We start from the raw sequence: 57,671 nt of genomic DNA on the forward strand, positions 1-57,671 counted from the left end.
CCTTCTTTGTAACAGCAGACAAGAACTTGGATGACGTCATGAAAGAGTTGAATGGTATCAGTGGTATTAACTGGAAGAGCTACACACTCGTTAAGAGCTCATCTAACTACCCAGCTCTTGAGCAATCCATCTCTGGTATGTACAAGATGGCCAACCTCCTCTTCTGGGGTAGCTTGAGCTTCTCAGTTCTTCTCCTAGCCCTCTTGCTCAGCCTTTGGATTAACGCTCGTCGCAAGGAAGTGGGAATTCTCCTCTCTATCGGTCTTAAGCAGGCAAGTATCTTGGGTCAATTCATCACCGAATCCATCTTGATTGCCATTCCTGCTCTTGTTTCTGCTTACTTCTTAGCTACTTACACAGCGCGTGCAATCGGAAACACCGTTCTTGCCAATGTCACTTCAGGTGTTGCCAAGCAAGCCAGCAAGGCAGCTCAAGCCTCTAACCTTGGTGGTGGTGCAGAAGTAGATGGCTTTAGCAAGACCTTGTCGAGCCTAGATATTTCCATTCAGACATCAGACTTTATCATCGTCTTTGTCCTTGCCTTGGTTCTAGTGGTTCTCGTTATGGCGCTTGCTTCAAGCAATCTTCTTAGAAAACAACCAAAAGAACTCTTGCTGGATAGCGAATAACAAACTTGCTACCTATTCTCCCCTAAATGGAGTATAATATAGGTAGCATTTTTATCTATTTTATCTTGATAAGGCCTCTTTCTTTCAGGATGAACTTGAGATGATTTACAAGAAATTTAAAGGAATGTGAAACGTTTTTTCTATGAAAATTTTAATTGTAGAAGATGAAGAGATGATCCGTGAGGGTATCAGTGATTATTTGACGGATTGTGGTTATGAAACCATTGAGGCTGCAGATGGGCAAGAAGCTTTAGAAAAATTTTCCAGCTATGAAGTAGCCTTGGTTTTACTGGATATTCAGATGCCCAAGCTCAACGGTCTAGAAGTCCTAGCTGAGATTCGTAAAACCAGTCAGGTGCCTGTATTGATGCTGACAGCCTTTCAGGATGAAGAATACAAGATGAGTGCCTTTGCCTCTCTGGCAGATGGCTATCTGGAAAAACCTTTTTCCCTCTCCCTCTTAAAAGTAAGGGTGGACGCGATTTTCAAGCGCTATTATGATACGGGACGAATCTTCTCCTATAAGGATACCAAGGTGGACTTTGAGAGCTACAGTGCAAGCCTAGCAGGTCAAGAAGTGGCTATCAATGCCAAAGAATTGGAAATTCTGGACTATCTGGTAAAAAATGAAGGAAGGGCCTTGACCCGATCTCAGATAATCGATGCTGTCTGGAAAGCGACAGATGAGGTTCCCTTTGACCGCGTCATTGATGTCTATATCAAGGAATTGCGGAAAAAGCTAGACTTGGACTGTATCCTCACTGTGCGCAATGTTGGTTATAAATTGGAGCGAAAATGAAACGAACAGGTTTATTTACAAAGATATTTATCTATACCTTCTCGATTTTTAGTGTTCTGGTTATTTGCCTTCATTTGGCCATTTATTTTCTTTTTCCCTCGACTTATCTGAGCCATCGTCAGGAAAGCATTGGTCAAAAAGCGACAGCCATTGCCCAGTCCCTTGACGGAAAGGATAGGCAGAGTATCGAGCAAGTGTTAGACTTGTATTCCCAGACCAGTGATATCAAAGGGTCTGTTAAGGGTGAGATGACTGAGGACAAGTTAGAGGTTAAGGATAATTTTCCACTAGATACAGCTCGCCAGACAACTTCACTCTTCATTGAAGAACGCGAGGTGAAAACACAGGACGGTGGCACCATGACTCTCCAGTTTCTAGCTTCCATGGATTTGCAAAAGGAAGCAGAGCAAATCAGTCTCCAGTTTCTTCCCTATACCTTGCTGGCCTCTTTTCTGATTTCCCTCTTGGTAGCCTACATATATGCTCGGACTATTGCTGCCCCGATTTTGGAAATCAAGCGGGTGACCCGTCGGATGATGGAACTGGATGCCCAAGTGCGATTACGTGTGGATTCTAAGGATGAGATTGGTGATCTCAAGGAACAAATCAATAGCCTCTACCAGCATCTTTTGACTGTTATTGCGGACTTGCATGACAAGAATGAAGCTATTCTCCAGCTGGAAAAGATGAAGGTCGAATTCCTACGAGGGGCTTCTCATGAATTGAAAACACCGCTGGCTAGTTTGAAAATCCTGATCGAAAACATGAAAGAAAATGTCGGGCGTTATAAGGATAGAGACCACTATCTGGGAGTTGCCTTAGGAATTGTGGATGAACTTAATCACCATGTTCTCCAGATACTTTCTCTCTCGTCTGTGCAGGAATTGCGAGATGATAGGGAACAAATTGACTTATACCATATGACGCAAAGTCTGGTTAAGGATTATGCCTTGCTCGCCAAGGAAAGAGAACTCCAGATAGCCAATAGTTTGACCCATCAGCAGGCTTGTCTAAACCCATCTGTCATGAAATTAATTCTTTCTAACCTCATCAGCAATGCTATTAAGCACTCTGTTCCAGGTGGTCTGGTTGGCATTGGAGAAAGAGAAGGAGAACTCTTTATCGAGAATAGCTGTAGCCCAGAAGAACAAGAAAAACTAGCCCAGTCTTTTTCTGACAATGCTAGTCGCAAGGCCAAAGGGTCTGGGATGGGGCTCTTTGTGGTTAAGAGTTTATTAGAACATGAAAAATTACCTTATCGTTTTGAGATGCAGGAGAATCGTTTAACCTTCTTTATAGCTATTCCAAAAGTCGCTCAAGACTAGGGAGAGAAAGGGTTTACATAGATGGCGCTAGAAGAAATTCAATCGAAACTACGGGAAAAACTAGATTTTTTTGTCAAAAAGTGATAAAATGAACAATGTAAATGGGATGACCCATAAAAATATACAGGAGGCCTGATAAAATGGCAATCGTTTCAGCAGAAAAATTTGTCCAAGCAGCTCGTGACAATGGTTATGCAGTTGGTGGATTTAACACAAACAACCTTGAGTGGACTCAAGCTATCTTGCGTGCAGCAGAAGCTAAAAAAGCTCCAGTTTTGATCCAAACTTCAATGGGTGCTGCTAAATACATGGGTGGTTACAAAGTTGCTCGCAACTTGATCGCTAACCTTGTTGAATCAATGGGTATCACTGTACCAGTAGCTATCCACCTTGACCACGGTCACTACGAAGATGCACTTGAGTGTATCGAAGTTGGTTACACTTCAATCATGTTTGACGGTTCACACCTTCCAGTTGAAGAAAACCTTAAATTGGCTAAAGAAGTTGTTGAAAAAGCACACGCTAAAGGTATCTCAGTAGAAGCTGAAGTTGGTACTATCGGTGGTGAAGAAGACGGAATCATCGGTAAAGGTGAATTGGCTCCAATCGAAGACGCTAAAGCAATGGTTGAAACTGGAATTGACTTCTTGGCAGCTGGTATCGGTAACATCCACGGTCCTTACCCAGCAAACTGGGAAGGTCTTGACCTTGATCACTTGCAAAAATTGACAGAAGCTCTTCCAGGATTCCCAATCGTATTGCACGGTGGATCAGGTATTCCTGATGAGCAAATCCAAGCAGCTATCAAACTTGGTGTTGCGAAAGTTAACGTTAACACTGAATGCCAAATCGCATTCGCTAACGCAACTCGTAAATTTGCTCGTGACTACGAAGCAAACGAAGCAGAATACGACAAGAAAAAACTCTTCGACCCACGTAAATTCTTGGCTGACGGTGTAAAAGCTATCCAAGCATCAGTTGAAGAACGTATCGACGTATTCGGTTCAGAAGGTAAAGCTTAATCTAGCTGAATAATACAGATGAAACCTGCCCATTGGGTGGGTTTTTTGGTGTGGGAAAAATATATGATATAGACTTTGTATTATGCCTTTGATACAATTAATTTAGCTTAAAGGTAAATATCAAGTTTTTTAATATGTGGTAATATATAGTTTTAAAACTTAATAAAGTTACTAGCTAGTTTTAGTATATTAGAATTATTGAGGTTGATGTTAGAGATGAAAGATAATATCGTGAGTTTTTTTCAGTATTTTTTATGGAAAAGAAAAATTAAAGAGGTCCATACTCACAATGAGGCTAGTGTTAGAAGAGTGTTTAGGTCTATTGCACAGAATGGATTTGATTATTATGGTGAGTCAGTACCTTATGGACGGGCTAAGTGGTTTATTGAGTCAGAAAAAGAATTTTATAATGAATTTTCTAATACTGAATTTGAATATTTTGGTTATTCTCCAGTTAGAAGTTTAAAGGAAGAAGATTTCAAAGAATATGGTTTACTCTTGACTCAGTATGGAATTTTCGAAAAAATACAAATCAAGGATCAAGAAAGGTGTAATGTACAATTTTTTCCATTTTCCAATTTATGGAAAGTAGAGGTAGATGACAATGATCAGTTAGCATTTTACTATCCATATGGGATTATTAAACGTTTGAATGTCTCGAATAGTTTGAACTATGTTGTTAGGGAATTGAATGAATTGATTGCCTCGGGTTATACAAATGATGTACAAGTTGAAAATTTAAACACACAGTTATTAAAAATTGGTAAAAAGAATGTTAATTCAACTACCTTTAGAAGAGGAACTGAAATAGGAGTTGTTTCTTGGTTTTTATTAAGTGTTGGTGATAGATTGCATAAAGCTCAAATAAATGCAATGGTTAGCGCTCCTTCAGGCCATGGACATGCAGCTGAGTTTGCAAATAATCTAATGGATAAGATTAAATATCCATTCCACCATGTAAGACAAACAGGTCAAGATAATGCAAAAAATGGTGCGGATAGAATGGTTGGAAATCAAAAAATTCAAACTAAGTACTATAACAATGCTAGAGGTACTGTAAATGCAGCTTTTGAATCTAAAAACGATGGAGGGATGTATAAGTATAATGGAATGCAATTGGAAGTTCCTAAAGATCAATATGATAAAGCAGTAGAGTTATTTGAAGAAAAAATTAGACAAGGTAAAGTTGAAGGAGTTAATAATCCAGCTGAGGCAAAAAATATCATCAGAAAAGGTCATATTACCTATAATGAAGCAAAATTGATAGCTAAAGGAGGTAATTTGACCTCTATTAAATTTGATGCAATTGATGGAGCTATTAATTCATTACCAGGTGTAGGTATAAGCTTTGTTATTGTCTTTTCTCAGGCTAAATGGTCGGGTGCAGAAACCAAAGATGCGGCTCTAATGGCTGGTAAAGCAGGATTACGAACCCTAGCTATGGGAACTAGTATCTATGTTGCGTCACAGCAATTTGCAAAAATATTTACAAAACAAATTAATGATTATTTTGGAAAAAAAATTACAGCTGAAGTTGTTGCAAGACGAGCTGCACCAGTGATATCGTTCGCTATTATTATGGGTCCAGATATTTTTGAAGCGCTTGTTGGAAGAATTTCTTCCCAGCAGTTATTAAAAAATGCAGCAGTTGCTGGGGGCGGTATGATGGCAGGAGCTGGTGCAGGTGCAGTTGGTGGTGCAATTGCTGGGCCAATAGGAGCATTTGCAGGTGCGATTATAGGAGGAATTGCAGGAGGAATAGGAGCAAAAGCAATTGCGGATCAATTCATAGAAGATGATCGTGTGGAAATGTTTGCTCAATTAAAAGAAGAGTTTATTGATATTGTAATGGTTATTTCGCTATCTCAGAAGGAATTTAATAAAATTCAAGAAGATGTCTTTAATGAACAATTGGAAAGTTTACTGAAGGACATGTTCCAGCAGAAAGAAAATAGTCGAACTTATGCAAAAGAGTTTGTTGAGGAAAAAGTTAAATCTGTCATAAAAGATAGAAAACGAGTTGAATTGAAGGAAATTATTGAGGCAGTTCAAGTAATAAATGATGTTCAAGACTCATCGGAATCAGGATGGACACAAAATGATGGTGCTTGGTACTATCTAAATAATAGCGGTTCTTTAGCAAGGGGGTGGATTCAAGATAATGAACATTGGTACTATCTAAGTGAAGATGGAGCTCTGGTAACAGGTTGGTTTCAATATAATGATGTCTGGTATTACTTGAAAGATAATGGCGCTATGGCGACAGGTTGGATTCAAGATTCAGGGAAATGGTATTATTTAAATGAAGACGGATCAATGGTAACAGGTTGGTACCAAGTTGGCGAAACATGGTATTATTCATATTCTTCAGGAGAACTCGCAGTTAATACTACCATAGACGGGTATAGAGTTAATGAAAATGGGGAATGTGTTGATTAAATTGAATATGTGAGGTAAAATCATTTTTAATACTAGCCTGCCCATGAGGTAGGGTGGGTTTTTTGGCGTTTTAAGGAGACTATTAAACCAGAATTTTGGACTAATACTCTTCGAAAATCTCTTCAAACCATCTACAACCTCAAAGCAGTGCTTTGAGCAACCTACGGCTAGCTTTCTAGTTTGCTCTTTGATTTTCATTGAGTATAAAATACCACTTTAAGAGAAAAATTTTCAATTTCATAACCTATAGGCAAACGCTTGCATTCTATTTTTTATTGGATTATAATAGGTTGGTATAAAGCTTTCTGTAATAATATTGAGAAGGTGTAGAAAGTAAGGATTTAGAATATTTGTAGTAAAAAATACAATGTTGCTATTCCTTACCATAGGGAGATAGATATGGCAATGATAGAAGTGGAACATCTTCAGAAAAATTTTGTGAAGACTGTTAAGGAACCGGGCTTGAAGGGGGCTTTGCGCTCCTTTATTCATCCTGAAAAGCAGAGCTTTGAAGCGGTCAAGGATTTGACCTTTGAGGTACCCAAGGGCCAGATTCTAGGCTTTATCGGCGCAAATGGTGCTGGGAAGTCGACAACCATCAAAATGCTGACTGGGATTTTGAAACCGACATCTGGTTTTTGTCGGATTAACGGCAAGATTCCCCAGGACAATCGCCAAGATTATGTCAAGGATATTGGGGTGGTTTTTGGACAACGTACCCAGCTATGGTGGGATTTGGCGCTTCAAGAAACCTACACGGTTTTGAAAGAGATTTACGATGTGCCAGACTCGCTCTTCCATAAGCGTATGGACTTTTTGAATGAGGTCTTGGATTTGAAGGACTTTATCAAAGACCCCGTGCGGACTCTTTCACTGGGTCAACGGATGCGGGCGGATATTGCGGCTTCCTTGCTTCACAATCCCAAGGTCCTCTTTTTAGATGAGCCGACCATTGGTTTGGATGTATCGGTCAAGGATAATATTCGCCGCGCCATCACCCAGATCAATCAAGAGGAAGAAACAACCATTCTCTTGACCACTCACGATCTGAGTGACATTGAGCAACTTTGTGATCGGATTTTTATGATTGATAAGGGGCAGGAGATTTTTGATGGAACGGTGAGCCAGCTCAAGGAGACCTTTGGCAAGATGAAGACTCTATCCTTTGAATTAGTGCCAGGGCAAAGTCATCTCGCTTCTCACTATGAAGGCCTACCTGATATGTCTATTGATAGACAAGGAAATAGCCTCAACATTGAATTTGATAGTTCACGCTACCAGTCGGCGGACATTATCAAGCAAACTCTGTCTGATTTTGAAATCCGCGATTTGAAGATGGTGGATACGGATATTGAGGATATTATCCGTCGCTTCTACCGAAAGGAGCTCTAAGATGGCCAAATTGTGGAGACGTTATAAACCCTTTATCAATGCAGGGATTCAGGAGTTGATTACCTATCGAGTCAACTTTATTCTCTATCGGATTGGCGATGTCATGGGGGCTTTTGTTGCTTTTTATCTTTGGAAGGCTGTCTTTGATTCCTCTCAGGAGTCTTTAATTCAGGGCTTCAGCATGGCAGATATCACCCTTTACATCATCATGAGTTTTGTGACCAATCTCTTGACCAAGTCAGATAGCTCTTTTATGATTGGAGAGGAGGTCAAGGATGGCTCTATCATCATGCGTTTGTTGAGACCAGTGCATTTTGCGGCCTCCTATCTTTTTACCGAGCTTGGTTCCAAGTGGTTAATTTTTATCAGTGTCGGCTTTCCATTTTTAAGTGTCATTGTTTTGATGAAAATCTTATCTGGGCAAGGGATTGTAGAAGTGCTGGGCTTAACAGTCCTCTATCTTTTTAGCTTAACGCTAGCTTATCTGATTAACTTTTTCTTTAATATCTGCTTTGGATTTTCAGCCTTTGTGTTTAAAAATCTATGGGGTTCCAATCTCCTCAAAACTTCCATAGTGGCTTTTATGTCTGGAAGTTTGATTCCTTTGGTTTTCTTTCCAAAGGTTGTTGCAGATATTCTGTCCTTCCTGCCTTTTTCATCCTTGATTTACACTCCGGTCATGATTATCGTTGGGAAATACGATACCAATCAGATTCTTCAGGCGCTTTTGGTACAGTTTTTCTGGCTCTTAGTGATGGTGGGCTTGTCTCAGTTGATTTGGAAACGAGTCCAGTCATTCATTACCATTCAGGGAGGTTAGTATGAAAAAATATCAACGTATGCATCTGATTTTTATCAGACAATACATCAAACAAATCATGGAATACAAGGTGGATTTTGTGGTTGGTGTGCTGGGAGTTTTTCTAACTCAAGGCTTGAACCTCTTGTTTCTCAATGTCATTTTTCAACACATTCCATCACTAGAAGGTTGGACCTTTCAAGAAATCGCCTTTATCTATGGATTTTCCTTGATTCCCAAGGGACTGGACCATCTCTTTTTTGACAATCTCTGGGCGTTAGGGCAACGCTTGGTGCGAAAAGGTGAGTTTGACAAGTATCTGACTCGTCCTATCAATCCTCTCTTTCACATCCTCGTCGAGACCTTTCAGATTGATGCCTTGGGCGAACTATTGGTCGGTGGCATTTTACTAGGGATTACGGTGACTAGCATTGCTTGGACGCTTCCCAAATTCCTGCTTTTCCTAGTCTGTATTCCTTTTGCGACCTTGATTTATACTTCCTTGAAAATCGCGACAGCCAGCATAGCTTTTTGGACCAAGCAGTCAGGCGCCATGATCTACATTTTTTATATGTTTAATGACTTTGCTAAGTATCCGATTTCGATTTACAATTCGCTTCTTCGTTGGTTAATCAGTTTTATCGTGCCTTTTGCCTTTACGGCCTACTATCCTGCTAGCTATTTCTTGCAGAACAAGGATGTAATCTTTAACATCGGAGGTTTGATATTGATTTCCCTTGTTTTCTTTGTCATTTCCCTTAAACTTTGGGATAGGGGCTTGGATGCCTACGAAAGTGCAGGTTCGTAAATAATAGAATACCAAAGCCTTGTCTCAGGACAGGCTTTTTCTAATAGAGATGAAAATTCCTTGACATCTATCCTCATAGTGCTATGCTGTAAGTGTAATCGCCGATTTAGCTTATACTCTTCGAAAATCTCTTCAAACCACGTCAGCTTCCATCTGCAACCTCAAAACAGTGTTTTGAGCTGACTTCGTCAGTTCTATCTACAACCTAAAAGCAGTGCTTTTAGCAACCTGCGGCTAGCTTCCTAGTTTGTTCTTTGATTTTCATTGAGTATTAGTTGCTAGAGCAAAGTACTCGTAAAGCTTAGGTTATAGGTAGATAAACGACTGAGGATTTGAAAAAAATTAGATAAGTAGAAAATAACCGTTAAGCCTAGTTCTTATCGGTTATTTATGTTATTAAATAGCATTGTTATTGCATCAATTATGTCTATTTTTGTAATTATGGTAGTGGTTCAACTTGCTTGCTACTATTTTTGATGGTGTGAATGTGCTTATAATGTATCCCCGTTAAGTACGAAACTTTTGTATCATTTTTTAACACAGGTTAAAAATAAAATTAACAAACCTTAATTTTTCTTGACTTAAATTTTTTTAATTGATATACTATTTTTCAGAGAGCTAACAATTATATATAAATGTACTACTCTATTTCCTAGATAATACTTAGTAAAACTTTTTATAACAAAGGCTAGCAAAGTTAAAGTTTTTTATCTATTGGAAGTTAAATAAATATGTAAGGAATTAAAATGAAAAAAAGTACAGTATTGTCACTAACCACAGCTGCAGTTATTTTAGCAGCATATGTCCCTAATGAGCTAGTTTTAGCAGACACATCTAGTTCTGAAGATGCTTTAAATATCTCTGATAAAGAAAAAGTAGTAGGTAAACAAAAAGAAAACAAAGAAAAACTTGAAGATATCCATAATGCTATAGAAACTTCAAAGGATACTGAAGAGAAGAAAACAACGGTTATTGAGGAAAAAGAAGTTGTTAGTAAAGAATCTGTGATAGATAACAAAACTAGCAATGAAGAAAAACTCAAAGAAGATTCCAATCAATCCAAAGAAGATAAAGCGGACTCGTCTGCAAGTAAAGACCCAGAAAGTCCCAAAAAAGAGGATAAACTTGTCTATATTGCTGAATTTAAAGATAAAGAATCTGGAGAAAAAGCAATCAAGGAATTATCCAATCTTAAGGATACAAAAGTTTTATATACTTATGATACGGTTTTTAATGGCGTTGCAATAGAAACAACTCCAGATAATCTGGACAAAATTAAACTAATAGAGGGTATCTCATCGGTTGAACGATCACAAAAAGTCCAGCCAATGATGAATCATGCTAGAAAGGAAATTGGAGTTGAAGAGGCAATTGATTACCTAAAATCTATCAATGCTCCATTTGGGAAAAACTTTGATGGTCGGGGTATGGTCATTTCAAACATCGATACTGGGACAGATTATAGGCATAAGGCTATGAGAATCGATGATGATGCCAAAGACTCAATGAGATTTAAAAAAGAAGACTTAAAAGGTACTGATAAAAATTTCTGGTTGAGTGATAAAATCCCTCATGCTTTCAATTATTATAATGGTGGTAAAATTACTGTAGAAAAAGCTGATGATGGAAGCGATTATTTTGATCCACATGGAATGCATATTGCAGGGATTCTTGCGGGAAATGATACTGAAAAAGATATTAAAAACTTTAACGGAATAGATGGAATTGCTCCTAATGCACAGATCTTCTCTTATAAAATGTACTCTGACGCAGGATCTGGCTTCGCAGGAGATGAAACAATGTTTCATGCTATTGAAGATTCGATCAAACACAATGTCGATGTTGTTTCGGTATCATCTGGCTTTACAGGAACAGGTCTTGTAGGTGAGAAATATTGGGAAGCTATTAGAGCGTTAAGAAAAGCAGGCATTCCAATGGTTGTAGCTACGGGTAACTATGCGACTTCTGCTTCAAGTTCTTCATGGGATTTAGTGGCAAATAATAATCTGAAAATGACCGACACTGGAAATGTAACGCGAACTGCAGCACATGAAGATGCGATAGCGGTCGCTTCTGCTAAAAATCAGACAGTTGAGTTTGATAAAGTCAACATAGGTGGAGAAAATTTTAAATACAGAAATATAGGGGCCTTTTTCGATAAGAATAAAATCATAACAAATGAAGATGGTTCAAAAGCTCCTGATAAGTTGAAATTTGTATATATAGGCAAAGGTCAAGACAAAGATTTGATAGGATTGGATCTTAAGGGCAAAATTGCAGTAATGGATCGAATTTATACCAAGGATTTAAAAGATGCTTTTAAAAGAGCAACGGATAAGGGCGCACGTGGCATTATGGTTGTAAATACTGTCAATTACTATAACAGAGATAATTGGACAGAGCTTCCAGCCATGGGATATGAAGCGGATGAAGGGACTAAAAGTCAAGTATTTTCAATTTCAGGAGATGATGGTGTAAAGCTATGGAACATGATTAATCCTGATAAAAAAACTGATGTTAAAAGAAATAGTAAGGAAGATTTCAAAGATAAATTGGAGCAATACTATCCAATTGATATGGCCAGCTATAATTCTAATAAACCGAATGTAGGTGACGAAAAAGAGATTGACTTTAAGTTTGCACCTGACACAGACAAAGAATTGTATAAAGAAGATGTCATAGTTCCAGCAGGATCCACATCTTGGGGACCGAGAACAGATTTACTTTTAAAACCTGATGTCTCAGCACCAGGTAAAAACATTAAATCCACTCTCAATGTCATTAATGGGAAATCAACTTATGGCTATATGTCAGGAACTAGTATGGCAACTCCAATCGTGGCAGCTTCTACTGTTTTGATTAGACCAAAGTTAAAGGAAATGCTTGAAAGACCTGCCTTGAAAAATCTTGAAGGAGATGACAAAATAGACCTTACGAGTCTTACAAAAATAGCCCTACAAAATACTGCACGGCCAATGATGGATGCAACTTCTTGGAAAGAAAAAAGTCAATACTTTGCATCACCTAGACAACAAGGAGCAGGGCTAATTAATGTTGCCAATGCTTTGAGAAATGAAGTTGTAGCGACTTTCAAAAACACAGATTCTAAAGGTTTGGTAAACTCTTATGGTTCTATTTCTCTTAAAGAAATAAAAGGAGATAAAAAATACTTTACAATTAAGCTTCACAATACATCAAACAGACCTTTAACCTTTAAAGTTTCAGCATCAGCGGTAACTACAGATGCTCTAACTGATAGACTAAAACTGGATGAAACATACAAAGATGAAAAATCTCCAGATGGGAAGCAAATTGTTCCAGAAATCCACCCAGAGAAAGTAAAAGATGCAAATATTACATTTGAGCATGACACTTTCACTATAGGCCCAAATTCTAGCTTTGATTTAAATGCGGTTATAAACGTTGGAGAGGCTAAAAATAAAAATAAATTTGTAGAATCATTTATTCATTTTGAATCAGTGGAAGAAATGGAAGCTCTAAACTCCAATGGTAAGAAAACAAATTTCCAACCTTCTTTATCGATGCCTCTAATGGGATTTGCTGGGGATTGGAATAAGGAACCAATCCTTGATAAATGGGCCTGGGAAGAAGGTTCAAAATCAAAAACAATGGAAGGTTATGATGATGATGGTAAACCAAAAATTCCAGGAACCTTAAATAAGGGAATTGGTGGAGAACATGGTATAGATAAATTTAATCCAGCAGGAGTTATCCAAAATAGAAAAGATAAAAATACAACATCCCTAGATCAAAATCCAGAATTATTTGCTTTCAATAACGAAGGTATCAACGCACCATCATCAAGTGGTTCTAATATTGCTAAAATTTATCCTTTAGATTCAAATGGAAATCCTCAAGATGCTCAACTTGAGAGAGGATTAACACCTTCTCCACTTGTATTAAGAAGTGCAGAAGAAGGAATGATTTCAATAGTAAATACAAATAAAGAGGGAGAAAATCAAATTGACTTAAAAGTCATTTCGAGAGAACACTTTATTAAAGGAATTTTAAACTCTAAGAGAAATGATGCAAAGGGAATCAAATCTTCAAAACTAAAAGTTTGGGGTGATTTGAAGTGGGATGGACTCATCTATAACCCTAGAGGTCGAGAAGAAAATGCACCAGAAAGTAAGGATAACCAAGATCCTGCTACTAAGATAAGAGGTCAATTTGAACCGATTGCGGAAGGTCAATATTTCTATAAATTTAAATATAGATTAACTAAAGATTATCCATGGCAGGTTTCCTATATTCCTGTAAAAATTGATAACACAGCTCCTAAGATTGTTTCTGTTGATTTTTCAAATCCTGAAAAAATTAAGCTGATCACAAAGGATACTTATCACAAGGTAAAAGATCAGTATAAGAATGAAACTTTATTTGCTAGAGATCAAAAAGAACATCCTGAAAAATTTGATGAGATTGCAAACGAAGTTTGGTATGCTGGTGCCGCTCTTGTTAATGAAGATGGAGAGGTTGAGAAAAATCTTGAAGTAACTTACGCAGGTGAGGGTCAAGGAAGAAATAGGAAACTTGACAAAGACGGAAATACCATTTATGAAATTAATGGTGCAGGAGATTTAAGAGGAAAAATCATTGAAGTCATTGCATTAGATGGTTCTAGCAATTTCACAAAGATTCATAGAATTAAATTTGCTGATCATGCTGATGAAAAGGGGATGATTTCCTATTATCTAGTAGATCCTGATAAGGATTCATCTAAATACCAAAAGCTTGGAGAGATTGCCGAATCTAAATTTAAAAATTTAGAAAATAGAAAAGAGGATAGTCTTAAAAAAGATACAACTGAGGAAGAAAATCATCAAGACAATGAAGAGTCTATCGAAGAAAAATCTAGCTTGACTATTCATAAAACGATTTCAACAATTAGAGAGTTTGAAAGCAAAGACTTGAAGAAACTCATTAAAAAGAAATTTAGAGAAGTTGATGACTTTACAAGTGAAACTGGTAAGAGGACAGAAGAATACGATTATAAATACGATGATAAGGGAAATATCATTGCTTATGACGATGGTAGCGCCTTAGAATATGAAACTGAAAAACTTGACGAAATAAAATCAAAAATTTATGGTGTTCTAAGTCCGTCTAAAAATGGACACTTTGAAATTCTTGGAAAGATAAGTAATGTTTCTAAAAATGCCAAGGTATATTATGGTAATAACTATAAATCGATAGAAATCAAAACGACCAAGTATGATTCCCACTCAAAAACGATGACATTTGATTTATACGCTAATATTAATGATATTGTGGATGGATTAGCTTTTTCAGGAGATATGAGATTCTTTGTTAAAGATGATGATCAGATAAAAGCTGAAACTAAAATTAGAATGCCTGAAAAAAATAAGGAAACTAAGACAGAATATCCCTATGCATCAAGTTATGGGAATGTAATAGAATTAGGAGAAGGAGATCTTTCAAAAAACAAACCAAACAATTTAACGGAGATGGAATCTGGTAAAATCTATTCTGATTCAGAAAAACAACAATATCTGTTAAAAGATAACATTATTCTAAGAAAAGGCTATGCACTAAAAGTGACTACCTATAATCCTGGAAAAACGGATATGTTAGAAGGAAATGGAGTCTATAACAAGGAAGATATAGCAAAAATCCAAAAGGCCAATCCTAATCTAAGAGTCCTTTCAGAAAAAATAATTTATGCTGATAGTAGAAATGTTGAAGATGGAAGAAGTATCCAATCAGTATTAATGTCGGCTTTGGACGGCTTTAATATTGTAAGATATCAAGTGTTTACCTTTAAAATGAATGATAAAGGGGAGGCAATCGATAAAGATGGAAATCTTGTGACAGATTCTTCTAAACTTGTATTATTTGGTAAGGATGGTAAAGAGTACACTGGGGAGGATAAATCCAATGTAGAAGCTATAAAAGAAGATGGTTCTACGTTATTTATTGATGCAAAACCAGTAAACCTTTCAATGGACAAGAACTACTTTAATCCATCTAAATCTAATAAAATTTATGTACGAAATCCAGAATTCTATTTAAGAGGTAAGATTTCTGATAAGGGTGGTTTTAACTGGGAGTTGAGAGTTAATGAATCGGTTGTAGATAATTATTTAATCTATGGAGATTTACACATTGATAACACTAGAGATTTTAACATTAAGCTTAATGTTAAAGACGGTGACATCATGGACTGGGGAATGAAAGACTATAAAGCAAACGGATTCCCAGATAAGGTAACAGATATGGATGGAAATGTTTATCTTCAAACTGGCTATAGCGATTTGAATGCGAAAGCGGTTGGAGTACACTATCAATTTTTATATGATAATGTTAAACCAGAAGTAAACATTGATCCAAAAGGAAATACTAGTATTGAATATGCTGACGGAAAATCTGTAGTCTTTAATATCAATGATAAAAGAAATAATGGATTCGATGGTGAGATTCAAGAACGACATATTTATGTAAATGGAAAAGAATACAAATCATTTGATGATATTAAACAACTAACAGATAAGACACTAAACATTAAGATTCTTGTAAAAGATTTTGCAAGAAATACAACCGTAAAAGAATTCATTTTAAACAAGGATACGGGAGAGGTAAGCGAATTAAAACCTCATACGGTGACTGTGACCATTCAAAATGGAAAAGAAATGAGTTCAACGATAGTGTCGGAAGAAGATTTCATTTTACCTGTCTATAAGGGTGAATTAGAAAAAGGATATCAATTTGATGGCTGGGAAATTTCTGGTGTCGAAGGGAAAAAAGATGCTGGTTATGTTATTAATGTGTCAAAAGATACCCTTATAAAACCTGTATTCAAGAAAATAGAGGAGAAAAAGGAAGAGGAGAATAAACCTACTTTTGATTTATCGAAAAAGAAAGATAAGGTGCAAGCAAATCATAATCAATTAGATGAAAGTAACAGAAAAGAGGATTTACAAAGAGAACATCATTCACACAAATCTGATTCAACTGAGGATATCAAAGCTACAGTTCCTGTACAAGTAAATTATAGTCAATTAGATGAAAGTCAAAGATCTGATTCAACTAAGGATGTTACAGCTACAGTTCCTGATAAAAATGATAAAAACTTTGAAAATAAGAAGGAAGTTTATCTTAATGAACCAGAGAACATAGCTAATAAACATACAAATATTGATAGTAAATCAACTACTAACAATGATAGGTTGCCAAAAACCGGAACAGTTAGCGAAGTCTTCACGTCATTAGTTGCCGGAATAATGTTTACTGTAGGTACATTTCTTGGATTGAAGAAAAAAGATTAAGATGAAGACAAAAGCTATAGATGAAAAAATGGTTTATGTACTGAGATAGTATGATGATGAAACCGTTTTGTGAAAATAGCTATTTATAACTCAATTATTTAGTTTACTTTACTATTGATACTCTTTTTGGATCTATTAATAGACTTAGTTTCGATAACTAATGAATTGATTGAAAGGGTTAATATTGACAAATATTGATCATATTGATTAGATAATAAAGTCTTTCAAAATTTAAAGGCTACTTTATTTAATAGAGGTGATGAAATAATTTCAGTGAAGGAATTAAGTAGCGTTTGGTTGCTTAATTCCTTTTTATTTGGAAGGAAGCTTTTCAGGCTCTTTGTCAACTGTAGTGGGTTGAAGAAAAGCTAAGCTCGAGAAAGGACAAATTTCGTCCTTTCTTTTTTGATATTCAGAGCGATAAAAATCCGTTTTTTGAAGTTTTCAAAGTTCCGAAAACCAAAGGCATTGCGTTTGATAAGTTTGATGAGATTATTGGTTGCTTCTAATTTGGCATTAGAATAGGGTAACTGAAGGGCATTGACGATTTTCTCTTTGTCCTTTAGAAAGGTTTTAAAGACAGTCTTAAAAAGAGGATGAACTTTCTTTAGATTTTCCTCAATGAGTCCGAAAAATTTCTCCGGTTCCTTATTCTGAAAGTGAAAAAGCAAGAGTTGATAGAGATGATAGTGGTGTTTCAAGTCTTCTGAATAGCTCAAAAGCTTGTCAATAATCTCTTTATTGGTTAAGTGCATGCGAAAAGTAGGGCGATAAAATCGCTTATCACTCAGTTTACGGCTATCCTGTTGAATGAGTTTCCAGTAGCGCTTGATAGCCTTATATTCATGAGATTTTCGCTCAAATTGCTTCATGATTTGGACACGAACACGACTCATAGCACGGCTAAGATGTTGTACAATGTGGAAGCGATCTAGAACGATTTTGGCATACGGAAAAAGATGTTTAGCCAAGTCATAGTAAGGACTAAACATATCCATAGTAATGATTTTCACCTGACAACGAACAGAGCGATTGTAGCGCAGAAAATGATTTCTTATGATAGTTTGTGTTCTACCCTCAAGAACAGTGATAATATTGAGCTTATCAAAATCTTGAGCAATGAAACTCATCTTTCCCTTAGTGAAGGCATATTCGTCCCAGGACATAATCTCAGGGAGGTAAGAAAAATCAGACTTAAAACAGAAGTCATTGAGCTTGCGAATAACAGTTGAAGTTGAAATAGACAGCTGACGGGCAATATCGGTCATAGAAGTCTTCTCAATTAGCTTCTGGGCAATCTTTTGGTTGATGATACGAGGGATTTGGTGATTCTTCTTGACGAGAGAAGTCTCAGCTACCATCATTTTCGAGCAATGATAGCACTTGAATCGACGTTTTCTAAGGAGAATTCTAGTAGGCATACCAGTCGTTTCAAGGTAAGGAACCTTAGACGGTTTTTGGAAGTCATATTTCTTCATTTGACTTCCACACTCAGGACAAGATGGAGCGTCGTAGTCCAGTTTAGCGATGATTTCCTTGTGGGTATTCCTATTAATGACATCCATAATTTGGATATTTGGGTCTTTAATGTCTAGTAATTTTGTGATAAAATGTAATTGTTCCATAGGATTCTTTCTAATGATGGTTTGGTTGCTTTTCATTATAGATCTTATGGGACTTTTTTTCTACAACAAAATAGGCTCCATAATATCCATAGGGGATTTACCCACTACAAATATTATAGAGCCGCTTTTCACCTGTTTCCTTATTTATCGCTATTATTCAACCACTTAGACAGAGATAGAGACCAGATAGGCAAAAGAACTTGTTCTTGAAACAGACCTCTGCTATAATGATTTTTGTAAGGGACGTGAGTATTCAATATTAAATAACTCAAGTTCTTAAAAAAGAAATTGGAGATAAACAAATGAAAAAATTATTGGGGATTCTATTTTTACTAGCAGCAGCGACAGTAGTGTATTTTGGTTCTGTTGGTTGGCCAAGTTTGGATGTCAACCTATGGTCCCTGGTTCCGGTAGGATTGTTCCTCTTTTTCACACTAGAGAATCTTTTAAAAAAGGATTACAAGGCTAGTCTGATGTGTTTGATTATTGCCTTCATCATCGCAAATGCAATTTTGGATCTTTTGCCAATTTCAAGTGGCTTGGTAATTGGAGCAGGTGTGTTGGCTTGTGTAGGTATTGGCTTTCTCTTTCCTGATAAAGAAGGAAAATAAGATTTTCAAATAGCGATGTAACATTATATAGCTTGATAGGAATGTTTAGGAATAAGGTGAATGTAACCAATATTCATAAAGCAAAATAAGAATGAAGAGTTAACGAAATCAGGAAATAGCTGAAATATTCGTTTGCTCTTTTTGTATTTTTAATTCTGTTAAAAAGAGTGTTTTGAGTCAAAAAGAATATTTCTAGCATACTCTTTTCATTTTATTTTAAGATGGAAAGAATATTTTTTGTTTTAAAAAATTCTCTAATTTTTATAAAAAACAATCAAAAATATTGTTTTTATTTGTATAAGGTTGACAAATTTTTTATTGTTTATAAAATTGTATTATAAGATAATTATAATAAGGAGCTTGCTTTTAGAGAAAATGAAAGCGGTTACTAAAAAGGGGGATTCCATGCAAAAAGGTAATTGGAACAAAAAGAGAGTTTATAGTATTCGAAAATTTTCAGTCGGTGCTTGCTCAGTGCTCATAGGAAGTTGTGTGCTATTGTTAGGATCAAGTTTTAGCCTAGCTTCTGTTGCCCATGCGAATGAAAATACTAATGAACTAATTTCAATAAGTAAGCAGAATGATGATTCTGAAAATCAAGGAGAGAGTGAATATACATCTGAAGTGATAGCTTCAGAAAAAGCAAGTGAACAAATGGATAATATATCTCTTAAGGATAATGCAGATATTGTAGGTGTTTCTGACCAGGCTCATGAAGATCACTCCCCAGCTACAGTTGCTGATAATAAAGAATTTTCTTTAGAAGAAGGTAAGACTGAAGTGAAAAGTATGATAGAAGAAACGAAAGTATCTGAGGAAAGAAATAAATCTGAGGAAAAACACAAATCTGAAGAAACAAATAAAGCGGAATCACAAGATCCTGCTGTTTCAAAAGATAAGAAGGAATTCAAATCTGCTACAAATGAAGTTGTTGATAAGTTAATTGAAGATAGAAACCTTTCTTTCAATCAAAATTGGCACTTTAAACTAAATGCCAATGCTAAAGAAGCTGTTAAACCAGATGCAGATATATCTTCTTGGAAAAAAATGGATCTTCCTCATGATTGGAGTATTCATTTTGATTTTGATCATGATTCACCATCTCAAAATGAAGGAGGACAACTGAATGGTGGAGATGGATGGTATCGTAAAACTTTTAAGTTAGACGAAAAAGATTTAAATAAGGATGTCCGTGTGACCTTTGATGGAGTTTACATGGATTCACAAGTATTCGTCAATGGCCAACTTGTTGGACACTATCCAAATGGTTACAATCAATTTTCATACGACATTACCAATTATCTTTATAAGGATGGAAGAGAAAATGTTATTTCTGTTCATGCAGTAAACAAACAGCCAAGTAGTCGTTGGTATTCAGGAAGTGGCATCTATCGAGATGTGACATTGCAGGTAACAGACAAGATTCATGTTGCAAAAAATGGAACAACTATTTTAACTCCAAAACTTGAACACCAACAAAATGGTAAGGTTGAAACCCAAGTAAGCAGTAAAATTGTTAATACAGACAATAAAGACCATGAAATTGTAGCGGAGTATCAAATTTTTGAACGAGGTGGTCAGGCAGTTACAGAACTTGTTCGAACTGAGAGTAAAACTCTAAAAGCTAAGGAAACAATTCATTTGGATTCAGCATTAGAAGTTGAAAAACCTAAATTGTGGACAGTGTCGTCCGATAAACCTGCTTTATATGAGATGGTAACTCGTATTTACAAAGATGGTCAGCTTGTAGATGCAAAGAAAGATTTATTTGGTTATCGTTACTATAACTGGACTCCAGACCAAGGATTCTCTTTGAACGGTGAACACATCAAGTTCCATGGAGTTTCCTTGCACCATGATCACGGAGCACTAGGAGCAGAAGAAAACTACAAGGCTGAATATCGTCGTCTGAAACAGATGAAGGAGATGGGAGTGAATTCAATTCGTACAACCCACAATCCAGCAAGTCCTCAAACACTACAGATTGCAGCTGAACTTGGTTTATTGGTTCAGGAAGAAGCTTTTGACACTTGGTATGGAGGTAAGAAACCATACGACTATGGTCGTTTCTTTGAAAAAGATGCAACACACCCTGAAGCTAAAAAAGGGGAAAAATGGTCAGATTATGATCTACGTACCATGGTAGAAAGAGACAAAAATAACCCAGCTGTCTTTATGTGGTCTATCGGAAATGAGATTGGAGAAGCTAATGGTGATGCCCACTCTCTAGCAACTGTAAAACGTTTGGTTAAAGTAATCAAGGACGTTGATAAGACTCGTTATGTGACTATGGGAGCAGATAAGTTCCGTTTTGGTAATGGTAGTGGTGGACATGAGAAAATTGCTGATGAACTAGATGCGGTTGGATTCAACTACTCTGAAGATAATTACAAGAAACTTCGTGCTAAACATCCAAATTGGTTGATTTATGGTTCAGAGACCTCTTCAGCTACTCGTACTCGTGGAAGTTATTATCGTCCAGAGCGTGAATTGGTACACAGTAATCAAGACTATCGTAACTATGAGCAGTCTGATTATGGAAATGATCGTGTTGGTTGGGGTAAAACAGCAACAGCTTCATGGACTTTTGACCGGGACAATGCTGGTTATGCTGGACAGTTTATCTGGACCGGTACTGACTATATTGGTGAACCTACGCCATGGCACAACCAAAATCAAACACCAGTCAAAAGTTCTTATTTTGGTATTGTAGATACAGCTGGTATTCCAAAAAATGATTTCTATCTTTACCAGAGCCAATGGGTATCTGCTCAGAAAAAACCGATGGTTCACCTACTTCCCCACTGGAACTGGGAGGACTCAGCTCTAAAAGATAATGTAGCTGATGCAGATGGTAAAATTCCAGTTCGTGCCTACTCTAACGCTGCAAGTGTGGAGTTATTGTTGAACGGTGAATCACTGGGACAGAAGACCTTCACTAAAAAACAAACCAGTGATGGGCGAACTTACCAAGAAGGTGCTAATACTGATGAATTGTATCTTGAATGGAAAGTTGCCTATCAACCAGGTACCTTGGAAGCAATAGCTCGTGATGAATCTGGCAAGGAAATTGCTCGAGACAAGATCACAACTGCTGGCAAACCAGCAGCTGTTCGTCTCATCAAAGAAGAGCAGGCAATTGCGGCAGATGGTAAAGATTTGACTTACATCTACTACGAAATCGTTGACAGTCAAGGGAATATAGTCCCAACTGCCAATAATCTGGTTCGTTTCCAATTGCATGGACAAGGTCAACTTGTCGGTGTCGATAATGGTGAACAAGCCAGCCGTGAACGCTATAAAGCACAAGCAGATGGTTCTTGGATTCGCAGAGTCTTTAACGGTAAAGGTGTTGTCATTGTCAAATCGACTGAGCAAGCAGGAAAATTTACTCTTACTGCCCATTCTGATCTCTTGAAATCGGATCAAGTGACTGTCTTTACTGGTAAAAAAGAAGGACAAGAAAAGACTGTTTTGGGTACAGAAGTAGCAAAAGTTCGTACATTGCTAGGTAAAGATCCAAAAATGCCGAAGACGGTAGCATTTGTATACAGTGATGGTAGTCGTGAGAAACATCCAGCAACCTGGTCTCAAGTTGATGTTAGTCAAGCAGGAGTTGTGACTGCTAAAGGTACAGCAAATGGACGTGAGGTAGAGGCGCGTGTCGAGGTTCTAGCAATTGCGAAAGAACTACCAACAGTTAAACGTGTTGCTCCTGGAGCTAACTTGAACACTGTAGATAAATATGTGTCAATACTTGTAACCGATGGAAGTGTACAAGAGTATGAAGTAGATAGCTGGGAGATTGCAGAAGCAGATAAAGCCAAACTTTCAGTCCCAGGATCACGTATTCAAATGACTGGTCAGTTAGCTGGAGAAACTATTCATGCAACCCTTGTGGTAGAAGAAGGAAATGTTGCAGCACCTGCAGTGCCAACTGTAACTGTTGGTGGTGAAGCTGTGACAGGGCTTACTAGTCACCATCCAATGCAATATCGTACTCTAGCTTATGGATCAAAATTGCCAGAAGTCTCAGCAAGTGCTGAAAATGCTGATGTTACAGTCCTTCAAGCAAGTGCAGCAAACGGTATGCGCGCAAGTATCTTTGTTCAGTCAAAAGATGGTGCCCCACTTCAAACCTATGCAATCCAATTCCTAGAAGAAGCACCAAAAATTGACCATTTGAGCTTGCAGGTGGAGCAAGCTGACGGCCTTAAAGAAGATCAAACAGTGAAATTGTCTGTTCTTGCTCACTATCAAGACGGAACACAAGCAATTCTACCAGCTGATAAGGTGACCTTCTCTACAAGTGGTGAAGGGGAAGTTGCAGTCCGTAAGGGAATGCTTGAACTTCATAGACCAGGAGTAGTCGCTCTCAAAGCTGTATATGAGGGTGCTGAAGGCCAGGTTAATCTCACTATTCAAGCCAATACTGAGAAGAAGATTGCGAAATCTATCCGTCCTGTAAATGTAGTGACAGATTTACACCAAGAACCTACTCTTCCGTCAACAGTAACTGTTGAGTATGACAAAGGTTTCCCTAAAGCTCACAAAGTAACTTGGCAAGCTATTCCAAAAGAAAAACTAGACCACTATCAAACCTTTGAGGTGTTAGGTGAAGTTGAAGGGATTGATCTTGAGGCGCGTGCCAAAGTCTCTGTAGAAGGCATCGTTTCGGTTGAAGAAGTCAGTGTGACAACACCGATCGCAGAAGCGCCACAATTACCAGAAAGCGTTCGTACATATGATTCAAATGGTCACGTTTCATCAGCTAAGGTTGCATGGGATGCGATTCGTCCAGAGCAATACGCCAAGGAAGGTGTCTTTACAGTTAATGGTCGCTTAGAAGGTACTCAATTAACAACTAAACTTCATGTTCGCGTATCTGCTCAAACAGAGCAAGGAGCAAATATTTCTGACCAATGGACAGGTTCAGAATTGCCACTTGCCTTTGCTTCAGACTCGAATCCAACCGACCCTGTTTCAAATGTCAACGATAAATTGATTTCCTTTAATGACCGACCAGCCAACCGTTGGACAAACTGGAATCGTAGTAATCCAGAAGCTTCAGTCGGTGTTCTGTTTGGAGATTCAGGTATCTTGAGCAAACGTTCCGTTGATAATCTAAGTGTTGGATTCCACGAAGACCACGGAGTCGGTGCTCCTAAGTCTTATGTGATTGAGTATTATGTTGGCCAAAAGGTTCCGACAGCTCCTAAAAATCCTAGCTTTGTAGGCGGTGAAAATCATGCCTTTAATGATCCTGCTAACTGGAAACCAGTTACCAATCTAAAAGCACCAGCTCAACTCAAGGCTGGAGAAATGAATCACTTTAGCTTTGATAAAGTTGAAACTTATGCAGTTCGCATTCGCATGGTTAAAGCAGATAATAAGCGAGGAACTTCTATCACAGAAGTACAAATCTTTGCCAAACAAGTTGCGCCAGCCAAACAAGGAAAGACAAGAATCCAAGTTGACGGCAAAGACTTAGTAAACTTCAATCCTGATTTGGCAGACTACTATCTTGAGTCTGGAGATGGAAAAGTTCCTGCAGTAACAGCAAGTGTTAGCAACAATGGTCTTGCTACAATCGTTCCCAGTGTTCGTGAAGGTGAACCAGTCCGTGTCATCGCGAAAGCAGAAAATGGAGACATCCTAGGAGAATACCGCCTACACTTCACAAACGATAAAGACTTGCTCTCTCGTAAACCAGTTGTTGCGTTTAAACAAGCTCGCTTGTTACAAGTAGGTCAATCGCTTGAGTTACCAACTAAGGTTCCTGTTTATTTCACAGGTAAGGACGGCTATGAGATAAAAGACTTGGCAGTGGAATGGGAAGAAGTTCCAGCAGAAAATGTCACAAAAGCAGGTCAATTTACTGTTCAAGGTCGTGTCCTTGGTAGTAATCTTATAGCTGAATTCTCTGTACGAGTGACAGACAAACTAGGTGAGGCTCTCTCAGATAACCCTGATTATGATGAAAATGGGAATCAGGCCTTTGCTTCAGCAACCAACGATATTGACAACAGTTCCCATGACCGTGTTGACTATCTCAATGACGGTGATCACTCAGAAAATCGTCGTTGGACAAACTGGTCTGCAAGACCATCTACTAATACAGAAGCATCAGCAGGCGTCATCTTCCGTGAAAATGGTAAGATTGTAGAACGGACTGTTGCACAAGCCAAACTCCAGTTCTTTGCAGATAGTGGTACAGATGCACCATCTAAACTCGTTTTGGAACGCTATATTGGTCCAGACTTTGAAGTGCCAACCTACTATTCAAACTACCAAGCTTATGAAGCAGATCATCCATTTAATAATCCGGAAAATTGGGCTGCTGTTCCTTATCGTGCGAATAAAGACATTGAAGCTGGAGATGAAATCAATGTAACATTTAAAGCTGTCAAAGCCAAAGCTATGAGATGGCGCATGGATCGTAAGTCAGACAAGAGTGGTGTTGCGATGATTGAAATGACCTTCCTTGCACCGAGCGAATTGCCTCAAGATAGCACTCAATCAAAGATTCTTGTGGATGGAAAAGATCTTCCAGATTTCGTTGAAAATCGTCAAGACTATCAAATCACCTATAAAGGTCAACGTCCAAAAGTCTCAGTTGAAGAAAACAATCAAGTAGTTTCAACAGTTGTAGATAGTGGAGAGGATAGCCTTCCAGTACTTGTTCGCCTAGTTTCAGAGAGTGGAAAACAAGTCAAGGAATACCGTGTCCAGTTGACTAAGGAGAAACCAGTTTCTGAGAAGACAGTTGCTGCAGTACAGGAGGATTTACCAAAATTAGAAGCTCTTGAACAAGATTTGGCCTACAAGACAATTGAGAAAAAAGATTCAAGGCTTTATCTTGGTGAAACTCGTTTAGAACAAGAAGGACAAGTTGGTAAGGAACGAATTCTTATCTCTATCAATCCTGACGGAAGTAAGGAAGAAAAATTCCGTGAAATAGTTCAAACTCCAACAAACCGTATTGTTGTTGTCGGAACTAAACTAGGAACCGCTCTTCCAGAGGACGAATTCAATACTCTAGTTTTCAACAGACCAGAGCTTATAGTTGAGGAAGAGGCAGTCGGCTTCCAAATCCAGGAGCGTAAGTCTGACAAGTTATATCTAGGTGAAACTCGTATCCTCCAAGAAGGAAGACAAGGTCTCCGTATTCACTTGATTGAAGTAGAAAATGGCAAGCGGACTGAGAAAGAAAGCTATGATAAAGTTATAGCTCAGGACCGTATTGTAGAGGTTGGTACAGCTATAAAGGATACAAAATCAGCTTCTCAAGAAAATCTTAAACCAGCTCCTCAGGAAGCTAGCAAGTCTGTTCTACAAGATCAAGATGTTCAAAAACCAGAATCTCAAGAAACTACAAAACAACAAGTAGCAACTGAGAAAACGGATGTAAAACAAGTGAGCTCACGTTCAGTTGAAGCCCAGCAAGATGAAAAGAACCACTTGCCAAACACTGGAACAGAGGCAGAACAGGCAGCAGTCGCAGCAGGTTTAGCTCTTCTAGGTTTGAGTGCAGGATTAGTAGCCACTAAAGGTAAAAAAGAAGATTAGAAATTTTGATACCGTCTTTATCGTTAAAGATTAGAGAGAAGTTCTTGTCCTAGATAGAAGATAAATCCCTTGGAATATAAGTTTCTAAGGGATTTTCTTTGTATAAAATTGTATAGTGTTATTGTCTATCCTATTTTGTAGAGAAAGTAAAAATCCCTAGGCCTCAACTTTCTAGGGATTTGACTATTTTATTAAGAACAATTCAACAATCATCTCGATATACATGATCAGGGTTAATAAGAATCCTGCACGCCAGAAGAATTTGATGAATTTAGGATAGTAAAAGCTGCGTTTTTTCAAAAGGAAGAAAAAAACGAGAATAATGGCTAGGACTGAGAGGGCTAGGCCTAGTCTAGGGAGAAAATTATGGGTAAAGGTCTTAGCTGTAATCAAGTAATACTCAAATACCAAGACCGGAAAAGCTAAATCCGCAAAGTTTCGTCCTAGTTTTTTTAATCTAAACAGTTTGGTTAGGATGATGCAGACTACTAAGGTCAGTATCAATAATAAAATAGATGCTAATTTCATTAAAATCATATCCATATTGTATCATAAAAAATGGCTAATGGAAACGAGAAATAGAGGAATTTATAGGAAAGTCAGGCTTTTGAGATTGTGGGTGTTTTTTGTTATAATGAAGGTTATGAAATCTTATAATACCTTGAATGATTATTATCGAAAACTTTTTGGAGAAAAGACCTTTAAAGTCCCTATTGATGCGGGATTTGACTGTCCCAATCGTGATGGAACTGTAGCTCATGGAGGCTGTACTTTTTGTACGGTTTCAGGTTCTGGAGATGCTATCGTAGCACCGGATGCGCCTATCCGTGAGCAATTTTATAAGGAAATTGACTTTATGCATCGCAAGTGGCCAGACGTGCAGAAGTATCTGGTTTATTTTCAAAATTTTACCAATACCCATGAAAAGGTGGAAGTGATTCGGGAACGCTATGAGCAGGCTATCAACGAGCCAGGTGTAGTGGGAATTAATATCGGAACACGCCCTGACTGTTTACCAGACGAAACCATTGAATATTTGGCTGAATTGTCGGAGCGCATGCATGTGACGGTTGAATTGGGCTTGCAGACTACTTTTGAAACAACTTCTGATTTGATTAACCGTGCCCACTCTTATGAATTGTACGTGGAAACGGTCAAGCGTTTGAGAAAGTATCCCAAAATTGAGATTGTCTCCCATCTGATCAATGGACTTCCTGGTGAAACCCATGAGATGATGGTTGAAAATGTCCGCCGCTGTGTCACGGATAACGATATTCAAGGAATTAAACTGCACTTGCTTCACCTGATGACCAATACGCGTATGCAACGAGATTACCACGAGGGACGTTTGCAACTGATGAGTCAGGACGAATATGTCAAGGTCATCTGCGACCAACTGGAAATCATTCCCAAGCATATTGTTATCCATCGAATCACAGGAGATGCACCTAGGGATATGCTGATTGGTCCTATGTGGAGCCTCAATAAATGGGAAGTTCTCAACAGTATTGAGACGGAGATGCGACGTCGTGGAAGCGTTCAAGGATGCAAGGCTGTAAAACAGGAGTTTAATAATGAAAAGACCACTTGAGATGGCACATGATTTTTTAGATGAGGTTGTAACTCAGGACGATACCGTAGTGGATGCGACCATGGGAAATGGGCATGATACTCTATTTCTAGCCAAGCTAGCCAAGCAAGTCTATGCCTTTGATATTCAGGAGCAAGCCTTGGAAAAGACGCAAGAGCGTTTGGACCAGGCTGGAATGACAAATGCCCAGTTAATCTTGCAAGGTCATGAGACACTGGACCAGTTTGTGACAGAAGCCAAGGCAGGGATTTTTAATCTGGGCTATCTGCCGTCAGCTGATAAGTCTGTCATCACCCGACCTCAGACAACTATTGAAGCATTAGAAAAGCTGTGTGGTTTACTTGTCAAAGGTGGACGAATTGCCATTATGATTTACTATGGTCATGAAGGAGGAGACATCGAGAAAGATGCTGTCTTGGATTTTGTTAGCCAGTTGAACCAACAAGAGTACACAGCTACCATTTATCGAACCCTGAATCAAGTTAACAACCCACCATTTTTAGTGATGATTGAAAAATTAGAAAGATATAGACATGGATAAACAATATCTACGTGAAAAGCTGGATGCCATGCGCCAGAATTTTGTTGAATCAACCCACCACGAACGAGCGGTGGGGGTGTTAGATCAAGCGCATATGAGCAAAAAAATGCTTAAAATCAAGAAAAAATTAGTTGCTCTTGAAATGGAACGGTGCCAGAGAAAAATTGAGCACAAAGATTGTTCCAAGATTGACCAAAAAATCAAAGAGCAGAAGGAGATATTTGAATTCTGTTGTAAAAAAGACTAAGGAGGAAGTGCGTGGAATTACTGATTTACCTAATCCTATTTTTACTGGTCTTGATTGTCTCAAGTACAACCAATAAGCTTCTGCCCTTTTTGCCTCTCCCTTTGGTGCAAATTCTTTTGGGAACTGTGATTGGTCTCTTTTTACCTAATACCGACTTTCACCTCAATACGGAGTTGTTTTTGGCCCTGGTTATCGGGCCCTTGCTTTTCCGAGAGTCGGAAGAAGCGGATATTACAGCTATTTTAAAACACTGGCGAATTATTGTTTATCTCATATTTCCAGTGATTTTTATCTCGACTCTGAGTTTGGGTGGCTTGGCCCATCTTCTTTGGCTTAGCCTTCCCTTGGTGGCTTGCTTGGCTGTTGGGGCAGCCCTTGGGCCTACGGACTTGGTGGCTTTTGCTTCTCTTTCGGAGCGCTTTAGCTTTCCTAAGCGCGTGTCCAATATCCTTAAGGGTGAAGGACTCTTGAATGATGCTTCTGGTTTGGTGGCCTTTCAGGTAGCCTTGACAGCTTGGACAACAGGAGCCTTTTCCCTTGGGCAAGCTAGTAGTTCGCTTATCTTTTCAATCCTAGGCGGTTTTTTAGTTGGCTTTTTAACAGCTATGACCAACCGTTTCCTCCATACCTTCTTGCTGAGTGTGCGAGCAACGGATATTGCCAGCGAACTTTTATTAGAATTGAGTTTGCCTCTGGTGACCTTCTTCCTGGCAGAAGAAGTCCATGTTTCAGGAATTATTGCCGTGGTGGTTGCTGGGATTTTAAAGGCAAGCCGTTTTAAGAAAATTACTCTCCTTGAAGCCCAAGTGGATACGGTGACTGAGACGGTCTGGCATACAGTGAACTTTATGCTCAACGGTTCTGTCTTTGTGATTTTAGGGATGGAGTTGGAAATGATAGCAGAACCTATCTTGACCAATCCAATCTATAATCCTCTACTCTTACTAGTATCTCTTTTAGCCCTTACCTTTGTCCTCTTTGCCATTCGTTTTGTCATGATCTATGGCTATTTTGCCTATAGGACTAGACGACTCAAGAAAAAGCTAAATAAGTATATAAAGGATATGCTTCTCCTGACCTTCTCAGGTGTTAAGGGAACCGTGTCGATTGCTACGATTCTTTTGATACCAAGTAATCTAGAGCAGGAGTATCCTCTCTTACTTTTCCTCGTTGCAGGTGTGACGCTGGTAAGCTTTTTAACAGGTCTCTTAATCCTGCCTCATCTTTCGGATGAACAGGAAGAAAGCAAGAATTATCTCATGCATATTGCTATTTTGAATGAAGTAACGCTAGAGTTAGAAAAAGAGTTGGAAGGGACCAGAAATAAACTTCCCCTCTATGCGGCTATTGACAATTATCATGGACGTATTGAAAATCTTATCCTGAGCCAAGAAAATAAGGGTGAGCAAGAAGACTGGGAGGCCTTGAAACTTCTCATCCTCAGTATTGAAAGTGATGGTTTAGAACAAGCCTACGAAGAAGGCAAGATGAGTGAGCGTGCCTATCGAGTCTACCAACGTTATCTGAAAAACATGGAACAAAGCATCAATCGCAAGTTTGCTTCACGATTGACCTATTATTTCCTTGTTTCCTTGCGGATTTTACGTTTTCTCCTTCACGAAGTCTTTACCTTAGGCAAGACCTTCCGCAGTTGGAAAAATGAAGAATCTAAGAAACTCAGAGCCCTTGACTATGACCAAATTGCAGAGCTCTATCTAGAAAATACAGAGATGATTATCGAAAGTTTGGAGAACCTAAAAGGAGTTTATAAGAGTTCTTTAATCAGCTTCATGCAGGATTCTCGTCTCCGAGAAACAGCTATTATTACCAGTGGTGCTTTTGTCGAACGGGTTATCAATCGTGTCAAACCCAACAATATCGATGAAATGCTGAGAGGCTATTATCTGGAGCGCAAGTTGATTTTCGAATATGAAGAGAAACGATTGATTACAACCAAGTATGCCAAGAAGTTACGACAAAATGTGAATAACTTAGAGAACTATTCCTTGAAGGAAGCTGCCAATACCCTGCCTTATGATATGGTGGAATTGGTAAGAAGAAATTAATCAAGATTGTAAATAAAGGAGTATGACATGAAGAAGTGGTGGAAAGAGCTGATAGATAAGCCTTTATTAAAAGCATTTTTGCATTATTATCAAGTATCAGATAGTGAGTTTACCAGTGTCGCAGTAGCCTACTATTGGTTGATTTCGATTTTTCCATTGCTTTTGGTGGTGGTCAATATCCTCCCCTATTTTCAGATTCCAGTTTCCAATTTTTTAAAGGTTGTCAATGAATTTTTACCGGATACTATGTATGATGTGGTGGCAAAGATTATCACAGAAGTGTTGACCCAACCTTCAACGGGTTTATTGAGTTTTGCGGTTTTGTCAGCCCTATGGACCTTTTCAAAATCCATGAATTTCCTACAGAAAGCTTTTAATAAAGCCTACGGAGTTGCTAAAAATCGTGGAATGATTTCCCGTCAGCTCATGAGTTTGTTTGTCAGTTTTGGCTTGCAGATTCTCTTCGCCTTAGCTCTGTTTCTCAGTGTCTTTGGTCGTATGCTTCTCAACCTTATCAAGAATCACTGGAAATCGGATAGTCCTATCTTTGATTATCTGCAAGACCTAACAGGCCCCTTGATCTATACCTTGATTTTCGCTATCTTGGTCATGCTTTATTATTTCCTGCCTAATGTTACGGTCCGACGAATTCGCTATGTGTTGCCAGGTAGTGCCTTTGTCTTGTTGACTCTGGCCTTACTGCTCAACATCTTTTCAGTCTATGTCAACAATTATGTCAATCACCTAGTAGACGTCCGCTTTTTCAGTTCCGTCGTCGTGGTGGTTATGATGTTCTGGTTTATTCTCATTGCTAAGATTTTGATTGTCGGCGCGGTGATTAATGCCAGTGTGCAGAGTTTGAAAGATCTGAATTTTAGAAAAGACTAACGAATTTTTAATTCATTACAAAACGCATAATATCAAGGTTGATGCACGAAAATTCCACGAGGCCAACTATAGTCAGAAAGCTGAACAACAAGCCAAAACGTCCAAAAAAGGCGGCAAAAAGCAAGCACCTGCAAGCAACGTGCCGAAATGGTCAAATCCTGATTATGTCAACGAATTAGACCCAAAAATCGTTGATATGCTAGTAGAATTTCACAAGTCACAATGCACTTTGGAAACTCCCGAGGCACAAGCAGAAATCGCCCAAAAACGTGAAGAAATCGAGCAAAGGAGAGCTGAGCTTGAGGATAAAAACAAGAGCTTTTGAACCGCTTGAACAAATAGAGTTTCGCAAGTATTATGCTTACAAATTACTTGAGCAATTAACTAAAATATAAACCCTGCCTTTATATCTAGGCAGGGTTTATATTTTAGAAATTCACGTAGCTTGTTTCGGTTTTTACATACCCAGTATAATCTGAGTTTCTATAGTATTCAGTGATAAACTTCCATTTTCTTTGAGAAAGATGGATATAAGTACTTTTTATGTAGTATGGATATGGGCTTTGTGAATCCAAGTAAGACTGATAAGCTTGTATACCAAAATATGCTCCACCAATTATGCCACTCCATGGCCCCCCAATATAGAACCTATAAAGCCAAACATCGCGGTTATTCCAGAATCAATCATGAAGTGAGCGAATGTGTTGGCTTGTTTATTCCCATGTATTGTGTTGACGTAATTCCAAACATTAGGATCGTATGATCTAAAAGATATATTTAGATCGAGTTCATTCTTTTGATAAGCCATATAAAATGACCCATTGATATAGACGCCATCAGCACCTCGTTCAATAGTGTCTACACTTCCATTTGGATTGAGCACCTCAAGAATTTCATCACTTAAAATATTTACTTGCGTATCTCCGAACCGCACTGATGAGCCATTCTCAAACTGAGCCTCACCAGATACAACTTTAGAGTTTGCCGATAAGCTATCATCAGCAAAAACAACAAGCGACGGGGAAATGCTAGACATACAGAAAACAGACATAACTAGCAAACACATGCATTTAGACATCTTAGACATAACGGAAACTCCTTTGTATTTTTGATTTTTTTCAACTTTTGTTATACAATAAAACCAAATAAAAAGAAAGCGGTAACAATATGCTTAATGTGAAAATTTTTTATATATTTTTCTTTTTGATCTTTGTCGAAACTACAGGCTTGTTGTTGTTGAAAAACGGTCTTGAAAGAGGTTATTTAGATACAGGAGCTATCATCCTTGCAGTTTTTTCATTTGCTTTCTACAACCTATGTTCATTCGGTTGGGTCTACTTTACAATAAAAAACCATAAAAAATAAATAGACGTATTTTCAAAAAAAGATTGCATATTTATATCAGTAAAACGACGATTTAAATCGTCGTTTTTTTGTATAACTCCCCCTGAAATTTATTTTAATTATGCAAATTTCACGTATTTTTGGTGCTGAGACAACGATTCTGAGAGCTTTTCAGACTTTTTTGATTGTAAAAATTAATAGATAAACATGGCATCGCCAAAACTAAAGAAGCGGTAGTGTTCTTGGATGGCATGGTGGTAGGCATCTAAGACTAATTCGCGACCTGCAAAGGCAGAAACCAACATGACCAGAGTTGATTTTGGCAGGTGGAAGTTGGTTGAGAAGGCATCCACAACCTTCCATTCATAGCCAGGTTTGATAAAGATATTGGTCCAGCCAGAATCTGCTTGGATTTGCCCCTCAAACTTGGAACCAATAGTCTCCAAGGTGCGAATAGAAGTGGTTCCGACAGCGATGACACGACCACCATTTTCCTTAACAGAGCGAAGAGTGGCAGCCGCTTCCTCAGAAAGTTGGTAGAATTCTGAGTGCATTTCATGTTCGTCCAGATTGTCAACAGAAACGGGTCTAAAGGTTCCGAGCCCGACATGCAGAGTCAGATAGACTAGATGAACGCCTTTAGCTTGGATTTCTGTTAGCAGTTCTTTGGTGAAGTGCAGTCCAGCAGTTGGTGCAGCAGCAGAGCCACTTTCTTTGGCGTAGACGGTTTGATAACGCTCACGGTCATCTAGTTTTTCGTGGATATAAGGTGGCAGAGGCATTTCACCTAGACTTTCCAAAACTTCTAGGAAAATTCCTTGGTATTCAAAGCGGACAATGCGGCCCCCATGGGTCAATTCTTCTGTCACGACAGCGCTGAGGCGACCATCACCAAAACTGACACGAGTACCAACCTTGAGACGTTTGGCAGGTTTAGCCAGAACTTCCCACTCATCTCCACTAGTATTTTTGAGTAGAAGAAGTTCCACATGGCCCCCTGTTTCCTCTTTTTGACCATAGAGGCGGGCAGGGAGAACGCGGGTGTCGTTCATGACAAGGGCATCACCAGGTTCCAGCATATCAATAATAGAGTGGAAGTGTTTATCCTGCATTTCTCCCGTCTCACGGTTGACAATGAGGAGTTTAGAGGCATCCCGTTTTTCAAGGGGCGTTTGGGCAATCAATTCCTCGGGTAAGTGGAAGTCAAAATCAGCTGTATTCATATATCTGTTCATTCTTTCTAAGTTCTAATCCTATCCATTATAACATGTTTCAAGTTTGGACGCTCTTTTTTAGAAATTAAATCGTTTTCACTTGACAAAAATTGGTCTATACCATATAATAAATATAGATTGAAACGGAGGATAAAAAGATGAAAGTTATTAAAGTTGAAAACCAAATCGAAGGTGGAAAAGTTGCTTTTGAGATTTTGAAGGAAAAATTGGCCAACGGCGCTCAAACCCTAGGACTTGCGACAGGAAGTAGCCCACTTGAATTTTACAAGGAAATTGTTGAGAGTGACCTTGATTTTTCAAATCTAACCAGTGTCAACCTTGATGAGTATGTAGGGCTTGATGGGGACAATCCACAGTCTTATCGTTACTTCATGCAAGAAAACTTGTTTAACAAAAAACCATTTAAAGAAAGTTTCTTGCCTCGTGGGGTTAAGGACAATGCTGAAGCTGAAGTTGAACGCTACAACCAAATTTTGGCTGACCATCCAGTTGACCTCCAAATCTTGGGAATCGGTCGCAATGGACACATCGGATTTAATGAGCCAGGAACTGCCTTTGATAGCCAGACACACCTTGTAGATCTAGACCAGTCTACAATCGAAGCCAATGCGCGCTTCTTTGACAAGATTGAAGACGTCCCAACCCAAGCCATTTCAATGGGAATTAAAAATATCTTGGATGCCAAGTCTATTATTCTCTTTGCTTATGGTGAGTCGAAAGCAGAAGCCATTGCCGGAACCGTGTCTGGCCCAGTGACTGAAAGTCTACCAGCAAGTAGTCTGCAAAATCACCCTGATGTGACCATTATCGCAGATGCTGAAGCACTTAGCTTACTTGAAAAATAAAAAAGTGAAACCATTCAGTATTTTCTATTGAGCGCTTTCAAGACTTGTATAAATGGCAGAAAAAATCAAAATTAAACCGCATTTTTTCTTGACAATTATTCCTTTTACGTGTAGAATAGAATAGATCTTGAACTTGAAGGGAGTGAAAAAAATGTCTAAAACAGTAGTACGTAAGAATGAATCTCTTGACGACGCACTTCGTCGTTTCAAACGTGCGGTTACTAAAGCTGGTACTCTTCAAGAAACACGCAAACGTGAATTCTATGAAAAACCTTCTGTAAAACGTAAACGTAAATCAGAAGCAGCTCGTAAACGTAAAAAATTCTAATTGAAATGAAAGGCTAGAGAAATCTAGTCCTTTTTCTTTTAAATAAATACTCCAAAGCCTGCAAAAATCTCAAATATCCTCCTACAATTTGATATAATAGTAAAAAGAACTCGATTGAAGGAGGAAATGATGTCGGTTTTAGTAAAAGAAGTGATTGAAAAGCTTAGACTAGACATTGTCTATGGCGAACCAGAATTACTTGAAAAGGAAATCAATACAGCGGACATTACGCGACCTGGTCTTGAAATGACAGGTTATTTTGACTACTACACGCCAGAGCGGATCCAGCTCTTAGGGATGAAGGAGTGGTCTTATCTGATTAGCATGCCTTCTAACAGCCGTTATGAAGTTTTGAAAAAAATGTTTCTACCTGAGACACCTGCGGTTATTGTTGCCCGTGGTTTGGTGGTTCCAGAGGAGATGTTAAAGGCAGCCAGAGAATGTAAGATTGCCATTTTAACCAGCCGTACAGCTACCAGTCGTTTGTCTGGAGAATTATCTAGTTATCTGGATTCTCGTTTGGCGGAACGCACCAGTGTTCACGGTGTCTTGATGGATATCTATGGGATGGGTGTCTTGATTCAAGGAGATAGTGGTATCGGTAAGAGTGAAACAGGTCTGGAGCTTGTCAAACGTGGTCACCGCTTGGTAGCAGATGATCGGGTAGATATTTATTCTAAGGATGAATTAACTCTTTGGGGAGAGCCTGCTGAAATCTTGAAACACTTGATTGAAATTCGTGGGGTTGGTATTATCGATGTCATGAGCCTCTACGGTGCGAGTGCGGTAAAAGATTCTTCACAAGTTCAGTTGGCTGTCTACTTGGAAAATTACGATACGCATAAGACCTTTGATCGACTTGGAAATAATGCAGAGGAATTAGAAATTTCTGGCGTAGCCATTCCTCGTATCCGTATTCCAGTTAAAACAGGTCGTAATATCTCTGTCGTGATTGAGGCTGCTGCCATGAATTATCGTGCTAAGGAAATGGGCTTTGATGCGACGCGTTTATTTGAAGAACGATTGACAAATCTTATTGCTCAAAACGAGGAGGTCCCTAATGCTTGATCCAATTGCTATTCATCTAGGCCCTATAGCCATTCGTTGGTATGCTTTGTGTATTGTGACAGGCTTGATTCTTGCGGTTTATTTGACCATGAAAGAAGCGCCTAGGAAGAAGATCATACCAGACGATATTTTAGATTTTATCTTAGTAGCCTTTCCTCTGGCTATTTTAGGAGCTCGTCTCTACTATGTCATTTTCCGTTTTGATTACTATAGTCAGAATTTAGGAGAGATTTTTGCCATTTGGAATGGTGGTTTGGCCATCTACGGTGGTTTGATAACTGGGGCCCTTGTACTCTACATCTTTGCCGATCGTAAACTCATCAATACTTGGGATTTTCTAGACATTGCAGCGCCTAGTGTCATGATTGCCCAAAGTTTGGGGCGCTGGGGCAATTTCTTTAATCAAGAAGCTTATGGTGCAGCAGTGGATAATTTGGATTATCTACCTGCCTTTATCCGTGATCAGATGTATATTGAGGGGAGCTACCGTCAGCCGACCTTCCTTTATGAATCCCTATGGAATCTACTTGGCTTTGCCTTGATTCTGATATTCAGACGAAAATGGAAGAGCCTCAGACGAGGTCATATCACTGCTTTCTACTTAATTTGGTATGGTTTCGGTCGTATGGTTATCGAAGGCATGCGGGCAGATAGCCTTATGTTCTTTGGTCTTCGAGTATCTCAGTGGCTTTCAGTTGTCCTTATCGGTCTCGGTATTTTTATCGTTCTATATCAAAATCGAAAGAAGGCCCCTTACTATGTTACAGAGGAGGAAAACTAAATGTTAGAAGTTGCATATATTCTTGTAGCCCTTGCTTTGATTGTATTTTTGGTTTATCTGATTATCACTGTACAAAAGCTTGGACGTGTGATCGATGAAACAGAGAAGACGATTAAAACCTTAACTTCAGATGTGGATGTGACCTTGCACCATACCAATGAGTTATTGGCTAAGGTCAATGTCTTGGCAGATGATATCAATGTCAAGGTGGCAACAATTGATCCACTCTTTAGTGCTGTTGCAGATTTATCTCTATCTGTTTCAGATCTCAATGACCATGCGCGTGTCTTGAGCAAGAAAGCTTCATCAGCTGGTTCAAAAACCATTAAGACTGGTGCAAGTTTGTCAGCTCTTCGTCTTGCAAGTAAATTTTTCAAAAAATAAAAAAGGAGAATCCTTATGGGTAAACTATCCTCAATCCTTTTAGGAACCGTTTCAGGTGCAGCTCTTGCCTTGTTTTTAACAAGCGACAAGGGCAAACAAGTTTGCAGTCAAGCTCAAGATTTTCTAGATGATTTGAGAGAAGATCCTGAATATGCTAAAGAGCAGGTCTGTGAAAAACTGACAGAAGTTAAGGAACAAGCTACAGATTTTGTTCTTAAAACCAAAGAACAGGTTGAGTCAGGTGAAATCACTGTGGATAGTGTCCTTGCTCAAGCTAAATCATGTGCTCGTCAAGCGACAGAAGCATCAAAAGATCGATTCAATAATCTCAAGGAGCAGTGGCAAGAAAAGTCCGATAGTCTTGATGAATCAGAAGAGATTGTGATTGATATCGAAGAAGAAAAAATCTAAATTTGACGAGAATGAGCGAAAACTCAATTCTAGGAGAAAATGAAGCACATTTTCCCACAATCAAACGCATAGTATCAAGGATTGTAATTGCCTGATATTATGCGTTTTTTATGATTTTTAAGACTTTTTGATAAACCTTTTTTAAAACACATGAGTGTTATGATTTTTTATGGTATAATGGCAGTGTTAGAAGTGAAATATTTACATTTTTTTATATTTTACTGATATTTTAGTAATATTAAGCAATCAATTTTCTATGATTAGAAATCAATGTGGTAGCTTATGATCAGGTAGAGGAAAAGCTCTAAAATTTTAGTCAAGAAACGATTTAGTATTCTGTCAAGGGAAAATATTAGAACCCTCTATTTTGTAAAAAATAGTTAGAAAGAAAGTTAGTAAAATGAAAGACATTTTTAATAAACGTCAACGCTTTTCAATTCGAAAGTTTTCGGTTGGAGTGGCTTCTGTATTAATAGGAATTACCTTGTTTACACCATCCCAGGGAGTACTGGCTTCTACGGAAAATAATTTGGCAACAGAGATAGGTGCTAATTCTGAAAAGGAGAATGCGACCCCGACTGTGGAGAAAAAAGAAGAGAATCAAAATTCACCAGAGAATCAAGATGCTATCCCCAGTCCAGTCCCAAAAGATACTCCAATAATATCTACAAGAACTACAGAACTTGAGACATCTGGGGATAAAGAAAATAATAGCTTGACCACAAGGGCTTCCGTGGCGGGTGAAGACAGATCAAGTGCTCCAGCGGTGAGAGCGGCATCGAATCCTTCCGAGATAAAAAAATATGAATTGACTGAGGAAGATGCTAAAAAAATCAAAGCAGGAGTAATCGGTTCAGAAGGCAATAAGCTTGACAGTTTGTTATTAAACGGCCCTGAGTTAAGTCCAGAAGCTTATACAGATAATGACTACTTGAAGGATAAAGAAGAACTTTATATTTATGAAAAAGGCGGGAAAAAGTATGTAGGCTATAATAGTCATCCCTTATTAGAAGATACTGATGGTGATGGTATTATTGATAGTAAAGAAAAGCCAGATGAAAAATTAAAATGGAATGTCAGTGAGCGCGATATGATTATGTTCATGGAATTGTCCTACCGTGATGATAATTATATTGATAGAGTGCTGGATCATAAGAAACCCTTAACAGAGTCAGAGTTATATAAAAATAATGGTGACAGTAGACCACGTTATGAGTATATGATGATGAATAAGGAATTGGGACCTTATTGGGAAAGGAAGAAAAGTTATCATACCTCCAGTGGACTAGATGCTGTCTTGTATGAAACAAAGAGTGATTTCTCATATTTACCAAATGGAACTGCTCAAGTGTTAGCCTTTCGTGGAACAAGTGATGCCAAAGATATAGGAACTGATATAACACTTGGATTAGGAAGCAATCCTCAGCAAGGGATCGATGCAGAAAATATCATGCGTGAACTGGCTAAAGATAAGAGTATTACCAATCTTTATTTGACGGGACATTCTTTAGGAGGATATTTAGTACAACGGGCAATGGTTGAAGCCTATCAGTTGGCATATTCTGACAGTAGAGTCATGTCTTCTAAAGACCAGCAGGCTTATAGAAACTTTTATAACAATGTATTAAAAAAAGGAACAACATTCAATGCTCCAAAAGTGAGGACAAATTATTTCTCATCATCTGAATTTTGGCAGAAAGGTCTAGATAGTAAAAAAATAGCTAAGTCTGGGAAAATGACACATTATATTGTTGATAATGATTCGACGATAAGTAAAGGCGTCAGCAATGATAGTGATGTTGTTATAAATGTTGGACGAACCAGTGGAGGTCATAGTTCACGTTCTTATTTTGAAGCCGATATGATTAATAGACGGTCAGAGTTTATATCTGGGAAACGAATTTCTTTAGATAGGACAGGTTATCAAGATAAAAAAATTGCAACAGCTAAATCTGTAGAAAAAGTTGGAGAAACTGTTGTATATAGTAAACGTGGAGATGACATCATTAAGTCAACAACTGTTAGTATCAAAGATCCTGATACAGGGCAGATTACTAAAAATACACTTAATGAAGTGTTCAAGAAAGATGGTGCCAAATCAACAGTTGTGGTTACGTCACTTGAGCCAATTGTTCGTTATGAGAAAGACGCTACAAGACCCAAAGGTGAAGCTAATGTAACAACAGCTGGTACTTCAGGCGCTAGAACAGTAACTACAACCTATACTGTGAATCCGACAGATGGTAGCCTTGTTTCGCATGAAGAACCGGCAGTAGTAGTCCCATCCAAACCGACAGTGGTCAAAGTGCCAGCTAAAGATGAGGTTGAATACCTCAAAGAAGGCGATGATGTGGTTAAGAAGACAACCACTTACGAAGTCAATGCCAGTACAGGTAACCTTGCTCCAACAGAGAAAAAGGAAATCTTCAAACAAAATGGTGCCAAGGCTAAGTTTGTTGTTACACCAATACAGCCAAGTGTCCGTTATGAAAAAGACTCCACAAGAGCTAGAGGTGGAGAAAATGTAACAATAGCTGGTACTCCAGGTACCCGAACAGTAACCATCACCTACACGGTTAACCCTACAAATGGTAGACTCATTCCGCATGAAGGCAAACCAGTTATCAAATCGTCAATTCCGACAGTGGTCAAGGTGCCAGCTAAGGATGAGGTTGAATACCTCAAAGAGGGTGATAATGTGGTTAAGAAGACTACAAGTTACGCGGTCAATGCAAGCACAGGTACCCTTACTCCAACAGAGAAAAAGGAAATCTTCAAACAAAATGGTGCCAAGGCTAAGGTTGTTGTTACGCCATTACAGCCAAGTGTTCGTTATGATAAAGATGCCACAAGAGCTAGAGGTGGAGAAAATGTAACAATAGCTGGCACTCCAGGTACCCGAACAGTAACCACCACCTACACGGTTAACCCTACAAATGGTAGACTCATTCCGCATGAAGGCAAACCAGTTATCAAATCGTCAATTTCGACAGTGGTCAAGGTGCCAGCTAAGGATGAGGTTGAATACCTCAAAGAGGGTGATAATGTGGTTAAGAAGACTACAAGTTACGCGGTCAATGCAAGCACAGGTACCCTTACTCCAACAGAGAAAAAGGAAATCTTCAAACAAAATAGCGCCAAATCTACAGTTGTGGTTACGCCAATCGAGCCAAGTGTTCGTTATGAAAAAGACACCACAAGAGCCAAAGGTGAAGCAAATGTAACAATAGCTGGTACTTCAGGCGCTAGAACAGTAACTACAACCTATACTGTGAATCCGACAGATGGCAGCCTCATTCCACATGAAGGCAAACCAGTTATCAAATCGTCAACTACCACAGTAGTCAAAGTCCCAGCCCAAGATGAGGTTGAATACCTCAAAGAAGGCGACGACGTGGTTAAGAAGACTACGAGTTACGCGGTCAATGCAAGTACAGGTACCCTTACTCCAACAGAGAAAAAGGAAATCTTCAAACAAAATGGTGCCAAGGCTAAGGTTGTTGTTACGCCACTTGAGCCAAGTGTTCGTTATGATAAAGATGCTACAAGAGCTAGAGGTGGAGAAAATGTAACAGTAGCTGGTACTCCAGGTACAAGCACAGTCACTACTACTTATACTGTGAATCCTACAGATGGCAGTCTCATTCCACATGAAGAGCTAGCAGTAGTAGTCCCATCAAAACCTACAGTGGTTAGGGTCCCAGCCCAAGATGAGGTTGAATACCTCAAAGAAGGCGACGACGTGGTTAAGAAGACTACGAGTTACGCGGTCAATGCAAGCACCGGTGCCCTTACTCCAACAGAGAAAAAGGAAATCTTCAAACAAAATGGCGTTAAAGCTACAGTTGTTGTTACGCCATTACAGCCAAGTGTTCGTTATGATAAAGATGCCACAAGAGCCAGAGGTGGAGAAAATGTAACAATAGTTGGCACTCAGGGGACAAGTACACTAACTACAACATATACAGTTAATCCGACAGACGGTAGCCTCATTCCACAAGAAGGGCAACCTGTTATCAAACCGTCAACTCCGACAGTGGTCAAGGTCCCGGCCAAAGATGAGGTCGAATACCTCAAAGAAGGCGACGACGTGGTTAAGAAGACTACAAGTTACGCGGTCAATGCAAGTACAGGTAACCTTACTCCAACAGAGAAAAAGGAAATCTTCAAACAAAGTGGTGCCAAATCTACAGTTGTTGTTACCCAACTTGAGCCAAGTGTTCGTTATGAAAAAGATGTCACAAGAGCCAAAGGTGAAACTAATGTAACAACAGATGGTACACCAGGAACAAGAACAGTAACTACCACCTACACAGTTAATCCGACAGATGGCAGTCTCATTCCACATGAAGGCCAACCAGTTATCAAACCGTCAACTCCTACAGTGGTCAAAGTTTCAGCTAAAGATGAGGTCGAATACCTCAAAGAAGGCGACAACGTGGTTAAGAAGACTACAAGTTACGCGGTCAATTCAAGTACCGGTGCTCTTACTCCAACAGAGAAAAAGGAAATCTTCAAACAAAATGGTGCTAAATCTACAGTTGCCGTTACCAAACTAGAGCCAAGTGTTCGTTATGAAAAAGACGCCACAAAAGCCAAAGGTGAAGATAATGTAACAACAGTTGGTACACCAGGAACAAGCACAGTCACTACTACTTATACTGTTAACCCTGCAGATGGCAGTCTCATTCCATATGAAGGCCAACCTGTTACCATCCCTTCGACTCCGACAGTGGTCAAGGTGCCAGCTAAAGACGAGGTTGAATACCTCAAAGAAGGCGATGATGTTGTTAAGAAGACCATAACTTACGCGGTCAATGCAAGTACCGGTGCTCTTACTCCAACAGAGAAAAAGGAAATCTTCAAACAAAATGGTGCTAAATCTACAGTTGCCGTTACCAAACTAGAGCCAAGTGTTCGTTATGAAAAAGACGCCACAAGAGCCAAAGGTGGAGCTAATGTAACAGTAGCTGGTACTTCAGGTACTAGAACAGTAACCACAACCTATACTGTCAATCCTACAGATGGCAGCCTCATTCCGCATGAAGAACCTGCAGTGGTAGTTCCCGCAAAACCTACAGTGGTCAAAGTCCCAGCTCAAGATGAGGTTGAATACCTCAAAGAAGGTGATGATGTAGTTAAGAAGACAACCAGCTACCAAGTCAATGCAAGTACCGGTGCTCTCACTCCAACAGAGAAAAAGGAAGTGTTCAAACAAAATGGCGCCAAATCTACAGTTGTTGTTACCTCACTTGAGCCAAGTGTTCGTTATGAGAAAGACGCCACAAAAGCCAAAGGTGAAGCTAATGTAACAACAGCTGGTACACCAGGAACAAGAACAGTAACCACAACCTATACTGTTAACCCTGCAGACGGTAGCCTTATTCCACATGAAGGAAAACCAGTTATCAAACTTTCAACGCCTACAGTGGTCAAGGTCCCAGCTAAGGATGAGGTTGAATACCTTAAAGATGGTGATGATGTAGTTAAGAAGACAACCAGCTATCAAGTCAATTCAAGTACCGGTGCCCTTACTCCAACTGTAAGGAAAGACATTACCAGTCCAAATGGCGCTAAATCAACAGTTGTTGTTACGTCACTTGAACCAAGTGTTCGTTATGAGAAAGATGCCACAAGAGCCAAAGGTGAAGCTAATGTAACAGTAGCTGGTACTCCAGGTACCAGAACAGTAACCACAACATATGCAGTTAATCCTACAGACGGCAGCCTCATTCCACATGAAGGTCAACCTGTTATCAAACTTTCAACTACTACAGTGGTCAAGGTCTCGGCCAAAGACGAAGTAGTAGAAACTCCGATTGAACCAGAAGTGGAATATGTTAAAGATGTTGAAAAAGACTTCGGTACACCAGATCAGCGTACTGAGGGTGAAAAAGGTAAAACAGTTACTATAACTGCTTACGATGTAGATTCAAAGGACGGTCATATCACAGAACACGTTGGTAATCCAGTATTCATCCCCGCAGGTAAGATAATCGTTAAAGTAGGAGCTAAAACTAAGGTTGAACAAACTAAAGATTCTGAAGGTCGCGATGTGATTGATACCACTACCTATGAAGTTAATCCAAAAACAGGTAAGGTAACTCCTACAACCGTTCGAACTTATGGAACAACAAAAGAACCAACAGTTGAGAAGAGAGTAGTAACATCACCTGTTGTCTATGAAAAAGATGGTACGAAAGAAAAAGGTACAGCCCCAACTACTGTTAAAGGTGAAGATGGTGAAGACACTGTCACAACCATTTACACTGTGGATCCTAATACTGGAAAGATTACAGCAAGTGAAGGTCAACCAGTTCGTACGAAAGAACCAACTAATACTATTGTCAAAGTCGCAGCTAAGGATAAAGTAGAAACAACAGAAATCCCATCACCTAAGAAATACGTAAAAGATGATACACGCGACAAAGGCCAAGACAATGTAGAAGAAGCAGGCCAAGTAGGTTCACGTACAACAACAACTACTTACGAAGTAAATCCAGCAGATGGAACAATTACAGAAAGAGTGGGAGAACCAGTAGTAGTAAATCCAACATCAACAATTGTCAAAGTTGCAGCGAAGGACAAAGTAGTAGAAACACTGATTGAACCAGAAGTGGAATACGTAAAAGATGTTGAAAAAGACTTCGGTACACCAGATCAGCGTACTGAGGGTGAAAAAGGTAAAACAATTACTACAACCACTTACGATGTAGATCCAAAGGACGGTCATATCACAGAGCACGTTGGTAATCCAGTTGTAATCCCAGCAGGTAAGACAATCGTTAAAGTTGGTGCGAAAACTAAGGCTGAACAATCTAAAGATCCTGAAGGTCGTGATGTGATTGATACCACTACCTATGAAGTTGATCCAAAAACAGGTAAGGTAACTCCGACAACAGTTCGAACATATGGAACAACGAAAGAACCAAAAGTAGAGGTAGAACAAGATCCTAAGACAGGTGACGTTACAGTAACACCGAAGAAACCAGATGGCTCAACATACCCACCAGGAACTAAGGTAGAAATCTCAGGCGAAGATGGTAAAGGTAAAGTAGCAAACAGTGATCTACCAGATGTAGAAAAACCAGGTATAGGTAAGACTACTGAGCCAGGTAAACCATCTGTGGAAGTTCCTAATGTAACAACTCCGCCTAAGGTAACAATTTTTGAAAATGGTCTATTACCAGATTCAATTGAATTGCCAGAGCTCATGATTGAGGTTCGATGGATTGGTGAAGATGGAAATGGATTGAAACCATCCCTTAAGACAGGTAGTGAAAAGGATGCTGAACATGGATCAATTTCTGGATATGAATTTGTACGAACTGTGATTGATGAAAATGAACCAGTAATGACTCACATTTTCAGAAAAGTAAGTTCAAACACAACTCCAATTCCAGTAACACCTGATACTAATGGAAATTCTAGTCACGATACGCCTGCGCTAACCACTCCAACTCCAGTTACGCCAGTAATACCTGATGCTAATGGAAATTCTGGTCAAGATACAGCTGTATCACCAACTCCAATTCCAGATGCAGTTACTCCGAATACAGATCAGGTAGATACTAAAACTACTGTTGATAACGGAGCTAAGTCAAATGATTCTCAAACTGTATTACCAAATACAGGAACAGAATCAAATGCTACTCTTGCATCTCTAGGACTTCTTGGTATGCTAGGCGGTCTAGGACTTGCTTTTGGAAAGAAAAAAGAAGACTAAAGTTAAAATGTAGTCAAAATCTGAACTGTTCATTGTTAAGTGAACAATGAATGTAAAAGATAAAGAAACGGCCTTGTTCCTCATTTCAAGAGGTACAAGGTTGTTTTTGTATTCTAGAAAAAGTAGATATCAATATTCGTACTTAGAGATCATGGGTTGAAATAAAATATGTACAAATGGATTAGGAATTTATACTCAATGAAAATCAAAGAGCAAACTAGGAAGCTAGCCGAAGGCTATACTTGAGTACGGCAAGCTGAATCTGACGTGGTTTGAAGAGATTTTCGAAGAGTATTAGATTAATTTTTAAAAATGAATTAGAGGGCATGTTATACTATTTTAGCTTCAATCTGCGATACTCATTTGAAATCAAGGTTCCCCTTTTGTTGATAGACTATTCAAGAAATATTGTTGTATAAGTATATGCTTTAAAATTATAGGTGCAAGGAACCAATGATAGGATTTTTAATTAAAACTATTATATATTTGTTTTTTAAGGAAGAAATTTATTTTTTTGATTTTGTAATAATATAAATTTATATTTATAGGATATATCTGAAGAATATTTTAAAATTAAGGATGGGATATTTATCGTTATTCAGAGTTGTTTTTAATTATTATATATTTACTGATTACGCTTTCTTTGGATTGCTTGCGTTTATACTATTTTGATTGATTAAATATATTGAAAGTGGTATAATCTAGCTGTCAAAACTATGATGTGAAATGTCTATCATAGTGGTTTTTATTGTTTTATTCCCAGAGGGAATATTGCTTTTAATTTGATTTTGTATTTTAACATAAGGAGGAACAATGGAAAATAAATCAAATTCACTTAATAGAATCAAGCGCCAGCAACGTGAAAAAGTTTTGCGCTTTTCTATTCGTAAGTATAGTTTCGGTGCCGCTTCAGTTGCTGTTGCAGCGCTGATGTTTTTAGGTGCCCGCGTTGCGAGTGCGGATAGTCTAGTTGACAAGACTTCACAACTTAATGCGGGTGTAGTGAACCCTAAGGATAAGGTTGATTTGCCTGAGGATGTTACAGAATCTACTGCAAACAAAGTAGATGAAGGACATAAATCTCCAGAAAATCAAGTGCCTGCAGTTCCTGCAAATAACGCGCCTACAGTTGATAAAGCCAAGTTAAGAAAAGTAGTTGAAGAATTAAATGCTCTTCTTTCAACTAAATTAAACCTTGACGAGTCAGTAGTATCACCTGTCAAAGATAGACTTCAAAAAGGGAAAGAAGCCCTAGAAAGTTCTGAGCTAGCTCAAAAGGATATTGATAAGCTTGCGGAACTCTTGTCTAAAGATGTGACAGTCGTATCAGCTGCTAAGGAAGCAACTGAGGTTCAAGTAGATAAACAAGTAGATAAACAAGTAGATAAACAAGTAGATAAAACTGAGAAGCAAGCTGATAACCTAGCCAACCAATCTTCTCCTGAAGTAAGCGCAAGCGAAGAGAGCCAAACTGTATCAGCTAAAAAAGATGCTTTGAAAGTATCTGTAGATCAATTGAAGGCAGCAGTTCTGGAATTGCCTGAGCAGGAGACTAGCAAAGAAGTTCTTGAAAAAGCCAATGAACTATTGGGCTTAGCCCAAGGTGTTCTTGAAAATACAACAGTTTCTCTGAATGAAGTTGAAGATATGAACAAACTTGTGAAGAGAATGTTTAACTCTGTTAAAAACGCTACAACGCGTTTGAGTTCAGGTTCTCATGATCCGCGTAATGGCAAGAGCATGGGTCAAGGAACAGGTGGAAGAGCTGCAACGGTATCTTCAAGATGGACCAATCAAGACAATCTATTATCTTATCAACGTTTCTATGGAAGTGATAGAGATGGGAATAAGAGGAATAACGACAGACAATTCGTAGAGCAAAAAGTGGATATGACCGGTCGAATTGAGACGATTGATGGGCAAAAATATGTAGTTTACGATGTGTTCTTTAATAATAACGGTCAAAACATAGCTGAACATAGTTATCAACAGGCATATAGACTATTGTTGCAACCTAAAATCTTAGATTTGCAACCTAACGGATATTATAAAACAGACGCTATTAGAGATTTATACTTTGAAATCTATCGTAGAAATAATCAAAATGAAGGTGGGACACTCTCACAAAATCCAGAGAAATTTCATCTTGAAAGGAAACTGAATTACCACTTTGCAAATGATAATGAGCGAAGTCAGAATGGATTTACCTATTTTAACAGTGCAGGTGTCCGTGCATCAGGAGATCATTGGAAAGATATGAGGGATATCTTTAAGGCGAATCAATATGAGCCTGATTTGGAAAAGGCTGTAAAATTAGAAGGGAATCACAAAGACAAGAGTTATGGGTTAGGATTGAAAACTAACGATAAAACAGCTGCTGTTCATATGCATCTAAAAGCAAAATTAAGACCAGATGTAACGGATGAAGAAGTTAGACAAGCATTTACTATAGGTGTTGCAAGCAGTTTTGGTCTGACAACGCACCAATCCTATACTTTCGTGTCAGGGAAAGAACCTAATGAAAATGTAGAACCGACTGTTAAACAAAGTACAAAATACCCTATTATCGGTAAAGAGGTTACAAAAAAAGTTGGAGAATCTCTTGGAAATTTAAATAAACCAGTAGAAATTGGTTTTGTAACGGGTAAGGATGGAAGTACAAGTTTTCCTAACAACACGTCTTGGGATTGGCCAGATGGACAACCAAATACTGGTACAGCAGGAGTATTCAAGCGTCAAGTAAAAGCTACCTACAGCGACAATACTTCAAATACTACTACTGCTACATTAAAGGTTATTCCACATAAACCTGCTATTGATCAAAGCTCTGTAAATGAAAAAGCAGGGAAGACTGGGCAAGAGGTTACTGTAAATGTCGGAAACGGAGTGCCAGATGGTTCGACAGTGAATCTTTACGAAGGTAAGACACTTATCGGAACTGGAAAAACTACTGGAGGCACTGCGAAAATCACAGTTGAAGGAGCTCTACCAGAAAAGCCTATTACAGCTGAAACAGTTGTGAATAATGGTGAAACAGTAACTTCTGAACGTAGTACTCCTGTAAAACCAACCCCTGAACGAGATACCCAAAAACCTACATTAGAAATTTCACGAAAAAGCCAAACAGTAGTAGAAGGTGAAAAAGTAACCTTCACAATAACAGCAAGAGATAATAAAGTTGTTACGATAGAAGGTAAAGATTTCACTGACAAATATGGTGATAGACTTCTTTCTCGTCAAGCAACAAATAATAAGGTAAAGATTACTGACACTGAAAAAATAATTGAAATTACTATTACAACTAAGAAAGAAGACGTTGGTAAACCACATGAGATTACTTTCGGAGCTCATGATGATGCAGGTAATAAAGCTGACCCTGTAAAATTTACTTTCAATGTAACACCACGTGATAACCAAAAACCAATCGTTGAGGTTGGCGGAATTCGTTTAACAGAAAATGAACCACAATCTGCTCAATTTTATGTCTATCGTGGAGCTACATTTAATCCAACTGTGAAAGCCTGGGATAATTCAGGTAACATTACTTCTATGAGTGTTGAGAACTTACCAAATGGATCTAAAGTTCAAACTTATACACCTCAAACTGGGAAAGATGGAAGTACGGAAGATAAAAAATACACTACGAGCCTATCTACAGGAACAGTAGCGGATACACAGACACTAGGAGATCACGTAGCTAAGTTCAAAATTTCTGATGGTGTAAATAGTGCTACCTATCTGATGAAGTATAAAGTTGTCGATGTTGTTGTAGAAAACACACCTAAGACAGTCGAATTAAACAGCAAGTCAGGTGATCCAAATGAATACCTAAATACAGCTGGTAAGCAAGACAAGTCAGGTAAACCAGTTGTAGAATCGCAAGCAGATGTCCACTTCCCAGGAGGAATGAAATTCCGTTGGGACGATGCTAAAGGATCAGATACGAATTTAACTTTATCTAAAGTAGGAAAGCAAACTCATAAAGCGATTGCGGTGTTCCCTAAAAATCCAAGTCAGCGTGGTAGTGTCCAAGTATTTGCACCAGAAAAAGCTGAGAGAAATGTTGTTTTCAATGTAGTGGATAATGAAAAACCAAAAGCAAGTCTAAATGGAAAAGAGTTATCAGAAACTGCTAATGAACCAATCTTTACAGTTTATCGTGGAGCTACATTTAACCCAGAGCTAAAAGTATCGGATAACTCTGGTGTGATTTCTAAAGTAGAAGTTAAGGGAGGACTTCCAAAAGGAGTGAATCCATCTACATTTACAGCTCAAACAGGAAAAACTGAAGCAACTCCATATGCAGAGCGTTTATCTTCAGGAGCTGTATTGGATACTGAAACTTTAGGAGTACATGAATCAACTATTCATGTAGAAGGAAGTAATCCTTCAGATAGCCGTGATTTCAAATTCAAGTACCGCGTAGTTGATATTGAAACGAAAAATGTTGATAAAAATGGTATCGCAAAAGTACCAGTTGCTTCAACATTAAATAAAGATAATAGTTCTAAAAATATTGATGCGCATAACTATCTGAAAGTAGTCGATAGTGAAGATAAAGCAGATCGTGGTAACAATTATTTACCAAGTGGTATGACTTGGACATGGAAAGACAGAAACGGCGTTAATAAAGATCGAGGAACAACACTTGACAATTCAGGTAAATATACTCGAACTGCAACAGCAATCTTCCCAGGCACTAAAGCTAATAATATGACAGATGATACTAGCACGACCAGAGATGTATTTGCACCAGCAGAAATCAAGCGTAAAGTAATTCTAGCAGTAACACCAACAGCACCTACCGTAGAAGGTAAAGAGAATGGTAGTGTAACAATTACCCCACCAAAACAACCTGATAGTACTAATCAACAAGATATTGATAAAATTACTCTTACTTATACACCGACAGGTAAAACAAGTCCAGAAACTGTAACAGTTACGAAATCTGGAAGCAAATGGACTGTAAATGGTAAGTCTGATGATAAAGTATCAGTATCACCTGAAGGAGTTGTAACAATTTCTGATGCTGAAATTGCAGATAAAACAGAAGTAACTGCAAAAGTTTCTAAGAACATTGATGGTGTACTTACTCTTGAGAGTCCTGTAGCTAGAGGAACAGCAAATGGACCTTTAGCAGCTGAGGTTACAAACCCAGCACCAGTTCCGGAAAAAGCACAAATTACACCAGTTACAGTTGTGACACCAAACAAACCAGGTTCAAGCATTACAGTAGATGGCCCAGTAAATGGTTTAACAGTAGATGATGAAGGTAAACTTAAAGGAAAACCAGAGGTAAATGATTGGAAACCAAAAGAAGAAGAACGCACAGTCGAAATTCCGGTTAAAGTTACAAAAGGTGGCGAGACAGTTACTGTGAAAGTTCCAGTTCCAATTTTACGCGATACAGATGGAGACGGTATTCCAGATAAAGAAGATTCAGATGATGACAATGATGGAATTCCAGATGAGGAAGAAATCAAAAATGGAACAGATCCAAAAACACCAACAACTCAAACTCCAGTTGAGATTGAAATTACTCCACAACCAAATGGAGATGCGATTGTAACGCCTAAGAAACCAGGAGGAGGAACATATCCACCAGGTACTAAGGTAGAAATCCCAGGTGAAGATGGAAACACAATTACTGTTGAAATCGGTAAAGATGGTTCAGGTAAAGTACCAAATGACAAACTTCCTAAGAAAGCTGTCCCAGGTACAGGAACAGTAACAGAACCGAACAAGAAACCATCACAACCAGTGAATGTAACAACACCAGCTCGTAAGACACCAACAATAGAGTTGAAACCAGATCCTAAGACAGGTGACGTTACAGTAACACCGCAGAGACCAGGAGGAGGAACATATCCACCAGGAACTACGGTAGAAATCCCAGGTGAAGATGGTCCAATCACTGTTGAAATCGGTAAAGATGGTTCAGGTAAAGTACCAAATGATAAACTTCCTAAGAAAGATGTTCCAGGTACAGGTAAGATTACAGAACCAGGTAAACCAGCTGTGGAAGTTCCTAATGTAACAACACCAGCTAAGGTAACACCAGAAACACCAGAAACTGAAAAACCAGTTGAGATTGAAATTACTCCACAACCAAATGGAGATGCGATTGTAACGCCTAAGAAACCAGGAGGAGGAACATATCCACCAGGTACTAAGGTAGAAATCCCAGGTGAAGATGGAAACACAATTACTGTTGAAATCGGTAAAGACGGTTCAGGTAAAGTACCAAATGACAAACTTCCTAAGAAAGCTGTCCCAGGTACAGGAACAGTAACAGAACCGAACAAGAAACCATCACAACCAGTGAATGTAACAACACCAGCTCGTAAGACACCAACAATAGAGTTGAAACCAGATCCTAAGACAGGTGACGTTACAGTAACACCGCAGAGACCAGGAGGAGGAACATATCCACCAGGAACTACGGTAGAAATCCCAGGTGAAGATGGTCCAATCACTGTTGAAATCGGTAAAGATGGTAAAGGTAAAGTACCAAATGATAAACTTCCTAAGAAAGATGTTCCAGGTACAGGTAAGATTACAGAACCAGGTAAACCAGCTGTGGAAGTTCCTAATGTAACAACACCAGCTAAGGTAACACCAGAAACACCAGAAACTGAAAAACCAGTTGAGATTGAAATTACTCCACAACCAAATGGAGATGCGATTGTAACGCCTAAGAAACCAGGAGGAGGAACATATCCACCAGGTACTAAGGTAGAAATCCCAGGTGAAGATGGAAACACAATTACTGTTGAAATCGGTAAAGACGGTTCAGGTAAAGTACCAAATGACAAACTTCCTAAGAAAGCTGTCCCAGGTACAGGAACAGTAACAGAACCGAACAAGAAACCATCACAACCAGTGAATGTAACAACACCAGCTCGTAAGACACCAACAATAGAGTTGAAACCAGATCCTAAGACAGGTGACGTTACAGTAACACCGCAGAGACCAGGAGGAGGAACATATCCACCAGGAACTACGGTAGAAATCCCAGGTGAAGATGGTCCAATCACTGTTGAAATCGGTAAAGATGGTTCAGGTAAAGTACCAAATGATAAACTTCCTAAGAAAGATGTTCCAGGTACAGGTAAGATTACAGAACCAGGTAAACCAGCTGTGGAAGTTCCTAATGTAACAACACCAGCTAAGGTCACACCAGAAACACCAGAAACTGAAAAACCAGTTGAGATTGAAATTACTCCACAACCAAATGGAGATGCGATTGTAACGCCTAAGAAACCAGGAGGAGGAACATATCCACCAGGTACTAAGGTAGAAATCCCAGGTGAAGATGGAAACATAATTACTGTTGAAATCGGTAAAGACGGTTCAGGTAAAGTACCAAATGACAAACTTCCTAAGAAAGCTGTCCCAGGTACAGGAACAGTAACAGAACCGAACAAGAAACCATCACAACCAGTGAATGTAACAACACCAGCTCGTAAGACACCAACAATAGAGTTGAAACCAGATCCTAAGACAGGTGACGTTACAGTAACACCGCAGAGACCAGGAGGAGGAACATATCCACCAGGAACTACGGTAGAAATCCCAGGTGAAGATGGTCCAATCACTGTTGAAATCGGTAAAGATGGTAAAGGTAAAGTACCAAATGATAAACTTCCTAAGAAAGATGTTCCAGGTACAGGTAAGATTACAGAACCAGGTAAACCAGCTGTGGAAGTTCCTAATGTAACAACACCAGCTAAGGTAACACCAGAAACACCAGAAACTGAAAAACCAGTTGAGATTGAAATTACTCCACAACCAAATGGAGATGCGATTGTAACGCCTAAGAAACCAGGAGGAGGAACATATCCACCAGGTACTAAGGTAGAAATCCCAGGTGAAGATGGAAACACAATTACTGTTGAAATCGGTAAAGATGGTTCAGGTAAAGTACCAAATGACAAACTTCCTAAGAAAGCTGTCCCAGGTACAGGAACAGTAACAGAACCGAACAAGAAACCATCACAACCAGTGAATGTAACAACACCAGCTCGTAAGACACCAACAATAGAGTTGAAACCAGATCCTAAGACAGGTGACGTTACAGTAACACCGCAGAGACCAGGAGGAGGAACATATCCACCAGGAACTACGGTAGAAATCCCAGGTGAAGATGGTCCAATCACTGTTGAAATCGGTAAAGATGGTAAAGGTAAAGTACCAAATGATAAACTTCCTAAGAAAGATGTTCCAGGTACAGGTAAGATTACAGAACCAGGTAAACCAGCTGTGGAAGTTCCTAATGTAACAACACCAGCTAAGGTAACACCAGAAACACCAGAAACTGAAAAACCAGTTGAGATTGAAATTACTCCACAACCAAATGGAGATGCGATTGTAACGCCTAAGAAACCAGGAGGAGGAACATATCCACCAGGTACTAAGGTAGAAATCCCAGGTGAAGATGGAAACACAATTACTGTTGAAATCGGTAAAGATGGTTCAGGTAAAGTACCAAATGACAAACTTCCTAAGAAAGCTGTCCCAGGTACAGGAACAGTAACAGAACCGAACAAGAAACCATCACAACCAGTGAATGTAACAACACCAGCTCGTAAGACACCAACAATAGAGTTGAAACCAGATCCTAAGACAGGTGACGTTACAGTAACACCGCAGAGACCAGGAGGAGGAACATATCCACCAGGAACTACGGTAGAAATCCCAGGTGAAGATGGTCCAATCACTGTTGAAATCGGTAAAGATGGTAAAGGTAAAGTACCAAATGATAAACTTCCTAAGAAAGATGTTCCAGGTACAGGTAAGATTACAGAACCAGGTAAACCAGCTGTGGAAGTTCCTAATGTAACAACACCAGCTAAGGTAACACCAGAAACACCAGAAACTGAAAAACCAGTTGAGATTGAAATTACTCCACAACCAAATGGAGATGCGATTGTAACGCCTAAGAAACCAGGAGGAGGAACATATCCACCAGGTACTAAGGTAGAAATCCCAGGTGAAGATGGAAACACAATTACTGTTGAAATCGGTAAAGACGGTTCAGGTAAAGTACCAAATGACAAACTTCCTAAGAAAGCTGTCCCAGGTACAGGAACAGTAACAGAACCGAACAAGAAACCATCACAACCAGTGAATGTAACAACACCAGCTCGTAAGACACCAACAATAGAGTTGAAACCAGATCCTAAGACAGGTGACGTTACAGTAACACCGCAGAGACCAGGAGGAGGAACATATCCACCAGGAACTACGGTAGAAATCCCAGGTGAAGATGGTCCAATCACTGTTGAAATCGGTAAAGATGGTAAAGGTAAAGTACCAAATGATAAACTTCCTAAGAAAGATGTTCCAGGTACAGGTAAGATTACAGAACCAGGTAAACCAGCTGTGGAAGTTCCTAATGTAACAACACCAGCTAAGGTAACACCAGAAACACCAGAAACTGAAAAACCAGTTGAGATTGAAATTACTCCACAACCAAATGGAGATGCGATTGTAACGCCTAAGAAACCAGGAGGAGGAACATATCCACCAGGTACTAAGGTAGAAATCCCAGGTGAAGATGGAAACACAATTACTGTTGAAATCGGTAAAGATGGTTCAGGTAAAGTACCAAATGACAAACTTCCTAAGAAAGCTATCCCAGGTACAGGAACAGTAACAGAACCGAACAAGAAACCATCACAACCAGTGGATGTAACAACACCAGCTCGTAAGACACCAACACTAGATGTTGAACAAGATCCTAAGACAGGTGATGTTACAGTAACACCGCAGAGACCAGGAGGAGGAACATATCCACCAGGAACTACGGTAGAAATTCCAGGAGAAAATGGAACAACAATCACAGTAACAATTGGTGACAATGGTTCAGGTGAAGTGCCAAATGACAACCTTCCTAAGAAAGATGTCCCAGGTACAGGAACAGTAACAGAACCGAACAAGAAACCATCACAACCAGTAGATGTAACTACACCAGCTCGTAAGACACCAACAGTAGATGTTGAACAAGATCCTAAGACAGGTGACGTTACAGTAACACCTAAGAAACCAGATGGTTCAACATATCCACCAGGAACTAAGGTAGAAATCCCAGGTGAAAATGGTCCAATCACAGTTGAAATAGGTCAAGATGGTAAAGGTAAAGTACCAAATGACAACCTTCCTAAGAAAGATGTCCCAGGAACAGGTAAGATTACAGAACCAGGTAAACCAACAGAAGAAGTTCCTAATGTAACAACACCAGGTAAATTTACACCAGAAACACCAACAACTGAAAAACCAGGTAAGATTGAAATCACTCAACAACCAAATGGAAATGCGATTGTAACACCTAAGAAACCAGATGGCTCAACATACCCACCAGGAACTAAGGTAGAAATTCCAGGAGAAAATGGAACAACAATCACAGTAACAATTGGTGATAACGGTTCAGGTGAAGTACCAAATGACAAACTTCCAAAAGGAAATGTCCCAGGTACAGGAACAGTAACAGAACCGAACAAGAAACCATCACAACCAGTGGATGTGACAACACCAGCTCGTAAGACACCAACAGTAGATGTTGAACAAGATCCTAAGACAGGTGACGTTACAGTAACACCTAAGAAACCAGATGGTTCAACATATCCACCAGGAACTAAGGTAGAAATCCCAGGTAAAGATGGTAACCCAATCACAGTAACAATCGGTGAAGACGGTAAAGGTAAAGTACCAAACAGCGAATTACCAGACGGTAAAGTACCAGGTACAGCTAAGATTACAGAACCAGGTCAACCAACAGTTGAAGTTCCAGTAGAAACTCCAGCTAAGGTAACACCAGAAACACCAACAACTGAAAAACCAGGTAAGATTGAAATCACTCAACAACCAAATGGAAATGCGATTGTAACACCTAAGAAACCAGATGGCTCAACATACCCACCAGGAACTAAGGTAGAAATTCCAGGAGAAAATGGAACAACAATCACAGTAACAATTGGTGATAACGGTTCAGGTGAAGTACCAAATGACAAACTTCCAAAAGGAAATGTCCCAGGTACAGGAACAGTAACAGAACCTAACAAGAAACCATCACAACCAGTGGATGTAACCACACCAGCTCGTAAGACACCAAAAGTAGAGTTGGAACAAGATCCTAAGACAGGTGACGTTACAGTAACACCTAAGAAACCAGATGGCTCAACATACCCACCAGGAACTAAGGTAGAAATCCCAGGTAAAGATGGTAACCCAATCACAGTAACAATCGGTGAAGACGGTAAAGGTAAAGTACCAAACAGTGAATTACCAGAAGGTAAAGTTCCAGGTACAGCTAAGATTACAGAACCAGGTCAACCAACAGTTGAAGTTCCAGTAGAAACTCCAGCTAAGGTAACACCAGAAACACCAACAACTGAAAAACCAGGTAAGATTGAAATCACTCAACAACCAAATGGAAATGCGATTGTAACACCTAAGAAACCAGATGGCTCAACATACCCACCAGGAACTAAGGTAGAAATTCCAGGAGAAAATGGAACAACAATCACAGTAACAATTGGTGATAACGGTTCAGGTGAAGTGCCAAATGACAACCTTCCTAAGAAAGATGTCCCAGGTACAGGAACAGTAACAGAACCTAACAAGAAACCATCACAACCAGTAGATGTAACCACACCAGCTCGTAAGACACCAACAGTAGAGTTGGAACAAGATCCTAAGACAGGTGACGTTACAGTAACACCTAAGAAACCAGATGGATCAACATACCCACCAGGAACTAAGGTAGAAATCCCAGGTAAAGATGGCAAGACAATCACTGTTACAATCGGTGAAGACGGTAAAGGTAAAGTACCAAACAGTGAATTACCAGACGGTAAAGTTCCAGGTACAGCTAAGATTACTGAACCAGG

Annotated in this window: 28 protein-coding genes and 1 pseudogene (2 of these 29 cut by a window edge); 25 read left to right on the forward strand and 4 right to left on the reverse strand. The window is 38.9% G+C overall.

Annotated elements, in window-relative coordinates; genetic code table 11:
- The 9 genes from AXK38_03240 to AXK38_03280 all read left to right on the forward strand — a co-directional run.
- Positions 1 to 629, forward strand: partial view of a peptide ABC transporter permease gene (locus AXK38_03240; protein ID AMH88324.1) — the 3' end only. Its footprint begins 751 nt before the window's first position; the window shows 629 of its 1,380 coding nt (coding positions 752-1,380); the start codon falls outside the window, past its left edge; the stop codon is at positions 627 to 629.
- 142 nt (positions 630 to 771) lie between these two features.
- A complete protein-coding gene (locus AXK38_03245; GenBank protein AMH88325.1) occupies positions 772 to 1,428 on the forward strand; it encodes a two-component system response regulator in 657 nt (218 codons plus the stop codon).
- Positions 1,425 to 2,753, forward strand: a complete 1,329-nt coding sequence (locus AXK38_03250) for a histidine kinase (GenBank protein ID AMH88326.1) — start codon at positions 1,425 to 1,427, stop codon at positions 2,751 to 2,753. Before AXK38_03245 ends, AXK38_03250 begins: the two co-directional genes overlap by 4 nt.
- A gap of 140 nt (positions 2,754 to 2,893) precedes the next feature.
- Positions 2,894 to 3,775 (forward strand): fructose-bisphosphate aldolase, encoded by an 882-nt coding sequence (locus tag AXK38_03255; GenBank protein AMH88327.1) that lies wholly within the window; start codon positions 2,894 to 2,896, stop codon positions 3,773 to 3,775.
- Between the two features lie 216 nt (positions 3,776 to 3,991).
- Positions 3,992 to 6,214, forward strand: coding sequence for a hypothetical protein (locus tag AXK38_03260; GenBank protein AMH89617.1), 2,223 nt, complete (start codon positions 3,992 to 3,994; stop codon positions 6,212 to 6,214).
- Between the two features lie 399 nt (positions 6,215 to 6,613).
- Complete coding sequence (locus AXK38_03265; protein AMH88328.1) at positions 6,614 to 7,606, forward strand: sugar ABC transporter ATP-binding protein; 993 nt, start codon at positions 6,614 to 6,616, stop codon at positions 7,604 to 7,606.
- A 1-nt stretch (position 7,607) separates the two neighbouring features.
- Positions 7,608 to 8,426 carry an antibiotic ABC transporter permease gene (locus tag AXK38_03270; GenBank protein ID AMH88329.1) on the forward strand — a complete coding sequence of 273 codons (819 nt, stop codon included), beginning with the start codon at positions 7,608 to 7,610 and terminating at the stop codon, positions 8,424 to 8,426.
- Between the two features lies 1 nt (position 8,427).
- On the forward strand, positions 8,428 to 9,213 hold the full coding sequence (locus tag AXK38_03275) for a multidrug ABC transporter permease (protein ID AMH88330.1): 786 nt from the start codon (positions 8,428 to 8,430) through the stop codon (positions 9,211 to 9,213).
- 746 nt (positions 9,214 to 9,959) lie between these two features.
- Entirely contained in the window at positions 9,960 to 16,520 is a 6,561-nt protein-coding gene (locus tag AXK38_03280; GenBank protein AMH88331.1) for a serine protease, read from the forward strand.
- Between the two features lie 368 nt (positions 16,521 to 16,888).
- Here the strand turns inward: AXK38_03280 and AXK38_03285 are convergent, their stop codons facing one another.
- Positions 16,889 to 18,145: a transposase gene (locus AXK38_03285; protein AMH89618.1), complete on the reverse strand. Its 1,257-nt coding sequence runs from the start codon at positions 18,143 to 18,145 to the stop codon at positions 16,889 to 16,891.
- A 302-nt stretch (positions 18,146 to 18,447) separates the two neighbouring features.
- Here AXK38_03285 and AXK38_03290 point away from each other — a divergent pair, with 302 nt between their 5' ends.
- The gene (locus AXK38_03290) at positions 18,448 to 18,756 is read left to right on the forward strand and encodes a hypothetical protein (protein AMH88332.1); all 309 of its coding nucleotides are present in this window, start codon (positions 18,448 to 18,450) and stop codon (positions 18,754 to 18,756) included.
- A 405-nt stretch (positions 18,757 to 19,161) separates the two neighbouring features.
- Positions 19,162 to 26,325, forward strand: coding sequence for a beta-galactosidase (locus tag AXK38_03295; protein ID AMH88333.1), 7,164 nt, complete (start codon positions 19,162 to 19,164; stop codon positions 26,323 to 26,325).
- A gap of 183 nt (positions 26,326 to 26,508) precedes the next feature.
- On the opposite strand, the gene AXK38_03300 is transcribed toward AXK38_03295, so the two are convergent.
- Entirely contained in the window at positions 26,509 to 26,868 is a 360-nt protein-coding gene (locus tag AXK38_03300; GenBank protein AMH88334.1) for a hypothetical protein, read from the reverse strand.
- Between the two features lie 91 nt (positions 26,869 to 26,959).
- Here AXK38_03300 and AXK38_03305 point away from each other — a divergent pair, with 91 nt between their 5' ends.
- From AXK38_03305 to AXK38_03325, 5 genes are read left to right on the forward strand one after another with little or no spacing between them, the layout of a single operon-like run.
- The gene (locus AXK38_03305; protein ID AMH88335.1) at positions 26,960 to 27,916 is read left to right on the forward strand and encodes a radical SAM protein; all 957 of its coding nucleotides are present in this window, start codon (positions 26,960 to 26,962) and stop codon (positions 27,914 to 27,916) included.
- Positions 27,900 to 28,457 (forward strand): SAM-dependent methyltransferase, encoded by a 558-nt coding sequence (locus tag AXK38_03310; GenBank protein AMH88336.1) that lies wholly within the window; start codon positions 27,900 to 27,902, stop codon positions 28,455 to 28,457. The genes AXK38_03305 and AXK38_03310 overlap by 17 nt, the downstream gene beginning before the upstream one ends.
- Complete coding sequence (locus tag AXK38_03315; GenBank protein ID AMH88337.1) at positions 28,450 to 28,704, forward strand: hypothetical protein; 255 nt, start codon at positions 28,450 to 28,452, stop codon at positions 28,702 to 28,704. The genes AXK38_03310 and AXK38_03315 overlap by 8 nt, the downstream gene beginning before the upstream one ends.
- Positions 28,705 to 28,715: 11 nt before the next feature.
- On the forward strand, positions 28,716 to 30,770 hold the full coding sequence (locus AXK38_03320) for a sodium:proton antiporter (GenBank protein AMH88338.1): 2,055 nt from the start codon (positions 28,716 to 28,718) through the stop codon (positions 30,768 to 30,770).
- A gap of 27 nt (positions 30,771 to 30,797) precedes the next feature.
- Positions 30,798 to 31,658 (forward strand): ribonuclease BN, encoded by an 861-nt coding sequence (locus AXK38_03325; GenBank protein AMH88339.1) that lies wholly within the window; start codon positions 30,798 to 30,800, stop codon positions 31,656 to 31,658.
- 428 nt (positions 31,659 to 32,086) lie between these two features.
- On the opposite strand, the pseudogene AXK38_03330 reads toward AXK38_03325, so the two are convergent.
- Positions 32,087 to 32,694 (reverse strand): annotated as a pseudogene (locus AXK38_03330) (hypothetical protein).
- Between the two features lie 131 nt (positions 32,695 to 32,825).
- Between AXK38_03330 and AXK38_03335 the strand changes: the two are divergent.
- Positions 32,826 to 33,023, forward strand: coding sequence for a hypothetical protein (locus AXK38_03335; protein AMH88340.1), 198 nt, complete (start codon positions 32,826 to 32,828; stop codon positions 33,021 to 33,023).
- A 173-nt stretch (positions 33,024 to 33,196) separates the two neighbouring features.
- Here the strand turns inward: AXK38_03335 and AXK38_03340 are convergent, their stop codons facing one another.
- Entirely contained in the window at positions 33,197 to 34,225 is a 1,029-nt protein-coding gene (locus tag AXK38_03340) for an S-adenosylmethionine:tRNA ribosyltransferase-isomerase (GenBank protein AMH88341.1), read from the reverse strand.
- Between the two features lie 149 nt (positions 34,226 to 34,374).
- On the opposite strand from AXK38_03340, the gene AXK38_03345 reads away from it, so the two are divergent.
- The 8 genes from AXK38_03345 to AXK38_03380 form a co-directional block, all read left to right on the forward strand.
- Positions 34,375 to 35,082, forward strand: a complete 708-nt coding sequence (locus tag AXK38_03345; protein ID AMH88342.1) for a glucosamine-6-phosphate deaminase — start codon at positions 34,375 to 34,377, stop codon at positions 35,080 to 35,082.
- Positions 35,083 to 35,233: 151 nt separating this feature from the next.
- Positions 35,234 to 35,410 carry a 30S ribosomal protein S21 gene (locus tag AXK38_03350; GenBank protein AMH88343.1) on the forward strand — a complete coding sequence of 59 codons (177 nt, stop codon included), beginning with the start codon at positions 35,234 to 35,236 and terminating at the stop codon, positions 35,408 to 35,410.
- A 129-nt stretch (positions 35,411 to 35,539) separates the two neighbouring features.
- Positions 35,540 to 36,478: a serine kinase gene (locus AXK38_03355; GenBank protein ID AMH88344.1), complete on the forward strand. Its 939-nt coding sequence runs from the start codon at positions 35,540 to 35,542 to the stop codon at positions 36,476 to 36,478.
- The gene (locus tag AXK38_03360) at positions 36,471 to 37,259 is read left to right on the forward strand and encodes a prolipoprotein diacylglyceryl transferase (GenBank protein AMH88345.1); all 789 of its coding nucleotides are present in this window, start codon (positions 36,471 to 36,473) and stop codon (positions 37,257 to 37,259) included. Before AXK38_03355 ends, AXK38_03360 begins: the two co-directional genes overlap by 8 nt.
- Positions 37,260 to 37,643 carry a general stress protein gene (locus AXK38_03365; protein AMH88346.1) on the forward strand — a complete coding sequence of 128 codons (384 nt, stop codon included), beginning with the start codon at positions 37,260 to 37,262 and terminating at the stop codon, positions 37,641 to 37,643.
- Positions 37,644 to 37,658: 15 nt separating this feature from the next.
- Positions 37,659 to 38,054: a diacylglyceryl transferase gene (locus AXK38_03370; protein ID AMH88347.1), complete on the forward strand. Its 396-nt coding sequence runs from the start codon at positions 37,659 to 37,661 to the stop codon at positions 38,052 to 38,054.
- Between the two features lie 400 nt (positions 38,055 to 38,454).
- Positions 38,455 to 45,780 (forward strand): hypothetical protein, encoded by a 7,326-nt coding sequence (locus AXK38_03375; GenBank protein AMH88348.1) that lies wholly within the window; start codon positions 38,455 to 38,457, stop codon positions 45,778 to 45,780.
- A gap of 813 nt (positions 45,781 to 46,593) precedes the next feature.
- Positions 46,594 to 57,671, forward strand: partial view of a hypothetical protein gene (locus AXK38_03380; GenBank protein AMH88349.1) — the 5' portion only. Its footprint extends 355 nt past the window's final position; 11,078 of the gene's 11,433 nt are visible here — the first part of the coding sequence; the start codon lies at positions 46,594 to 46,596; its stop codon lies off the right edge, out of view.

The sequence above is a fragment of the Streptococcus mitis genome (assembly GCA_001560895.1).
Taxonomy (GTDB): domain Bacteria; phylum Bacillota; class Bacilli; order Lactobacillales; family Streptococcaceae; genus Streptococcus; species Streptococcus mitis_Q.

Bases quoted from the DNA above. Each gene is read 5' to 3' on its own strand.
- AXK38_03245 (AMH88325.1), top strand. From the start codon at position 772: ATGAAAATTTTAATTGTAGAAGATGAAGAGATGATCCGTGAGGGTATC.
- AXK38_03250 (AMH88326.1), top strand. From the start codon at position 1,425: ATGAAACGAACAGGTTTATTTACAAAGATATTTATCTATACCTTCTCG.
- AXK38_03255 (AMH88327.1), top strand. From the start codon at position 2,894: ATGGCAATCGTTTCAGCAGAAAAATTTGTCCAAGCAGCTCGTGACAAT.
- AXK38_03260 (AMH89617.1), top strand. From the start codon at position 3,992: ATGAAAGATAATATCGTGAGTTTTTTTCAGTATTTTTTATGGAAAAGA.
- AXK38_03265 (AMH88328.1), top strand. From the start codon at position 6,614: ATGGCAATGATAGAAGTGGAACATCTTCAGAAAAATTTTGTGAAGACT.
- AXK38_03270 (AMH88329.1), top strand. From the start codon at position 7,608: ATGGCCAAATTGTGGAGACGTTATAAACCCTTTATCAATGCAGGGATT.
- AXK38_03275 (AMH88330.1), top strand. From the start codon at position 8,428: ATGAAAAAATATCAACGTATGCATCTGATTTTTATCAGACAATACATC.
- AXK38_03280 (AMH88331.1), top strand. From the start codon at position 9,960: ATGAAAAAAAGTACAGTATTGTCACTAACCACAGCTGCAGTTATTTTA.
- AXK38_03285 (AMH89618.1), bottom strand. From the start codon at position 18,145: ATGGAACAATTACATTTTATCACAAAATTACTAGACATTAAAGACCCA.
- AXK38_03290 (AMH88332.1), top strand. From the start codon at position 18,448: ATGAAAAAATTATTGGGGATTCTATTTTTACTAGCAGCAGCGACAGTA.
- AXK38_03295 (AMH88333.1), top strand. From the start codon at position 19,162: ATGCAAAAAGGTAATTGGAACAAAAAGAGAGTTTATAGTATTCGAAAA.
- AXK38_03300 (AMH88334.1), bottom strand. From the start codon at position 26,868: ATGGATATGATTTTAATGAAATTAGCATCTATTTTATTATTGATACTG.
- AXK38_03305 (AMH88335.1), top strand. From the start codon at position 26,960: ATGAAGGTTATGAAATCTTATAATACCTTGAATGATTATTATCGAAAA.
- AXK38_03310 (AMH88336.1), top strand. From the start codon at position 27,900: ATGAAAAGACCACTTGAGATGGCACATGATTTTTTAGATGAGGTTGTA.
- AXK38_03315 (AMH88337.1), top strand. From the start codon at position 28,450: ATGGATAAACAATATCTACGTGAAAAGCTGGATGCCATGCGCCAGAAT.
- AXK38_03325 (AMH88339.1), top strand. From the start codon at position 30,798: ATGAAGAAGTGGTGGAAAGAGCTGATAGATAAGCCTTTATTAAAAGCA.
- AXK38_03335 (AMH88340.1), top strand. From the start codon at position 32,826: ATGCTTAATGTGAAAATTTTTTATATATTTTTCTTTTTGATCTTTGTC.
- AXK38_03340 (AMH88341.1), bottom strand. From the start codon at position 34,225: ATGAATACAGCTGATTTTGACTTCCACTTACCCGAGGAATTGATTGCC.
- AXK38_03345 (AMH88342.1), top strand. From the start codon at position 34,375: ATGAAAGTTATTAAAGTTGAAAACCAAATCGAAGGTGGAAAAGTTGCT.
- AXK38_03350 (AMH88343.1), top strand. From the start codon at position 35,234: ATGTCTAAAACAGTAGTACGTAAGAATGAATCTCTTGACGACGCACTT.
- AXK38_03355 (AMH88344.1), top strand. From the start codon at position 35,540: ATGTCGGTTTTAGTAAAAGAAGTGATTGAAAAGCTTAGACTAGACATT.
- AXK38_03360 (AMH88345.1), top strand. From the start codon at position 36,471: ATGCTTGATCCAATTGCTATTCATCTAGGCCCTATAGCCATTCGTTGG.
- AXK38_03365 (AMH88346.1), top strand. From the start codon at position 37,260: ATGTTAGAAGTTGCATATATTCTTGTAGCCCTTGCTTTGATTGTATTT.
- AXK38_03370 (AMH88347.1), top strand. From the start codon at position 37,659: ATGGGTAAACTATCCTCAATCCTTTTAGGAACCGTTTCAGGTGCAGCT.
- AXK38_03375 (AMH88348.1), top strand. From the start codon at position 38,455: ATGAAAGACATTTTTAATAAACGTCAACGCTTTTCAATTCGAAAGTTT.